The sequence below is a fragment of the Chthonomonas sp. genome (assembly GCF_035294505.1).
Lineage (GTDB): Bacteria > Armatimonadota > Chthonomonadetes > Chthonomonadales > Chthonomonadaceae > Chthonomonas.
Window position 1 is genome coordinate 57,099 of record NZ_DATGKU010000117.1, and the last position, 56,816, is coordinate 113,914.

The window sequence follows — 56,816 nt, forward strand, 5'->3', positions numbered from 1 at the left end:
GGAGCGCGCCCGACGTTTTTACGTGCGGGCACGACAGGTGCGTACCGGCTTAGCGCAATCGGCCTCAATCGGCCGCTGGGCCAACTGTAGGAACACAAGTCGTTCGGGCATGGCCGGCGCGGTTTCCCGATGGTTAGGGGCAGTTGAGGACTTGCCCGAAATCGCATTGCGTTTGCTGCGCGTTCAGATCGAGAATAGACCGGCACTTGAGGTCATCCGGCTATACGATTCACCGAGCACCTTGTTCTACTGCGATCCGCCCTATCTCCATGAAACCCGCGGCGATAGGAGAGCTTATGCTTATGAAATGAGCAATGAGCAGCATGAGGAGCTAGCGATGGCACTCAATTCGGTGCAAGGGCTTGTGGCGGTGTCGGGTTACGAATGTGAGCAGATGGATCGTCTCTACCCAAGCCCGAAATGGTTCAAACACGTCGGTCCAACGCGAACCATCCATTCCACAAAGGATAAGCGAACCGAGGTGCTGTGGGTTAACTACGATCTTGCTACTATTCAAGGAGCGCGTTTGTTTGACTTGAACGGAGCGCAAGATGAGGGAGAATGACCCGTCTACTATTTTAGAGAATCTTCACAGGCGTATATCAAGGAGACTCTCCACACCAATCATAAGAAATGAAGAGATTCGTCTGAAAGTTGAGCAAGTTTGCAAGCAGTCTAATAATCGTGCCTGTGCGCGTCTACTTATGGCATGCCTCCTGGCAAAAATTCATAAGCCAACACTAGATCCACGCAAGCCGTATACGGAAATCGGCACCAATGACTCTTTTTCTGGAAGAACTTACGATGAGAAGTATATAACAAAATTTATTAATAAGCACAATCTTCCGCTCAACTCGACAACAGCATTCTTGACACCAGCTTTTCGTAACTTAGATAGGCCACTTACGCTGGATACTGAATTGATAGGACGACCACGTCAACTTTACAGGACAACACTGGAATTACTCAACCTGGTGTATGAAGAACAAGTTCAGACTGAGGATTTACTCGCTGAGATCATTCGTGTTTTAATCAATATTCGTAATGAAAATAAGGCAACATTACAAACATTGCAAAAACGTCTAATAGCCATCCATAATGACTTACCATTATCATCAGAAGAAATTGTGAGTCTAATAGAGCAGCACTTACGATGCAAAAATTCTAGTAGACTGCCTGTACTGGTGGTTGCTGCTGCATATGCTTCTGTGTCTAAGCGTATTAAAGAACAAATTAGACCTCTTCAATCTCATACAGCAGCAGATCAGCAGACTGGTTCGCTGGGAGACATAGAAATTTGCGTTGAAAATGATGACCGTATTGTAACTGTTTACGAGATGAAAACAAAACCTGTTTCTGTAGAAGATATAAATAGAGCTATTACCAAAATCTCATCCTATGATCAAAAAATTGATAACTATATATTTATAACAACCGAAGTGGTTTCAGACGAGATAAAAAGTTATGCCGCTAGCTGCTATGAACATAATAGCGGAGTAGAGATCGCAATATTGGACTGTATAGGTTTTCTTAGACACTTCCTACATTTGTTCCACCGTTCAAGAGTTGAATTTCTTGATACATACCAGGAGTTGCTTCTGCGTGAGCCGGAGAGCGCTGTCAGTCAGGCACTAAAGGAGGCATTTCTTAACCTTAGACTAAATGCAGAGACAAGGGAATAGTTGCCTCCTTATTGATCATAAAACATAGCTTATCTGGGAAGCGCTTCAATGAGAGTATAAAAGACAATAAAATAAAAATGGGCAGTGCTGGATTTGAACCAGCGACCTCCTCGGTGTGAACGAGGCGCTCTACCCCTGAGCCAACCGCCCATTTCCACAATCATTGTACCCCCGTGCAGAGCGGTTTTGTCAAGAGCTAAGGCTTTGAACGGCAAGAGCCTTTTGCCGATGGTGCGAATTGCCGGCCCTCTGGCAGCTCTACGATGAACCATTACGGCCATTGCAGACTGAAAAACTTGATAGACGAGGAAACAGCTGTTACAATATAGCGCAGAACGCCGATGACGGGCAATAACTATTTTTAGAGAATGGACAATGATGAAAAGACAAAACACGGTGCTGGCGATTATGCTGTTAGGTAGTGTTTGTGGAGTAGGAGCGGGTGCTGCGGCGCCGCTGCAGAAGCCGGCGCCTACACAGTTCAAGACCTATGCCGTTTTACCGACGTTAGGAAGAAACGCATTTTATATGGGCAATCGTCCTCCACTGGTGCCTCAACCGCTTATACCGTTGCCTGTGGGAGCGGTTCGGCCGGAGGGATGGCTAAGAGAACAGTTGGTGTTGATGAGCGATGGTTTCACCGGACATCTCACGGAGATAAGCCCCTGGTGTCGATTCGATGGCAGCGCTTGGGTAAGCCCAATCGGCGAGGGTAAGAACGGTTGGGAGGAGCTTCCCTACTGGCTGCGGGGCTATGTGAGCTTGGGCTATCTTTTGAGAGATAGGCGCATTATTCAGGAAGCACGGCGCTGGATTGATAGCATTTTAAGCAGCCAGAGGGCGGATGGCTGTTTCGGGCCGGAGGCGAATAGGCAGGCCAAAGACCTGTGGCCCAACATGCTGGCTCTGTATGCCGTTCGCACCTACTACGAAGCGACCGGTGATAAGCGCGTGATCCCCTTTATGGAGCGCTATTTTCGTTGGGAGGCAAGCCTGCCCGTTGATCAGTTCTTGCCGGATAGTTGGCAAAAGGTGCGTGGCGGAGACAATTTGGATAGCATTCTGTGGCTTTACAATCGTACCGGCGAGAAGTGGTTGCTCGACTTGGCCAAGCGCACCCATGAGCGTACTTCTGATTGGACGGATGGGGTGGCGAGTTGGCACGGTGTAAACCTATGCGAGGGATTTCGGGAGCCTGCCGAGTTTTATGAAGTTACAGGGGACCCGCGCTACTATCAGGATACGGTTAGAGACTATCATATCGCCTGGAAGCTTTTTGGCCAGGTGCCGGGTGGCATGATTGGGGCGGATGAGAATGCCCGTCCGGGGTATACAGGGCCTCGCCAAGCTGCGGAGACCTGCGCCATGGTGGAGGTAATGTACAGCGACGAGATGCTCACGAGCATCTCCGGCGATCCGCACTGGGCCGATCGTTGTGAGGATGTGGCGTTCAACTCGCTCCCTGCCTCTATGACGCCCGATCTCAAAGGGTTGCATTATCTCACCGCGCCCAATATGATCCAACTTGATCGGGCAAGTAAGGCGCCCCTATTGCAAAATGGCGGCGACATGCTCTCTTATAACCCCTACGACTATCGCTGCTGCCAACATAATGTGGCTTTTGGGTGGCCCTACTTTACCGAGCACCTTTGGATGGCCACGAGTGGCAACGGCCTGGCGGCAGTTCTCTACGCGCCTAGCACGGTAACGGCGAGAGTAGGGCATGGCGAAACGGTGACCCTCCATGAAGAAACACACTATCCGTTCGACGAGCACATTTACCTAAAGCTTTCTATGCAGAGGGCATCAGCCTTTCCTCTCGTTCTGCGGGTACCTGCGTGGTGCGCACACCCTGTCCTTAAAGTGAACGACGAGAGGCGATATGCCCCTACCGTAGAGAATGGCGGTTGGCTTGTGGTACAGCGTCTGTGGCGGCCGCATGATACCGTAGAGCTTACCTTTCCGATGTCGGTTCGGGTAAAGGTTTGGCGTGCCAATCACAACGCCGTCTCTATCTACCGAGGGCCTCTGGCCTACTCGCTACGCATTGGAGAGCGGTGGGTGCGCTACGGTGGCACGGCGAAATGGCCGGCGTATGAGGTGTTTCCAACCACCCCATGGAATTATGGACTAGTGCTTGATTGGCGCCATCCGTCCACCTCCGTTTTTGTTGAAGAGCGCAAAGGCCCCTTCCCCGTCCAGCCGTTCTCTCTGACCAACGCTCCGGTTGTGCTAAAAGTAAGGGCAAAGCAGATTCCTCAGTGGACGGCAGAGCCAAACGGGCTTATTGGGGAGTTGCAGCAAAGCCCTGTTCGCTCTTCGTCGCCTACAGAGACCGTCACGCTGATCCCGATGGGGTGCGCACGCCTGCGTGTTTCGGCCTTTCCGCTGATTGGGGAGGGACCAGACGCGCGTGACTGGATTCCCGAAAATCGGGCAACCGCTTCGGCCTCTTGGTGTAATCCGAGCGATAGCGTGGAGGCGCTAAAAAACCTGCAGATTCCAACAAGTTCCGCCGATCAGAGCCTACCCCGCTTTACGTGGTGGGATCACAAGGGAACGTCGGAGTGGGTGGAATACGATTTTGCAAAGAGTGAGCGGGTAAGTTGGTGCCGTGTCTATTGGTTCGATGATGAGGCGATTGGCGGGGAATGCCGCGTACCTGCCGCATGGCGGATTTTGTGGTGGAACGGCATGCAGTGGCAGCCTGTAGAAACGAAGGGCGACTATGCGGTACAAAAAAACCGTTTCAATCGTGTGGACTTTGTGCCCGTAGAAACGACGAAGTTGCGATTGGAGGTGCAGTTGAAATCGGGCTATTCGGGAGGTATCCTCGCGTGGCAGTGGGGGAGTGCATAAACGCTTAACAAGCTGCCTAAGAGAGAGGAAGGAAGAAGATGCAGGGGTACTATGGGTCTTGGTGGAGTCGCCTAGGCGCTCTCTTCTTCATGCTGATAGCGATCTTTTTACTGCTGGTGCCCGTTGGATGGTTCTGGGGGCTGTTGAACAATATGGCCATGCAGGGCGAGCCAACAGCAGCTATTATCACGATGATGATCGCGTTTGTGCTATGCGTTTGGGGGATGCTCGTCTTGCTGATTTACGCCGCTCTGGTTTTATGGGATTCATTTACTGCCTATAGTTTAGAAGAGGAGGAGGTGGCAAAGCTCACTCCGTTAGGTGTTCAAAGGCTGCGCTGGGACTCTATAGAGGCTGTTACGGAGACGGGAATGTATCCATGGCGCCGCATTGTGTTGTGGGGTTTGGATGGGCGCAAGCTGACAGTCAACCCGGAGGTCGTAGGAACATCGGAGGTTTTCGAGGCGGAGCTTATTCGACGATTGGAGGATGTATTGCGACGTCAGGCTGATCGAATACGCGCTAAGGGGATAGAGCTTCATCCCGTGCGTAGCCTGGCGTTGTTGTGGCTGCTCGGAGCACTTACCTTTTTCGGAGTCGGCTTGGTGTTCTTTGTAACACATACTTCAGAGTTTGTATCACATGGAGGGGCCAATTCTCAACTATCCTACCCATCGGTGGAAGTGGCGCTTTTCGTTGGGGGCTTTCTAAGCTTGCTAGGGGCGCTTTATAGTTTTATCAAAACCCTGCATGTGGATGGGCAGAAACTCGTTCTAAGAGGAATTTGGCGTAGCATAGAGATTCCCCTTGCAAAGGTTGATAGCTTTTATGTCTACCCCGTCGTTCATCGTTATGGCACTTTTGAGGTATTACGCCTTCACTATTCCGGCAAGAAATTCAGCTATAGCAGTCAGCGCGCCGGCTACCTTCCTTTGCGTTCTTACCTAGAGAATGTACTTCCTGCCTCCGTTAGACAAAAGGGCGAGCAGCAGGCTGAAAAGCAGATAAGCAAAGAGTTGAAAACCGTGACCATTCTCTCGAGAATTGGCGCCGTTCTGTGTGTAGGCATGGGCATTGCCGGAATAGTGCAAGCGAACCAAAAGTTGGCCTTGTACCACTTGCTGAAGAGCGAGGGAGTGGGCGCTCCTGGAGTGGTGAACTATCGGTATACCACAGGGTCGAAAACGACGATCTATCTGATAGACTATCTGTTTAAGGTGAACGGGCGCACGTACGAGGGGGCTAGCCCTGTTACGTACGACACATGGTCTTACGAGAGGCCCGGAATGCCGGTTCATGTGATCTATCTCCCTAACAATCCGGCACGATGCATGTTGATACAATCTATAGGAGAGGAGCAGACACGTGGGTGGCTGTGGCGCAGCGGACTGCTTATTGTGTTAGGCATTGTCGCTCCATTTTATGTGCCGTGGCAGGTAAAACAACGACTCATGAGGCGACAACAGGCTATGGCGAGATCGGCAGATATTCCTGAGGGCCGTTAGGCTATTGAGGAGGGAACGAAACATGCAAAACCCCCATCAGGATGCGGTGTATCGGCGCTATATTTTCTATAGCTTGCTGCTCCCCCTGCTCGGCCTGATCGTGCTTGCCGTGGTGATAGCGATTGGTGTTGGTGTGCTAAGGCAGCGTGTCGAGCGCTGGGGTGCCTACCAAAAGGGTGACTTCCTCAATGCAGACGGCTACCATCCGGTGACCATTATTCGAGGGGATGATGGGTACATCTATGGGGTTACGGATAGCGGCGGCATCTACGGGCATGGGGTGCTCTACCGCCTATCGCCTCAAAACGGCGCTTTCCGGTTACTTCACACCTTCGACGGAACCTTTGGAATCGGGCCTTATGCGCTGATGCAGGCTCCGGATGGGTGGGTATATGGAGCTGCTGTGGGCAACGATTACTACGCATGTCTGACGATCTATCGTTTCCGCCCCGATCAGGATCGGCTAGAAAAGGCCTATGTGCTTGGGCTAGACAAAGTGTCGAACACGAGTTGTCTTCTGCCGGCCGGGCGGGGATGTCTGTATGGTGTTTCCGAGGCGGGCGGCCCGAACAACGATGGAGTCGTGTATGAGGTCTCTCTGCATCCTCATGAGATTCACATCCTGCACAATTTCAACGGCATGGATGGGCTCGATCCGTTTAAATTGATAGTGGGTCGTGATGGCATGCTCTACGGTGTGGCAAAAGCGGGCGGCAGTCTCCGCGATGCGGGCACCGTGTTTCGCGTAGCGCCGGACGGTAGCGGGTTCAAGGTGTTGCATGTTTTTCGTGGAACCGATGGTAAAGAGCCGGTAGCCCTCATACAGACGCAGGATGGAGAGCTGGTTGGAGTAGCAGACCACGGTGGTAGGGGCGATGGGGTGATATTTGCCCTGAAGCCAGACGGCACCGACTTTCACATCGTGCATCAGTTTTGGCCACTGCAAGCCGGCCATATGCCCGTGACGATTTTGCAAGCCCCTGATGGTGAGCTGTATGGCACCGCTCAGCTAGAGGGAGACCGTGGGGGTGGCGATGGTATCGTCTACAAAATGCGGCCGGACGGCTCCCATTTCCAGAAACTGCATATCTTTCGGTTCGCCGATGGCGCATTGCCGTTTGACCTTATTCTCGATCCGTCCGGCTCGACACTCTATGGAACTACCATCTTAGGTGGGCAGGGCAATACCGGTACCGTATTTAAATTGAACGTGGATGGGCAAGGTTTTCAAACCCTGCATGCCTTCAGCGGTAGATAGGAGGCCTAGCCGTCGAGGCGTATTGCTACAGTTGGCTGACGGCCTCTTGCAATTCGGCTATGGTGGGGTTGTCGGCGATGTCGTTGTAGTAGTGTGCGTAACGGATAGTGCCCTGACCATCTACGAGGAAAACACCGGGCATTTGGAACGGATCGCCTTGCGGTAGCAGACTAAACTGTTTATGCAGCATGGCGCGGAAGGCACTGGAGATAACATGCCCTGTAGTGAATTGGGTGAGTGCAGCGCGCCCTAGAGCAAAGGCACGATAGGCTTCTTTGGTAGGGTCGCTAAGACAGATAAAGGGTGTCTCTAGGCGTTGCTGTTGGCAGAACGTCTGGGTGCGTTCCGGGAGACCTATGGTGATAAGTGCAACCTGCACGTTGGAACGAATAAACAACTCTTTTGCTTCGCGAAGTTGGCTAACCAGTTCAAGGCAGAAGGGGCAACCAAAGTGCCTGAGGAATACAAGCAGGGTTGGACGTTGAGACCAGAAGCAAGAGAGGGCTATCTCCTCTCCGCTATCGGCCAGTTGGACGTGGGCGTCCGGTGCCTTTTCTCCTAATTTTAAGGTTGGCGTGGTATCCTTTTGTAGGGATGAAGGCATAGATCGTTCCCTCCCACACACTATTCTACCTAATTTTGGTGGCAGAATGGATTTATCTGTTGTTATCGTAAATTACAACACCGCTCAGTTGCTTCGTGCCTGTTTGAAAAGCTTGCCATCGGCAGTCTCCGGCCTAGAATATGAGGTTTGGGTGGTGGATAACGCTTCGCAAGATAACAGCGTTGCCATGGTGGCGGCGGAATTCCCTACGGTGCATCTGATCGCGAGTGAACAGAATTTGGGGTTTGCTAGGGCTAACAATTTGGCGTTGAAACGGGCATCCGGGCGACACTGTCTTTTACTGAACCCGGATACCGAGCCAAAGCCGGGCGCGTTAAGACGGATGGTAGACTATCTCGATGTACACCCCGATGTGGGCGCCGTGGGGCCAAAGCTGCTTAACAGCGACGGCAGCCTTCAACGAAACGGACGTCCCTTTCCTTCTCCGTTGCGCGAACTGCTCGGCTTCGATGTTATGAGAAAGTTTTTCTCACGTTTTTTGGGGCCGAAGTTCGAGTTTGGCCGTGACAATTTTGATGTGGAGTGGGATGTAGACCATGTTTCGGGCGCATGCATTATGGTGCCAAGAAGGGTTATCGAGACGGTTGGGGTGTTGGATGAGGCTTTTTTTATGTTTTATGAGGAGGTGGAATGGTGTTGGCGAATAAAACGAGCGGGCTATCGGGTCGTCTACTTGCCGCAGGCAGAGGTTGTTCATCACTGGATGGGCAGCGTAAAAACGCAGTATCGGCAGATGGCCCGTCTGCTTTTAAAAAGCAGCTTCATCTATTATCGCAAAACGGCACCGCTTCCGGTGCGTCTGTTGGCAGCCCTTGTTAATGTGGCCCGCTTGGCGCGTAACGAGTTTATTCATGTGGGAGTGGGGATAAAACGCAGGCTAAGGTGCTGGTTTGTCAAGCGACCCACTTGATAACGAATTGAAGCATTCTCTGTTATTCTTGCCTCCTCACATGCTTCCCCTTCGTTCTACTCCTATGCGTTGAGCAGCTTGGAGCTTTTCTTATGAGTTTGTTTGCGCTTGGTCTGCTCCGCCAAGCTCCCACGGATAGGGCCGGCGCTTTTCGGCTTGCAAACGTCTCGTGATGGACTCGATGCAGTGCTCGGCCTCTTTTGCGAGGTCGGAGGCGACTACATCGCCTTCCGGATCGGCCAGGAAGCTTTGCAGCACCGGTAGGGTATGGTGTTGCCCGGTTTTCGCAAGGAGTTGAAGCAGAACACGGCGCGTCTGATGGTCTTGAAAGTCGTTCTCCTGTTCGGTTAGGGTTGCCGGACTTGGGGCCGAGGAGAAGAACATCACGAAGTCGCCTAGTATCTCTAGAAATAGGATGACATAGCACGAGGCGAGAGCGACAATGACTAGCAACCCTGTCATGAAGGCGTCTTCAAGTTTCTCCGGGTCTAAGCAACTTTTGAAAGCCTGTCGCCATTCCAAGGTGCGTGTTGGACAGAGCAGTGTGTAGATGCGAAGGTAGCTACGGGTCGGCAGCTCAAGCCGATCGGTTTCTGGTAGGGCCGGAATAATTTTAGCCAGCGCCTGGCGTGCACCGTAGCATTGCCAAACATCGAACCGCTGTAGATCGCAGAATAGATGAAGCTTTTCGATAAGGAAGGGAATGCTACGCTTTGTGAGCGAGGCGAGGATTTCGTTCTCAACGGGCTGTTTTCTGCGCTGGATGCGTTGGATGCGTTCCCACAACAGCAGACATACGAGCGAGCTGCCGATGGCAATAGCAAGCTGAGAGCCGTTCCCGATAGCGTTCTGCGCAAAGAGATTCGGCAGCATGAGAAGCAGAGTTCCGACAAGGGCTACGAAGAGAAGGAGCAAGAGGAGGCGCCGGCGATAGCGTTCGAGCGAGCGCAGCAAGCGCTCGGCTCGTAATACCGTGTAGCCTTCTCGAATCGGTGCCGTTGTTTGTGCAGCAATGTGAGTATGGAGCAGAGACTTGATCTCCATGCCGTGAGCGATGTTGGCGGGAATTAGTAGAAACATCCCATTGCCCCACAGGGCTATCCGGCACGGTGCATCTAGATCGGTCAGGCGTTCATCGAAAGCACAGAGACGAATTTTGTTTATAGGGATACGTTGAAACAAACGGCCTTGTCGAACGCTGATACTCTCATTGGTGATGACGAAGATGCGCGGTAGTTGCGAAGGGGCCTTTATTCCGGCTACGCCGAGTAGGTAGATAAACAAGCCGAGTGCCCATACGGCGAGGGTAAAAGACCAGGGTGCGGACTTGGCGTGAAGATGCTCGTAAATGTACGCCCCGACGACCGCGATCAGCAACACCTCGAGGCCGAGCGCGCAACAGTACATTACAAAGGGCACAACCGAAGTCTGCACCCGGTAGCGACTTTCAAAGGATACCGTTCCGAGCATAGCCCCTTCCGAGCGGTTGGTTTAATGCATAGACGTTGTTATTGAGACAAGCGTTTCACGAGCACTCGGCACGCCTCCTAAAGAACACAAAACTACCGTTTCTAAGCACGGTTTTGCGACTTGGGGGTCTATTGAATATAGGTTACAGACGAATCGGCACCTACATAGCTGCATCCTCAAGGGTTATGTTGGGGAAGTGGCAAATTTTGCTCTCCATGGCCGCCTCCTCAATAAGCTCGGCTACAGTAGTGGAACGAAAGGCTTTCTCGATGAGGGCCACGGCGCCATCAATGCGCCTATGTAGGGGGCACAGGTTCTCGCCATGGGCGGCCAGCCGAAGCGGGCAGGTGCGTATGCGCGGTATGGGGTCTACCGCATTGACAACCTCGTAGATGGTGATTTCGTAGGGAGCTTTTAAGAGGCGTGAGCCGCCATAGAGGCCGCGTTGCGAGCTGATAAGCCCTACCCGACTTAGGTTTTGTAGCACCTTTGAAAGGTACCCCACCGGTACTCGAGTAGCCTCTGCAATCTCTTTTGTTGTTTTTGCGACACTCGGCTCCTTTGCGAGATAGACAACGGCACGCAGAGCATATTCAGCGGTTTGTGAGATCATGGTCGTCCAAATCGTTCTCCAAAAAATTTTTTACCAAAAGGTTGACATGTAGTGTACCCCAAAGCGTATAATATTGATAACTGGATAAGAATATCCAAAATAAGCTGTATACTAGCCGACTTACGGAGGACGTCTGATGCGTTACGCGAGATTGTGGACGGTTTTAGGGCTTGTGGTGGCGGGGTCGTTTACGGTTTTAGGTTTGTTAGGGCGTGAGATATACCAGCAAGCACCGCCTCGCCCCAAGCGCGTGATAACAACGGATGGTAAGCTGCTCTTCACTCGTCAACAGATTCTCGACGGTCAAAACGTTTGGCAGACCATAGGAGGGCAGGAGCTTGGAACGGTTTGGGGGCACGGAGCTTATGTGGCACCCGACTGGACGGCGGACTATCTGCATCGTGAATCTATGTGGATTCTCAACACATGGGCACGGCAAGAGCATCAACAGCTCTACGATCAGCTGACTCCAGAACAGCAGGCCGCGTTACGTGCACGTTTGCAGACGGTACTGCGAACGAACGGTTATAACCCACATACTGGTGACCTTGTGGTGCCGCCTATTGTTGGCCAGGCGGTAGAGGCCATGAATCGGTACTACTCTGAGCTGTTTGGAAAATATCCGGGGCTGGCCGGCATTCGGAACGCCTACGCGATGCCGGCCGGAACGGTGGACAATGCGGTTCATCAGCAGGAATTGAATGCGTTTTTCTTTTGGGCTACCTGGGCTTGCGTAGCCAATCGGCCGGGGCAGACGATCTCCTACACAAACGACTGGCCCCCAGAGCCTTTAGTGGGTAATCGGCCTACCGGTTCAATGGTGGTATGGTCGGTTGTTAGTTTCGTCCTTCTGCTGGCCGGAATCGGAGGGTTAGCGTGGTACTATGCCATACAGTATTATCATGGGGATGAGGAGGCTCTCGCCCGCATTCCCGATGAGGACCCTTTCCTCCGTGTGCCGCTAACGTCCTCGATGAAAGCCACTCTCAAGTACTTCTGGGTTGTCATAGCCCTCTTCGTGATTCAGGTCATCATGGGCGGTATTACGGCCCATTACGGAGTTGAGGGAACAGGCTTCTACGGAGTTCCGTTGGCGAAGTGGATACCTTATGTCATTACACGCACATGGCATCTCCAACTCGGCATCTTTTGGATTGCGACGGCATGGCTTGCCACAGGCCTTTTTATTGCGCCGGTTGTATCTGGGAAGGAGATGAAAGGGCAACGATTCGGAGTCGATCTCCTTTTTGTATGTCTACTGGCCATCGTGGTGGGGTCAATGTTTGGGCAGTATTTGGCGATTCATCACGATCTGGGTCTGCAAACCAATTTCTGGTTTGGACATCAGGGCTATGAGTATTTGGATTTGGGCCGTTTCTGGCAGATATTTCTCTTCATCGGTCTATTCCTATGGCTATTTCTTATGATTCGAGCGTTATGGCCGGCGCTCACACGGCAGGATGAATCGCGTGAGCTACTGGCTCTCTTTGTACTCTCCGCGGTAGCCATCGCATCTTTCTATGGGGCTGGGTTGTTGTATGGACGACAAACGAATCTGGCTATCGAAGAGTACTGGCGTTGGTGGGTTGTCCATCTATGGGTAGAGGGGTTTTTTGAGGTCTTCTCTACTGTGGTGATTGCGTTTCTGTTTGCCCGAATGGGGCTTATTAGAGTGCGCACAGCTACGGCCTCTGTGTTGTTCACAACGATCATCTTCTTGACAGGCGGGATCATTGGGACATTCCATCATCTTTACTTTACCGGAACTCCAACCGCCGTTTTAGCTTTTGGTGCCACGTTTAGCGCGCTGGAGATCGTGCCGTTGGTGATGATTGGGTTTGAGGGCTACTCCAATATCGCTCTCCATAACACACTCTCCTGGGTGCAGAAATATCGCTGGCCCATATACTTTCTCGTAGCTGTCTCCTTCTGGAACCTCGTCGGCGCCGGTCTTTTTGGGTTTCTCATCAATCCCCCGATTGCGCTCTACTACATGCAGGGGCTTAATACAACCCCAGTCCATGCGCATACCGCCCTTTTTGGGGTCTACGGGATGCTGGGATTAGGTTTGATGCTCTTCTGTTTTCGCGCATTTACGGCGCAAAGGGCCTGGAACACACGAGTGCTCGGTTTCGCCTTTTGGGCTATCAACATAGGGCTTATGCTGATGGTGATCTTGAGCCTATTGCCCATAGGGTTAATACAGACCTGGGCGAGCGTTACACACGGCATGTGGTATGCCCGCTCGGTAGAGATTACTCAGATGCCTATAATGCAGACGCTGCGGTGGATGCGGCTGATAGGAGATACCACATTCGCCGTAGGCGCTCTGGCACTTGGATGGTTCGTGCTAGGTTTGAAGACCGGTTGGTCTTACGCTAAGGAGGTCGCCTGAGTCGCTTTCGACGCATACGGGGTTGGGCATTACATTCTAAACCGAATCTCGAAGGAGGTAAGACATGGTTGAAATGGATGCGCAAAAGACAATAGGGCAGCTTGTAGTCGAGCGGCCGGATAGAGCCCGTGTGTTTGAGGCGTTTGGCCTGGACTACTGCTGCGGAGGGAAAAAGACCATCGGCGAGGCGTGCGCCGAGAAGGGCAAGAATGCGGACGAGGTGCTGGCAGCCCTCCGAGAGCACGATGCGGCGTCACCCCCAACTTCAGAGAGGGATTGGAGCCAAACCTCTTTGAGTGAGTTGGTAGATCACATCGTTACGACACACCACGAGTACCTTCGCAGAGAGCTTCCACGTCTTCAAGAGATGGCTGCCAAAGTGGCTTTGGTGCATGGCGATCGGCATCCGGAGATGGTGCAGGTGCACGAGCTTTTCGAACGTTTTAAGCCCGAGCAGGAGCTGCACATGGCCAAAGAGGAGGCCGTGCTCTTTCCGATGTGCAAGCTGCTTGATACGGCTACGGAGGTGCCGCGCACCTTTTGCGCCGGCACGTTGCGGCATCCCATCGAGGCTATGGAGCGTGACCATGCCATCGCCGGAGACGACCTGGCCGAGATGCGCCGACTGACAAACAATTTCACCCCGCCAGAAGATGCCTGTAACACATTCCGCGTATTGCTGGCCGGGCTTGCCGAGCTAGAGGAGGACATGCACCTGCATATCCACAAGGAGAACAACATTCTCTTCCCACAGGCGTTGGCGAAGGAGGATAGTCTGCGGGCAGCAAAAGCTGAGTAGACGTTTGGACCAGGAGGGCTGGAGCCATTCCCCTTCAGCCCTCTAATAAGAGTAAAATCTTAGAAGGAGAAGATAGAAGATGGCGATACAGATTGGGGCGAAGGCCGAAGGTAGCTTTCGCGAGCCGCTGCAACTGCTGAGCGACTGTCATCGCCGCATCGAGCGGTTTCTGCAACAGCTCATTCATGTGGCCGAACAGGCAAAGGGTGATGGATTGGACGAGGCCTATCGGGATGAGCTAGATACGGCTTTACGGTATTTTGAAAACGCCGAACCGCTCCATACGGCCGACGAGGAGGTCTCTTTGTTCCCTCGCCTGCGTGCAAAAAAGAATGAGGAGGCCGATCACGTTATCGCGACGTTAGAGGCCGACCATGAAGTGGTAGGAGAACTGCATAAGGTGGTGGGAGAGATCGGGAAAAAGTGGCTGGAGCAGGGGTACCTGGAAAAACAGGAGTTGAGGGAGCTGCTCGAAAGACTCTATTTTCTGCGCACCACCTATCACCAGCATATCGGAATAGAGGACCGGGTGCTTTTCCCTTTGGCGGCAACGTTATTAAGCTCGGATGAGTTAGAGGCCATTGGGCACGAGATGGCCGACCGACGTGGAGTGCCGTTCGATACGCCGCCGGGGACGCGCTGCGCGAGTCGCAGGTCAAAACCGGCGCCGCCAAAATAAGGCAGAAGTTATCATAAAAGGAGGAGAGTTCTCTTGCGTGAACGTGTGTTATCTATCCGTCTGACGCCTGAAGAATACGAGTGGTTGCGACGGCGAGCCTATTGGGAAGGCTGCTCCATCGCTTCTTTGGTACGAAAGGAGATTCATCAACGGATCGCAGAAGAAGGGTATCTACGCCCGCCGGATGATGAACCGCAAGACTTCGGCTATGAAAAAGAGATGATGCAGTTTGTGCTGGCCGTTCAGAACGGGGAGCTATCGCCCTAAGGCTGCAGAGCGTTCGGAACAATTTCTAACCGTGTTTATCGCAGGAGGTCAGAAACAGCGCCAGCGGCCGATTGCCAACGCGGGCTAATGCAAGTGTTACCGGTTGGGCTGTGCAGTCGGTTGCGGCGCGCAGTTGCTTGAGCAGCGAGAGCGTGTCGAAGGGCAGTCCTCGCTGTTTAATCTCTGTTACGTACCAGTGTTGTTGACGCAAATGGGCTTGCACATGTTTTAGGTTGTAGGGCATCCAGTGCACTATGCGATAGCAGCGGGCAAAGGGAGTGTTCACTTGCCGTGAAGAGGTAATGTAGGCAATATGGGGATCGATGAGATGACCGCTTAATCGGCAAGTAAGCTCCTCAACCAGCCCGGCGCGTATTACCGTTGGAACAGGTTCGTAAAGCCATTCAAGAGGGCTTGAGCAGCCTGGCGTAAGCCGATGTCTGTTTGGTGGTTTCGGGGCAGGCAAGAGTGTGGATGCAGCGCCTGTTTTATGAAGCACGGTGGCGCAGGTGAAAGGAGGTATGCAATCCGTTTGATCGCAAAATCTCCTTATGGCCTCCCCCCACCATAATGTCGCCTCCGAGCATTCTCCAATTTCTCCGACGTACTCCACAACGCTTCGTTCATCGAGAAGAGGCGAGAGATCGGCTGTAGGTGGAAGCTTTATCGCACCCCATTCAAAGCATCTTTTCAACTCCTTAAGCCAGGATAAGGAGGGGCTGAGTTCTTGCAGACGGCGAAGACGATGCGTTCCCTGCAAGGTTGAAATGCGACGTGCAGGGTCGCAGAATACCGCGTAGACCCCTTTGCGACGCAAGCGAGCCAGATCGAGAGTGCTTACATCCTGGCAGAGGAAGGTTGCCGGTGCCTTTGGAGCTACTGCAGCGAGGTTGGCATGGGCACATGTCAGACGTAGCAACGAACGATCCGTACCGATAACCGGCCCACGTCGAGCCAGCACGAGTGTATCGCAGCCGACGGAACAACAGGCATCGAGAACAAGGGTGTTCTTTGGGAAGTGGAAAGCGCGCCAGTTTGCCAGGGTTTCTGAGGTGGCCTGTTCCAAAGCCTCGGGCGTAAAGAACAACGCCTCTGCATGTGAGAATCGTTGTTTTGCCCGCCGGCGCAACTCCAAAAGCTCAACGATTGCGGCAGCAAGGGCAGGCTGACAATATCGTCGCAAATGTGATAGGCGCGTGAGGCGTTCATAGGGTAGGGTGCTGGCGAAGTGTAATAGAGCTTGCCCTTCGCCCGTGGAGAGGAAGCGAACAATCTCAGGGGTAAGCGCGCTCTGTTCTTCCACCGCTAGCCTTTCAAACCGGTGACGGCGATGCCCTCAATGAACTGTTTTTGAGTGAAGAAGAAGAGCACAATAACCGGAGCTACAACAATAGTAGAGGCGGCCATGAGGAGGTTCCATTGAGTACCCCCATTTTGACTTTGGTAGTTTTGCAGGCCTAAACCGAGTGTATACATGTTCTGATGCGCAAGATAGATAAGGGGGCCGAGGAAGTCGTTCCATACGCCCATAAATGTGAAAAGAGCTACGACGGCGAGGGCCGGCTTTGCCAGAGGAAGAACAACCTCGCGGAAGATGCCCCATTCGGAGCATCCGTCTATTTTTGCGGCCTCTGAAAGCTCGAAGGGAATGGTGAGAAAGAACTGGCGTAGCAGAAAGATGTAGAAGGCGCTCCCAAACCATGCCGGTACCCAGAGGGGGCGATAGGTGCCTGTCCAGTGAATCTTTTCAAAAAGCACGAACGTGGGCACCATAAGGACAGGGAAAGGTATCATCATGGTGGCGAGGGTTAGTTTAAAGACGATGTCGCGACCCGGCCAGCGAAGTCTCGCAAAACCATAGGCCACTAAGGCATTGGAAAAAACGGTGCCGCTAACCACAAGAATTTCAAGAATAAGGGTGTTGCGACCGTAGATAAGGAAGGGGATATAGTGTAACTGGTTGCTTTCATAGGTAAAGGCGGCGACATAGTTTTGCCACTCAATGGGATGCGGTATCCAGATGGGGGGCATATGCATGGTCTGATCGATCGGCTTCAGCGATGTTGAGATCATCCAGAGCAAAGGGAAGGCGAACACAAGGGAAAGCGTGATAAGCACTATATGAATGAGAAACGTGGCGAGATAACGTTTTTTGTGCATGGCGAATGACGTTCTCCGTGTATTAAACAGATTTTGATTTGGCTGCATCGAGGATTTCTCGCACTCTGCGGGCCAGAGTGGAGGGGGTGAAAGGCTTTTGTAAGAAGGCGATGCCCTCGTGGACGAGGCTCTGTATTTTGGTGTGTTCTTCCGTATAGCCGGATATATAGAGCACCGGCAGGTTGGGGCGAATGCGATATGCCTGAGCCACGAGTTCAAGTCCGCTCTGTTGTGGCATAACCACATCGGTGATAAGCAGGTCAATAGGTTTCGGATATTTTGCGAGAATTTCCAGAGCTTCCTCCGGGCTTTCGGCGGTAAGAAGATGGTAGCCTTTACGAGTTAGGGAAAGCGTTAAAGTCTGCAGCACAAGCGGCTCGTCTTCAACAAGCAGAATCGTCTCATTTCCGCTGGCCGGTGAGGAGGAATGGGTAACGGGCGGCGCTTCCGACTCCTCGTGACTGCGCGGCAGGAAGATATGAAAAGCGGCTCCCTCTTGAGGCGCGCTATCTGCGGCGATGTATCCGCCCGCTTGTCGAATGATGCCATAGCAGGTCGAAAGCCCCAGTCCGGTTCCCTTACCCACCTCTTTTGTCGTAAAGAAAGGCTCGAAGATACGTGCCAGCACGTCGGCACTCATACCCTCACCATCATCTCGGAATAGGATGTAGACGTAATCCCCCGGCGGAATCACGGTTTGGGCAAAGGTAAGCGTTTCGGAAACGGTTCTATTGTGCGTTTCGATAAGGATATGTCCACCGTGTGGCATGGCGTCACGTGAGTTAACCGCCAGATTCATCAGCACCTGTTCCATCTGACTTCGGTCCGCCTTAACCGTCCAGAGGTTGTGGCTAGGTTGAAAAGTCAGCTCGATATCCTCGCCGATAATGCGCCGCAGGAGTTGCCCGATGCCAACGATCAGGTGGTTGATGTCGAGATTTTGCGGCCGGGTGATCTGTTTTCTGGCAAAAGCGAGGAGTTGGGATGTAAGTTGCTTTGCGCGTTCGGCCGCCTGCTGGGCATGGTGCAGATGGGTTTGCGCTTGGACATCCGTTTGGACATGGTCTTCTAAAAGTTCTAGATAGCCTACAATGGCTGCGAGGAGGTTGTTGAAATCATGTGCGATGCCACCGGCAAGTCTCCCGATACTTTCCATTTTTTGTGCCTGCAGCAGTTGTGTCTCAAGCCGCTTGCGTTCGGTGACATCGCGGGCCAAAACGATGCGGGCTTCTCTGCCGGCATAGATCGTATCGTGTGAGGTGATCTCCACGTCAAAAATAGTGCCATCTTTGCGTTTATGCCTCCAAAGGGTGGGCGGAGAATAGCCTGGTTTCAGATGCGCAAGGCGCTCTTCCAATGTCTCCCAATCTTCCGGCGGGCGAATATCGCGGATGGTCATTTTGAGGAATTCGTCCCGACTATACCCGTAGTGAGCGATCGCCGCATCGCTCACATCGAGGAACTGAAGGGTGTGGGTGTCGTATACCCAGACGGGGTCTGGAATGCTTCTGAACAAGGAGCGATACCGCTCTTCGCTCTCTTGGAGAGAGAGTTGGATTTGGAGACGGGTAAAGAGATGACCGAGCGTGGAGGCATAGAGACGGAGGAGTTCGAGGCGCTGCGGAGTAAAATGTTGCCCGGACAGCAGGTTATCGGCGCTTAGAAAGCCGATGCAGCGGTTATGATTCCAGACGGAAGCAAAAACCAAAGTTCCATGACCAACCGGCTCGCCAAGGGCGTTACAAAGGGTGGTATTTTCGATGACGGCAATGGCTTGGGGGCTATGCCGTATTTGATCCAGGGCGTCGAGGGGAGGAATGGGGCGTCGAACGGATCGTTCATCTATGGTCTTACCTCCTTCATCTGTGCCAAACGTGCCCTTTATGAAGTTCTCTTCGTTCAGGCACCAGATGCCCAGCCTGTCGAAGCCGAGTTTTTCGCGTCCCAACTCCACGGCGAGTTTATAGAAGGTCTCTTTATCAGGTGCAAGGGCAAGTTGATAGGTTATCTCTTGGAGAGCGGTGAGTTTTTGAGTGAAAAGGCGATCCTCTTCGTGCGCTCGTTGCAGAAGCTCTTCTACGCTTTTTCTGTCGTTGATGTCGCGAAAATAGACGGAAAGCCCATGGGAGTAGGGATAGGCGTGGACTTCAAACCAGGTTTCTAGAGGAGGGTAGAACTCTTCAAAAGCGACCGAGCATCTCTCTTCAATCGCCCGATGATACTGCACATAAAATGTGGAACCCACCGCTTCGGGAAAGACCTCCCATATATTTTGCCCAAGTAACTGCTGGCGAGAACGGCGGAGGAGCTTTTCGGCGTTGCTGTTAACATACACAAAGCGCCAGTTTGTATCCAATGCAAAGAAAGCATCGGTGATGCTGGCCAAAATGGCCTGAGCCTGCAGGCCATCTTTATCAAGAAAGCCTTCCAATGCCTGCTCGTTCGCGGAGGTATCTGGAGTCTGCTGTTCACCCATCTATTACAAACTCCTCTCAATTACCGCCATAATGCACGTGGCGTTCGCTAAATTTAAGGGCGATCAGAGTTAAGATGAGAATCACAACAAAAAGTATCCAGCCCATAGCGCAGGCGTAGCCCATTTTATGGTAGATGAAGGCGTTGTCGAAGAGGTACATGGCATAGAAATAGATAGAGCGTGCCGGTGCTCCTTGAGGCGAGATGACGTAGGGCACGGTGAAAATTTGGAGGGTACCGATGATTCCCATAATAACATTGAAAAGGATGACAGGGGAGATCATAGGAAGGGTAACATGGAGCGTTTTTGCCCACCAGCCCGCTCCATCGAGGTCTGCTGCTTCGTAGAGCTGTCGTGGCACGTCCTGCAAGCCGGCCAAATAGATCACCATGGCGTTGCCGACGCCCCATGCCGAAAGCACGACGAGAGCCGTTTTTGACCAGGCGGGGTCGCCCAACCAGTTAGGCCCTTTGATGCCCAAATCCTGCAAGAAGGCGTTGAGAATGCCGTATTGTCCATTAAATATCCATTGCCAGAGAATGGCGAGGGCTACCATGGGCACGAGGGAGGGAATGAAGAAAATGGTTCGGTAAAAGGCCATCCCACGCACTTTTGTATTTAGTAGCAGGGCCAACGAGAGCGCTACTAGGGCGCTGATGGGCAGCGCCCAAAGGGTGTAGACGATCGTGTTCTGAACTGTTTGCCAGAAAATGGCGTCGTGGATGAGGTCCCGATAGTTGGCAAGCCCAATGAAGACGGGCGGATGGAGAACGGAATAGTCGCAGAAGCTGAAGTAGATAGAGGCGACTACCGGGTAGAGCATGAATGCAGTAAACCCGATGAACCAGGGCAGAACAAAGAGGAGCGCAGTGCGCGTTTCACGTCGGCTTTGTTTCATTGGTTGTCTCCATGTGCTGAGAGGGATTGAGCCTCATGCATGGCTTTTTGGCGCAGATGCAGGCGTCGAAGATACTCATCTAACTTCGGCTGCATCTCTTGTTGTACCTCTTCGAGGGCCTGTTCGGGTGTTTTCTCCATGAGGGTTACCTCATCTATCGCGTTAGAAAGGGCGCTGCTGTACTCCGGCCAGATGCCCATTTTAGGTGGAGTGATCACGTTTTTACTATAGGCCAGTCGCACGAAAAGCTTGATATAGGGATTGGGGTGGGTTGCATAGAACTGGGGGTCTACGTGGCGCAGGGGCGAAAACTTTCTTTGAAGGCCACACAGCATTTCACTGCCCTTGCGCGATTCGATAAATCGAATAAACGCAAAGGCGGCGTTCGGATGTTTTGCCCCACGCGGGATCACCAAGACATCCTCATCGGCGACTGAGGTGTTGGCCAAATCCGGCCGGTCGGCGGGATAGGGGAACGGCACAACGCCCCAAATGCGCTTAGGTTTTTCCATTTGGGGGGCAAAGCGGCTTATAAAGTTGTACATCCAAACGCCTTGAAGCTCCATGGCGACTTTTCCATCGAGAAAGCCGTTCTGAGGGGAGGAAAAGGTTCCGAGTCCGCTTCGAAACGACTGCAGGTTGCCCGGTCCGTATTTTTTAGAGTACGACTGTATCCATTGATAAGCACGAACGTTTCCGGGGTCGGTAGCCGTGATCTTATCCTTTCCATTCCACAGTTTTCCGCCAAAGAAATAGCCCCAAGCCCAATTCCACCATCCGGGTTCTGTGGGCAGGAAGCCGACCTTCTGTATGTTACCGTTAGCATCGCGAGTGGTGATCTTAGCGGCATCGGCATCGAGCTCCTCTATGGTCTGAGGGGGGTGGGTAATGCCGGCAGCCCGAAGCATCGCCATGTTGTAGTGCAAAGCGGTTGTGGCCGGTGTGCTTGGCAAGGCGTACTGATGGCCGTGATAGTGCCCCATGTCCCAAAAGACGGGAATAAAATGGTTTCGATCAAGACCGTAGCGCTTGCAATAGCTATCGAGGGGAATAATAGCGTTATCATCGGCATACTGGGCCACATTGGGGCCGTAGAGGCCGGCCACATCGGGCGGGTCGCCGCCGGCTATTGCCAACAGCGTTTTGTTCTCTATGCCGCTGACGGTGAGGAGGTCTACATGAATGCGATTTTGAGATCGGTTAAACGCTTCGACCGTCTTGCGGATGGCATCGCCTTCGAAATCGGTCCACTTTTCCCAATAGATGACGTGGATTTTACCGTCATGGTAGGCAGGGTGAGCGATCATCTCGCTATAGACTGCCGTCACCACGATCAGAGCAGCCAGGAGAGGCAGTCCGAAGCGATTTAGCGATAGCGGCGAACGTTTCAAACGTGGAATTCTCCTTGGAAAGTTTCAGACATTATGCTATTGTACCCTTCACACAGAAGAAAACGGGTGTGCTGTGCGTTTGTGTGCGCCTCCTATGTCACAATGTTAAGGAGGTCTGATGGGAGGGACGCGATGCAGCAGGTTGCGCGCCTGGTGGTGCCAGATGAGCGTTTTTGGGCCGATATAGCGGCTATCGAGAGGGCTTCAACCGGAGTGCTCTGTTTTGCCGCCGAGGACTTACAGACTGGGGCAATTGTGCAATACAACGCAGAGCATAAATGCCGTACGGCCAGCGTCATCAAGCTGCCCATTTTGGTGCATGTGGGGTTGAGCATCGAAGAGGGGAGGTTGGCATGGGATGAGCCTTTGGTGCTAACCGATGCGGAGAAGGTGCCCGGTTCGGGAATTCTCTCGCAATTAACGGCAGGCCTGCGGCTAACTTTACGCGATGTATGTGTGCTGATGATCGTCCTTTCCGATAACACCGCCACAAATATGATCATCGAGCATGTGGGCGGAGTGAACCCCATTAATGAGCGGATGCGATCTATTGGGCTGGAGATAACAACTTGCTTTCGCAAAGTATATGCCAGAGATGCCTTGCCCAATCCCTACGGATTAGGGGTGACGACGCCTTGGGAGATGTTGCGGCTTCTTGAGATGATCGCAAGGGGCAAGCTGGGAAGCGAGGCCTTGTGTGAAGAGTTTTTGGCCATCCTTTCCAAGCAGCACTATCGCGACTGCATCCCACGCTACCTGCCGGAGGAGTGGCGCTATGCCGGTAAGACCGGTTCGATAGACGAGGCCCGCAACGATGTGGGCATCGTGACCGATGCTGAGGGAAATAGGTTTGCGTTGGCACTGTTCTGTCAGGAACTGCAGGTGGTACGCTGGACGGCAGACAATCCGGGGGAAGTCGCTTTAGCGCGTTTGTCAAAGCGGCTTCTTTTGGAGTAGACAGATCGGCTTATAAAAACCTGGGCAGCCGGCACCGCCTCAGGATGATAGTTTGTGCTGCTTGCAGGGGCGCACATCCACGCATCACGTCTTTAACAAACCTGACCCTATAGAGCGCGCCGCAAGCCTCTGCCCTTGAGGGCGAGCGGCGAAGCAGGTTGTAGGGGCAGGTTGCCCCAAGAAGCCGCCGTTCTTTAGACCGTGCGGAGTGTCACTGAGTTGATTCGGTCTTCGTTTCGACGTGCCAAGGGGCATCTTCGATAGGTGCCTCCTTGGGTGGAGGTGGTACAAGGTCGTAGCGTGCAAGCAGAAGGCAGGTGGCCCGCGTTACTAGTTGTAGAGGAAGCGCGGGGTAAAGCAGTATCCAAGCGATGCCTGTGAGAAAGCAGAGCAGCACGAGCAGCGCGGTGATACAAAGAAGGCCTATTGTATAGAGCGGGTTCCCTAGGGTGAGGAAAAAGGAGCGACGGATGGCGGCCAAAGCTCCACGACGTGCACGTCGGCCCTCTTCGTCGAAGACCCCATTCTCCTGCAGAACCAACAGTGGGTATTGATAGAGCAGAAGGAGTGACCAAGAAAGGAGAACGTAGGCCCAAAAGAGAGAGAGCAGAGTACTGAAAGAGTGATGCCAGTAAGTGTAAAAAAGGAGATTTGCAAGTAAGCCAAAGGTAATGACCAGCTGAAAGAGACCGAGGCGAATGGCAGGCCAGTAGTGTTGACGGAAACCTTGGAGGAAACAAGCCCAAGATACCGAGCGCCCTATGCAGATACGATAAGCAACAAAGCAGTATCCTGCAAAAAGAGGTGGAAAAATAGGCAGTGTAAGCAGGGTAAGCAGAAGATAGCCCGGTTTAGGTGGGAGGTGAATAAGCTTCGTTAGGCTGAGCGGAACGGAGAGCAGCAGGGGAATAAGCAGACTATGAAGAAGGCTGAAGGAGATGGCAAAGCCCAGATGATCCCAAAGATCGCGCATAGCAAGGCGCAGCGCCCGAAGGAGCGTGGGGCGAAAAGGGGTTTGTCCGGCTGGGGCGATCATCGTTGACTTCACCTGTTCCTTTTTGTGCGCATTTCTCTTGACAGCAACCTTTTTTCATTGTATCATAATATGCATGTACGGAGAGTGACAGGCGTAAGGTAAAGAATAGAGAAAAGGTGACAGAAAGCTATGGGGGTTACGATTCGCGAGCTGGCAGAAGCAAGTGGGGTGGCACCATCCACCGTATCCTACGTTATCAACAACGGTCCACGCCGTATCAGCGCTCGTACACGAGCGCGTGTAGAAGAGGCTATGCGTCGCCTCAACTACACCCCCAATGCGTTGGCGCGTGGCTTGGTGCAGAAGCGTATTCACACCATTGGGGTCGTCTATACGCACTACGATCATCTGATTCCAAGCCTCTACTTTTTGGAAGTGCTACAGGGCATTCTTGGGGCGACGATGGAGCACGACCAGAGCGTGTTGTTATTCACCGAGAGCTTGGAATGCGACGTGACAAAAAACCTCATGCGTTGGTGCGATGGGCGCTGTGATGGGCTTTTAGTAGTGGCCTTGCCCCATAACACAACCGTTATAGAGGAGTTGCGTGCGCGCGAAGTACCTTTTGTGCTGATCAACTATATGAGCGATCGCAAGGATGTGACGTGTCTCGATGTGGATAACGTTTCGGCAGCACGCAATGCGGTGAACTATCTCATTCAGATGGGGCATGAACGGATTGCGATTTTTTGCGGTCAGGACAATCTAGACAGCACCCATCAGCGGCTGGCCGGTTACCGCCAGGCGTTGGAAGAGGCAAGACTTCCTGTTTGTGACGCGTGGGTCTTCCCCGGTAAGTATTTTGAAGAGTTCGGCTACCAGCAGGCGGAAAAGCTCCTGGCAATCCCTTCACATGAGCGGCCCACTGCCGTATTTTGCACCAACGATGTGTTGGCCATTGGGGCTATGAAGGCCTTTGCGGAGCATGGAGTGCGGGTTCCCGAAGATATTTCTCTGATCGGTTTTGACGATATTATCACGGCCTCGACCATTCAGCCTCCGCTAACAACGGTGCGGCAGCCGTTAGCTCGGATCGGTGCCCGTGCAACGGAGTTGCTTTTGGAGCAGATCGAGCAGAAGCGCGCGCCCGGCATTAAGGAGCTTCTCCCTACAGAACTGGTCATTCGGGCGACGGTGGCTAAACCTTCATGTCGTTAGCACACTCACGTCATGCAAACATCGCCTCATTCGTGGGCTAGGTTGGTTGTCGCCTTTGAGTAGACAGTAGCCGCCATCTGTGTTATAATGCCTATTGATTGGTTGAATAACGCGGATGTGGCTTCTGTCTAGTAGGCCCATTTCAAGGAGGCGATGGTGAACAAAAAGGTCATTTTTCAGGTAGCCATTCTCTTTTTAGTCGTTTTCCTCCTCACTGGCTGCAGCAGCAACTCCAATTCGTCAAGCCCAACCGTTCGAGGGGCATCGGCACTGGGGAACCATACCCTTGTTATTGCCTGGGCCCAGTGGAAGCCTTCCGACTATTTGCAGACTCTCTCGGAAGATTTCACACGGCAAACGGGCATTCCCGTGAAGGTCGAGCAGATTCCTTGGAGTCAGTATCAACAGAAGATACAAACGGACGTTTGGGCAGGAAAAAGTGATGCCTACGATCTCATTGTAGGGGATAGTCAGTGGTTGGGACGTGGGGCAACGGAAGGCCACTATGTAGACCTAACCGACTGGTCTAAAACCCACGTTCCTTGGCAGGACTATACAGACAACATTAAGAAGTTCTATTGTGAGTACAACGGCAAAATTTGGGCGCTGCCTTGCGAGGCCGACGCCCTCGGCTTTGCCTATCGTAAAGACCTCTTCGAGAACCCCACCGAACAGGCCAACTTTAAAGCGAAATATGGTTATCCGCTTGCACCGCCGAAAACCTGGCAGCAGTTTCGCGACATTGCCGAATTTTTCACACGTCCCCAACAGCACCTCTACGGTTGTGCCCTCTTCTATGCCGGGCCGGTCTCTTACGACGGGGTGACGATGGGATTTATGCAGGTTCTATGGTGCCTCGGAGGCGAGTTCTTCGACCCAAAGACGGGCGCAGTTGAGGGCTATGTCAATTCCCCTGCCTCGGTAAAGGCGCTTGACTTCTATACCCGTGAGCTTAAGCAGTTTACACCCCCACACTCGGAGAACTACTACTATAACGAAACGTTGGATGCCTTCAAGTCGGGTGAAGTGGCTATGGCGCTCGATTGGTTCACCTTTTTCCCCGCCTTGGTAGATAAATCTCAAAACCGCTATGCGGATGTCACCGGGTTTTTCGAATCGCCTGCCGGCCCGGCCGGACACTGGATCAGCCTTGGCGGCCAGGGCATCTCCATCTCCGCCTACTCAAAACACATTGACGAGGCAAAAAAGTTTCTGGCATGGTTCTCCAGTGAAGATACCCAGCGAAAGTGGGCCCTGCTTGGTGGTCTTACCTGCAATAGCAAAGTCCTTAGCAGCCCAGAGTTTCTCAATGCCACCCCCTTTAATAAGGTGTTTGCCGAAAGTGTGCCTCTATTACGCGACTTCTACAACAACCCCGCCTATGCCGACCTTCTCAACGTGACACAAGAGGAGTTTAATGCGGCAGCTACAGGCCAAGTAACAGCGCAACAGGCGATGGATATCGTGGCCCAGAAACATACGGAGATACTGAAACGCGCCGGTTTGTTGAAATAGACTTCGGCGAGGGGATAGGTGAAAACTCTTATAAAGGACGGCATAGACACGCAGGCTCGTTCTTTGAAAGGCCGATTAAGCGATCGCACCGTGGCGAATCTCTTCCTGATTCCTACGGTGATTCTGCTGTTGGCCATCAATATCTTTCCGCTATTCTGGTCGCTCTTTCTCTCATTTTGTGAATATGTGGACACGGCCAGTATGCCTCCGCGTTGGGTAGGGACGGCCAACTACCATCAGATTCTTCATAGCGCCGATATTTGGAACACTTTTCAGGTTACAGCACGTTTCACTCTACTGGCCATCGGGGTGGAGTTAATCGTCGGGTTTGGAATGGCGCTCCTGTTGCACCGGACGTTTCGCGCACGTGGCATTATAACCACACTGCTTCTGGTGCCGATGATGCTTTCGCCCGTGGTGGTAGGCCTGTTTTGGAGCTACATGTTTCAGTCGTCAAATGGCCTGATCAACTGGCTTTTACAGCAAGCGCACCTTCAAAACCCACTTGCGCCTGCAGATTGGCTTAATAACCCACAAAATGCGCTCTGGTCTCTCGTCATCGTGGATGCCTGGATGTGGTCGCCCTTTGTGATGCTCATCGCGCTGGCCGGGCTGCAATCGGTGCCACCACATCTCTACGAGGCCGCCGATGTGGACCGAGCTTCGCCCTGGTTCAAGTTCCGTTACATTACCCTGCCGATGGTAGCTCCACTGCTGCTCATCGCACTGCTCTTCCGAACCATTGACTGCTTCAAACTGTTTGACATTGTGTATGTGCTAACGGGGGGCGGGCCGGGAACCTCAACTCAGACCGTCTCCTATCGGCTTTTTAAATTGGCTTTTGACTCGCACCGTACCGGCCTCGCCTGCGCCCTCGCTTATGTCATCTTGCTGCTGATCATCGGGCTGACGAACCTGTTCATAAAGTACCTTGGGCGCCTTCGCGGAGAGGGCATCACCGATGCGGAGAGTCTCTGGCAACTGCTTCAGGTCAAGGCCGCTCCTATCCCCGGATTACGATGGCTACTGGAGACTCCGGGGCGAGCCATAACGATAGGAGTGGGAATGGGGGTTCTATGGTATGGTCTGATGGCCATTCGAACACACCACGGGCCTGCGCCATTGATCGTATTTATAGGTCTCATCATCCTTGTTGGATTTGTGGCGTTAGGCGTAAGTAGACTGCCTCAACTGTTACGCAATCTGCTGGCGTACGGGGCTATCGGAATCGTGTTGGTTGTCTATCTGCTTCCTATCTACTGGATCGTTGTAACAAGCATTACCCCTCCGAGTCTCATAGCCGCACTCACTCCGCGACTTATTCCAACCCACTTAGCAAGGCCGGATGAGCCGCTAAAGAAAGAGACCGTGTTCTTTGGGGCGACCTTTCAAAACTATAGTATGCTGATTTTTCAACATGAGGGCAACGAACCATCGGGCCGAATCTTGGGATTGTCGGATTTTCCCTTGCAGATCGGCAACAGTCTCCTTATAGGCATACTATCCACTCTCTTTTCGGTGGGGCTGGGAACGATGGCAGCCTATGCGTTTGCCCGTTTTCGGATTAAAGCCGGTGGCGATCTGTTGTTTTTCGTTTTAAGCACGCGCATGCTGCCTGCCATTGCGGTGGTGATACCGATTTTTCTTATGTATCGTGCCCTTGGGTTGCTTGGCACGCGCACCGGTCTCGTGCTGCTCTACACGGTTTTCAACCTCTCTTTTTCGACATACCTGTTAAAAGGATTTTTCGACGATATCCCCCACGAATACGACGATGCGGGGCTGCTTGATGGGTATACACGGCTACAGGTCTTTCGCAAAATCTCTTTGCCGCAGGCTGTAACGGGGATTGCGGCAACCGCTGTGTTTTGTTTTATCACCGCCTGGAATGAGTTCGCGTTTGCACAGATACTCTCTACCCAATCGCCCCTTACTGCGCCTCCTTCCATTGTGTCGCGTACGGGAGCTGGGGGAACCGATTGGGGGCAGATCGCAGCGGGAACGGTTATCTTTCTCATCCCTGTGACGCTCTTTACGTTTGCGATGCGAAAACATCTACTGCGAGGAGTTACCTTCGGCGCAATTAAGCGATAAACGAAGAGAGAAGCGTTTAACTAGAGGAGTGCGTATGGCTTCGGTGGAGGTGAGGAATCTCGTAAAGCGGTTCGATCAGAACATTGCTGTCAATCGGGTCAACTTATTGGTTCCAGATGGGACGTTTCAGGTTTTTCTGGGACCGTCGGGCTGTGGCAAGACGACGACGTTGCGCTGCATCGCGGGCTTGGAGCTGCCCGATGAGGGGCAGATATTTATAAATGGGCAGGATGTTACCAAATGGCCGCCGTCGGCAAGGGATATTGCGATGGTCTTTCAGCAGTATGCCATTTACCCACATATGACGGTAGGGGAGAACCTTGCTTTTCCCTTGAAGGCTGTAAGAACGCCGCGGGAGGTTATTAGGGAGCGTGTGCAGGAGACGGCGCGTAAGCTACACATCGAGCGCCTACTCGACCGCAAGCCTGGAAAACTTTCCGGCGGAGAGATGCAGCGGGTAGCCATCGGCCGTGCCATCGTGCGACGCCCAAAGGTGTTTTTAATGGATGAACCGCTTTCTAACCTTGATGCGAAGCTGAGAACGGAGATGCGAGCCGAGATCAAGCGCCTACAGACCGATTTGGGGGCAACGACTATCTACGTAACGCACGACCAGTTAGAGGCGATGAGTATGGCCGACCGCATTGCCGTGATGTATGGAGGCATCATTCAACAGAACGATACTCCGGCCAACGTCTACAATCATCCGGCCAATCTCTTCGTGGCGGGTTTTATCGGTTCTCCCGCGATGAACTTCGTTCCCTGCTCTCTCTCTGAGGACCGTAAGGCTCTGATTCTAAAGGGTGGAATCGCATTGGGGGTGCAGGCAGAGGCTCGCTTGCGGTTTCGCGAGGTACCTACGCAGAGGCCACTCATTCTTGGGGTGCGCCCGGAGGATATTCTCTTACGCTCCGATGCTCCCCCTGACTTCGAGCCGGTGGAGGTCTATTTAGTGGAACCTTTAGGAGCCGAGACCATTGTTGATGTGAGCTTTGGGCCGCATATTTTTAAAGTAAGAGTTGGCCCTACGTTTCAGGCACAGATAGGGCAGCGCCTTCATATGCGCATTGAGCAGTGCCGGGCGCATCTGTTCGATGCAGAAACGACGCTTTGCCTCACCAATTCCGGAAGGTTGGAGAGTTAGATGCTTGCAGGGCGCTTCGCACAGGTCATGGAGTTCCTCTCTTTGTTGCTGATCGTTTTTGGTATCTTTGCGCTTTGTCAATCGTTTTCTCAAGGGTTGTACAGCCATGGCTTGGCGATACTTTTTTTAGGTTGGGTGGGCTACACTATCTGGTCTCATCGAAAACCGGTACGACCGAACATTGCCGAGGGCAACCCGCAAAAGACCATTGACGGACGACCGCCTTTAGAAGTAACGATAGCTGGAGGGTTAGGCAATGATCAAAGTGAAACGAGTCTATGAGCCGGAGGAGCCTGATGACGGCAAGCGTTATCTGGTGGAGCGCTTGTGGCCGAGAGGGATAAAGCGAGAAGAGCTTCATCTCTCTGGTTGGCTGAAGGATTTAGCCCCGTCAACCGAGTTGCGACAGTGGTTTGGGCATGATCCCTCGAAGTGGCAGCAGTTTCAGCAGCGTTATCGTGCTGAACTTGAGCAGGCCGATGCCATCGCGTTGAAGGAGCTGATCGCAGCGGCCAAGGAGGGCAACGTCACGCTGCTTTACAGTGCTCGCGATACAGAACACAACAACGCGCTCGTGCTAAAATCCTTTTTAGATGAGCAACTAAGGTAAAAGGGTGACCCCTGTTGGCGCATATACGCGCTAATGAGCTGTCTGAGGGCTACCTACTTCAGCGATGCGTCGAAATGCAAAACAAGTAACACTCACACACAGGATCGAGCTTGCCTCACGGATACACAAGAATCGCTGCTCAAACAAGCTGTCGGTATGGCGTGGTTCGCTTACAATTGGGCAACACCTTCAAACGCTTTTTCTGCAGAGGGATGTATGCGGTAGGCCTTGTGCCTGCCCTACTCCTACAGCCTACCCCCTGTGCGTGAAACCGCCCTGTTTGAACATGATTTGCACAACGGTTGACAGAAGCCTAGAAAAAATGTCTTAATCTTGTTATCCTCGTAGCAAGAAAGCGGCTTTTCGGAAGCTGGCTCTGAAGGCTTATGATCGAGCTCCGCAATGTATCGGTGATCTATCCGGAAGGAGTTCCCGCGTTATCACACATCAATCTCTGTGTGAAACGGGGGGAGTTCGTTTTTGTGGTGGGGCCGAGTGGCGCGGGCAAATCCACATTGCTAAAGCTGCTCTATCGAGCCGAGGTACCCACACAAGGTGAGGTTATCGTTGATGGCGTTAACGTAGGGTCCCTTCGACCTCGCGACATCCCCTTTTTCCGTCGCCGCTTAGGGGTGGTATTTCAAGATTTTGGGCTTTTGCCCGATCGTACAGTTTATGAAAATGTGGCCTTCGCACTGCGGGTTATTGGGGCCGGGCGCAGCCAAATTAGGCAGCGTGTGCCCAAAGTACTAGAGATGGTAGGTTTAGCAAGCCGCCCCGACGCCTTCCCGCACCAGCTTTCTGGCGGTGAGCAGCAACGTGTGGCCATCGCACGTGCTCTGGTCAACGAACCACATCTTCTGCTTGCCGATGAGCCAACCGGCAATCTAGACCCGGAAACCTCGGCGGGCATCGTTGACCTGCTAGCCTACATCAATGCGCAAAAGGGGACGACGGTGGTGGTTGCCACGCACGATGTGGCGATTGTGAACCGCCTGCAGCGCCGTGTGGTCGAGTTTTCCGATGGGAGGTTGGTACGTGACGATTCGCAAGGCGCCTATGCAACTGTTATCGTGAGAGGCGACAATGAGGTTCGATAGTCTCTTTTTCCTCACACAAGAGGCGTGGTTGAACATCCGTAGGCATGGGCTGATGTCGCTGGCAGCTTTAGGAACGGTGACGGTGGCCCTCACCGTGTTCGGAGGGTGCTTGTGGCTGGGGTTTCGCATTAACGAGTACATCGCGGCGCAGCCCCAAAAGTTCAACGAGATCGATCTTTTTTTGCGTGTGAATGTGCCGAGGGACAAGGTCATCGCCTTGCAGCACCAGATTGAGGCGCTGCCGACCGTAGCCTCGGTGCATTTGGTAACGAAAGAGGAGGCGTGGGCGCTTCTGGAGCACGAGGAGCCAAAACTGACCCAAGCCATGCCGATGAACCCCTTAATGGATAAGCTAACCGTGCAGGCACGCAATAGCGCCGATGTGGGTAGGTTGGCGGCGTTCTTCCGCAATAAGAAGCATTTTCCGCAACTTCAACAGGTGAACGATGCCAATGCCGAAGTGCAGATGCTAAGAGGGTTTGGACGCATGGTGCGTGTTTTAGGGGGTACCGCGGCGATCGCGCTCTTTGTGGCAACCCTGTTTAGCGTTCAAAACGTCATCCGCCTAACGGTGTTTGCTCGCCGACGCGAAATCCGCATCATGCAACTCGTAGGGGCAACCGCCGCCTTCATTCGTTTCCCACTGCTGTTAGAAGGGGCTTTTCACGGCGTTTTAGGGGGAGCCATAGCCGCTAGTTTACTCATTTTTGCGGCACGTCAGGTAAGTAGTTTTGTAAGCAGCCTCCATTCGCCACTCGTGGGAGATATTCCCTCGCAGATAACACCTGTTGAGGTGGTAGTTGGACTTATCTGCGTGGGGGCGTTTATCGGCATCATAGGCAGTCAACTCGCAATCCATCGGTTCTTGAGGCAAACATGAGACGCATCTCCTCTATCCCCATCATCTACTGCCTATTCCTGTGCTCTTTGTCCGCGCGCAGCTGCCTTGGGGCTCCTATCCATCATCTACCGCATCATACGGGGGCGTCGAAGCGGTCTCACAAAAAGGCTCAGAAGGTAACCGCTGAGCTTGCGCGGGAAGCGGTGAGAAAAAAACAGCAGTTGGCCTCTCAACTGCACGGTCTACGAGGTCATATCGCGGTAGTACGTGCAAAAATTCATGCTACAAAGGTGAAAGAGCACCATCTGCATGTCGTTTTGCATGTAACCAAGCAACAGGTGGATGCGGCCCGTGCGCGTTTGCAGGATATCAGCAACCGCATGAGCGCTTTAGAACATCAGCACCAGATGGTGTTGGAACATTTAGCGGCCACCCAGAAGAAACTGGCTTTTCAACGAAAAATGTTGGCCGAGCGCATTCGTGAGAACTATATGCGGGGTCAGATAAGCTACGCGGAGGTTTTATTGCGGGCGGCCAGCGTGTCCGACTTGCTGTCGCGCGGAGTTTATGTGCGGCAGATCGTTCGAAGCGATATGGCCTTGATCAACTCGGTGCAGCGCGATATCGTGCAGATTCAAATAGATAAGCGCCGGTTGGAGGCTCAAGAGGCTCAGCAACAACAGCTCGCCGCGCTCTATGAGCAGCGGAAGAAGGAGTATTTGGCGCTGCAGTGGCAGCAAGAGGATGCGTTAAGCCATACGGTGGCTCTGCGCACGCAAGAAGAGGAGGAACTGGATGAGCTAGAAGGCGAGGCTGAGGCCATGACGGCGCGAATTCAGTTTTTATCCGGGCTTTTGGAAGAACGACGCCGTGAGGAGGAGGCCGCCTGGCGTGCGGCGCATCCCAATGCTCCGAGACGTGAGTTGCGCCAAGCTGAAGAGCATTTTGCCATTGCCCCCATATGGCGAGGGGAACTGATAAAGCCGGTGAATGGGGTTATCACTTCGGGGTTCGGAATGCGCTATCACCCGATTTTACACCGCTATCGCATGCATACCGGTGTGGATATCGCCGCACCGGAGGGAACGCCCATTCATGCTGCAGGCGACGGCACCGTTATCGTAGCCTCCTATTTGAACGGCTACGGTTATACGGTGGTAATAGACCATGGACGCGGTTTGACAACCCTCTACGGTCACTGCTCTGAGCTGTTAGTGCATGTAGGCGAGACGGTGCACCAGGGGCAGGTCATCGCACGTGTGGGCGCCACCGGTTTGGCAACAGGTCCGCATTGCCATTTTGAGGTGCGCGTAGACGGAAAACCTGTCAAACCATTCTAGTAGCAGGCTTGTCTTGAGGAAGCGTTCGGTACAGCCCAGCTCTTTCACGACTCTTTGAGGTCGAGGAGGTTCATGAACTCCATTCGTGTACTACGGTCGGTTCGAAAGACGCCCAATACGTGGCTTGTTACCATATCGCTGCTCTTCTTTTCCACTCCACGCGCCATCATACAAAGGTGCTTTGCTTGCAGAACGACCCCGACTCCTTTCGGCTTGAGAATCTCTTGTACGGCCTCGGCGATCTGCACCGTGAGACGTTCCTGAACCTGTAACCGGCGGGCAAACATTTCCGTAATGCGGGCGAGTTTGGAAAGCCCGATAATGCGCCCGTCCGGGATGTAGGCGATATTGGCGTGGCCGAAGAAGGGAAAGAGGTGGTGTTCGCACATCGAGAAGAACTCGATGCCGCGCACAATGACCATGTCGTCGGAATCGGCCTTAAAAATGGCACCGTTAACGATGTCCTCTAGGTTCATTCGATAGCCGCGTGTAACAAATCGCATGGCTTCAGCAGCGCGATGAGGAGTTTTGATAAGCCCTTCGCGTTCGGGGTCTTCGCCTATCTCTTCAAGAAGTGAGGCGTAAATCTCTTCAAGTTTCGATTTCATTGTTATTCCTTGTCATCTTCTTCGGAGTACTCGAATAGGTTGCGCGGCGTCTCGTAAAGACGCAACCGATAGAGACGCGCCGGCGTCGGAATGCACGGACGCAAGCGCTCCCATATGGTTTTTACGATCATCTCTGCCGAAGGTACCACATGAGCGAACTCCGGAACATCTAAATTGAGATAGCGATGATCATAGCGAGAGAGAACTTCGCGCTCTACAATCGCATCAAGGCATTCTGGTGGGAGCACTCTGCCGGTTGTTGGGTTGATGGGGCCACAGATCGTCACTTCGAGTTCGTAATTATGCCCATGTCCGTTGGGGTTATTGCATTTCCCGAACAGATCACGGTTCTCTTCTTCCGATAGATAGTCGCTATGAAGACGATGAGAGGCGGAGAACTCATAGATTTTTGTCAGGAGCATGTGGGCAGCCTCCGTAAGTTGAGAGAACCACTCGGTATAGATGACAGGGGTTGGTTGAAGCCGGATGGAGTGCAGCTGAACCTCTGAAGGGAGAAACGGAAGGATGGTTTCGGCGATATAGGTGGCAATATTTTCCGGGGTTGCCGGTTGCGTTTGAAAGAACGGTATGCGACCATTCAGGTATTTCCCATCTATTTGATTAAGAACGCGCTCTTTTACAATACGATCCAGCTCTTTGATATTGACAAGTAATCCGGTGCGTTCGTTGATAAGGCCACTTACCGCTACGTCGAGGATGTAGGTGTTTCCGGTTAGCTCCGAGTCGGGGAGTTCTCGGTGAGCGGCTGTAAAATAGAGACGGCGCGTCATGACCAGCATAGGTGCTTCATTCCTCCATTATTCTTTACGATAGGGGCGTCCTAGTGCTGCAGGGGCACGCGTGGAGCGACTGCTGCCGAAGAGAATAAGCATGGTGACAACGTAGGGTAGGGCCAGAAAAAGTTGATAGGGAAAATGGTCGAGATTAAGCCGGTGCAAAAAAACGGTGAGATGTAAGGTTGCGGCCATGTGCCGATAAAGTGTATCGAAACCGAGCGTTTGGGCTTGAAACTGCAGAGAATTGGTGAAACCGAACAGCAGCGAGGCCACCAAACAGCCGATAGGATTCCAGCGGCCTGCTGTAACGATGGCAAGGGCAATAAAGCCCTTACCTGCCGACATGTTCGGCACGAAGGTGTTGGAGTCGGCAACGGAGAGGAAGGCGCCGGCAATACCGGCCATCGCTCCATCAAAAATAAGGGCGACGGCGCGCGTTTTGCGAACGGAGATGCCCGCTGCGTCGGCTGCAAGAGGCTGTTCACCACAGGCGCGCAGCTCAAGTCCACTGCGCGTAGAGTAGAGCCACCACCAAACAAAGACGACGGCAGGCAGGGAGAGCGGTGTAAGGATGGTTACCGTGTGATGGAGGAGGGGAAGCTGGGCGGTAATAAGGCTTTTATCGTGTAAGGCGAAAAGAAAGCGGTAGAGCGTGCCCGTGATGCCGAGCGCAAAGAGGTTAAAAACGACTCCGGTAACAACTTGGTCGGCGTGCAGCACAAGAGCGAAAAAGCCGAACAACAGCGCGAAAACGATGCCGGTTAACAGGCCGATACCTACCCCGATATAAGGGTTTCCGATATGATAGGTTGCGAGGCTGGCTGTAAAGGCGCTTGTGAGCAAGATGCCTTCTAGCCCCACATTGATGACGCCCGACCGTTGGGCTACCGTTTCACCGAGCGCGGTATAGAGAAGAGGGGTCGTCTCCGCCAGGGTACCTAAGAGAACTCCTGCAACGATACTCATCTCTGTTTTTCTAATCCTTCAACTCGGTAGGATAGCGTTGGCGCCAGGCGTTGACGCCGATAATGGCCAGTACGGCAGCTGCCTGTACGATAGCGATGAGGCTGGCAGGCACCTGTAGGGTCTGTTCGGCATTGACAGAGCCGGCCTCAAGGGCGCCAAAGAAGAGGGCAGAGAGAAGTGTGCCGATGGGGTGCAGACCACCGACTAAGGCCACCGGAATGGCCGTATAGCCCCATCCAGGAGAAAAGTTGGCACTTAAGCGCTCGCTTGTACCAAGAAGCTGAATGACACCGGCCAGACCGCAGAGGGCACCGGAGATCGCCATGGCACGGACACGAGTTTGGTTTACCGATATCCCTGCAGCGCGTGCGGCCTCTGGGTTTTGACCAACGATGCGCAGTTGAAAGCCTTGGAGGGTTCGATAGAGATAGAGCCAGACGATGGGCACCGCGAGGAAGGCAAGAAGCACGCCGCTATGGAGCCGTGTAGTAATGCCCCCAGACCATGAGGGAGGTAGAATGTGGGCGAAGAGAAGCTTGTCGGGCAGTAGGTTGGATTCGGGGTTGCTATGGGAGGATTCTTGAAGAGGCCCTACCACTGCCGCGCCGACAAGATAGAGGGCGATGTAGTTGAGCATAATAGTGCTGATAACCTCCTGCACGTTGCGCTTTACCCTTAGCCAGCCGGCAATGGCCCCCCACAGAGCGCCAACAAGGGTTCCACACACCAGCATGAGAAAGATAAGCAGATTCGGGTTGACTACGTGCTGCAGTTGGGCGAGCACGGTTGCGGTGAGCGCCCCCATAAGAAGCTGGCCATCACCGCCGATGCTGAACATGCCGGTTTGCCAGGCCACAACGATGCTCAGTCCGGTGAGCAGAAGCGGGGTAGCTCTCACGAGAGTTTCAGAGATGGCATAGGCGGGTGAGATGGGGCCGCCGCCGAGTGCGCCCTGTTGCAACGCAAAGAGCGCTTTGTTCGGAGCGACACCAAAAACGGCAAAAGTTGCGACCAAAAGAATAAGGAAACCGATGATATAGAGAAACGCGATGCCAAGAAAGCGCATGAGCGGGTAGAGCGGCGTGGGTTTTGCGGGGAGGCGCTTGGCGAGAGACATTAAGGTGTCTCCTTTGTAGAGGCACCACCGAGCAGAAGACCGATTTGGGTGGCGTCGCGTTGAATGAGGTCTATGGGATGCATTTGATGATTGGAGAGAATCACGGTGCGGTCGGCCAAAGCGGCCAGTTCGTCAAGATCGGTAGAGATAAGCACGATAGAGGCACCCCGTTGTTTGGCGTTGAGGAGTTGGGTGTGCACGAACTGGGTGGCGTTAATATCGAGACCACGTACTGGGTTGACGGCGACAATCCATTCGGCACGGTGATGCAAAGCGCGTGCGACGACGATCTTTTGCTGATTTCCACCGGAAAGGGCCGAGGCCGGAAGCTTCGCGCTTGGGGTTCGAATATCGAACTCGCGGATGAGCGTTTCGGCCAACTCGTGTAGTGCGGCACGACGCAGGAAAGGGCCGAAACGATATTTGGCCTCTTTCACCGCTTCAAAGAGAAGGTTTTCTTCTACCGTCATGGTAAGGGCTAGCCCGTGGCGTCTTCGGTCTTGCGGGATATAGCCGATACGCGGATGTTGCCCGGGGCGAAACTCTCCTTCGTACCAAAGCAGTCGGCCGGATTTCGGGGTTCGTAACCCCACAATCGTTTCGGCAAGCTCCGTTTGACCGTTGCCGTCCACACCCCCTATTCCGAATATCTCTCCCGGATAGACCTCGAAGGAGATATTTTGCAGAATGCTCTCTCCTTTATCTCCGAGAACGGTGAGATTTTCGGCGCGGAAGGCGGGTGTTGTGGGGAGGGGACGTAAAACCTGCCTACTCTCCGACAGAGGCTGTGTTTTTGGTGCTTCACCAACCATCCATTGGGCGAGGAGGGTCGGATTGACCTCGTGGATAGGGGCTGTGGCGATTTTTTGTCCTCTGCGCAGCACGGTAACGCGATCGGCAAGAGCCATCACTTCAGGCAGCTTATGGGTAATGAATACCACCCCTTTCCCAGAATCGCGGAGCGTGCGGAGGACGCGAAACAGCTCTTCGATCTCTTCACCGATAAGCACGGCAGTGGGTTCATCGAAGATAAGCCATTGGGCGTTGGTCGCCAGTGCTTTAGCGATCTCGATGCGCTGTTGTATGCCTACAGGGAGGTCTTCAACGCGAGCGTAAGGATCGAGTTGCCAGCCGAGCGCAGCGGCCTGGTCTAGGGCCGGTTTGGCGGCCTCTGTCGTGCGATAGCGTAGGGCATGGAGGGGCACGTCGGCATCGAGGGCTAGGTTTTCCTGGACTGTAAAGGCCGGTACGAGGGTAAAGTGTTGATGCACCATGGCGATGCCAAGCCGACGTGCCTCTCTAGGAGAGGCGATGTTAACCGTGGCATTGTTGATGCGGATGGTTCCCGAATCGGGCTGGGTCATGCCCGAAAGAATGTGCATCAGGGTGGATTTGCCTGCGCCGTTTTCGCCGAGCAGGGCATGGATTTCCCCTGCCTGCAGGTCGAAGTCCACCCCATTCAGCGCGATCGTGGCGCCATAGCGCTTGACGATCTGCTGCATCTGCACTGAGGAGGTCGTGGAAGATGGCGCTGCGAGCGGAGTTGTGGATCCCGCGGTGTCACGCGCTGAGTTCATGGCTAATCCGCTTTCGGTACAACGAGGGTTCCATCAATGATCTTTTGTTTGGCCGCATCTATTTTCTGTTTTAGCGCCGCAGGAACCTTAGGCTCTAATTTCGGGTTATACACAAAGCCGATTACGCCGGATTTAAGGCCATAAGGAGTTGCGTTTGGTTTAAAAGTACCCTCTTTGACAGCCTGTATGATGTTAAGGAAAGCCGGGAAGAGATTGATCGGCGCGCTTGCCAGAATCACGTCCGGAGCGTTGCCATTTTGGTCGCTATTCGTTCCGAGCGCATAGACGGGATGGCCGGGCCGATTGCTCTGTTCGACGGCATTGAACACCCCCTGAGCGGCGTTATCGAGGTCTTGGATGATCACGTCGGCACCGCGGCCAATGAGGGAGAGAGTTGCCTGTTTAGCCTTGCCAACATCGTCCCAATCATTGGTATAGAGGGGTTGAAGGACATTTATCTGGGGGGAGATGGCTTTGGCGCCGAGCGCGTATGCGGAGAAAACGCTTTTGACCGGGCCGATGGGATCGGCACCGACGGCACCTAGGATGCCGCTTTTGCTCATTCCGGCAGCTAACATCCCTTCGAGATAGGCGCCATCTTCCAGCTTGAAGACGATAGGGGTGACGTTGGGCGCAACCTGACTACCTGATGAGATAACGAACAGTGTTTTCGGAAATTCGGGGGCAATGCGCAGTGCCGGCTGTTCGTACTCCTCACCATGACCGATAACCACATTGTAACCTTGGGAGGCGAAGGCGCGAAGGCTTTCTAGTTGGCTATCGGCAGAGGTTGCTTGCTCCTTAAAAGCGATTTGGCTATCGCTAAGCCCGAGCTTTTTAGCCACCGCTTTTAAGGCTTCGTAGGCGCCTTGGTTCCAGCCATGATCGGTTGTGGAACCGGACATAATGAGGGCAACTCGAAAAGGCTGTTGCCCGGAGGGCGCTCCTGGCGAGGCGTTTGTGGGGCCGGAGGCAGTCGTCTGTTGGCGGCCACAACCGATAGCCCAGAAAGCGAGCAGCAGAAGGGAGGCAAAAGCCGTTTTTCGCAGGTGTTTGCCGGAAACCATGTAGCTCTCCACGCAGTGATGTTGAATGTAAAAAATTATACGCCAGATGATGCCGTTTTTATGCATTACTGGGCGATGATATGGAAATAAGGGGGAGGAAACCGGCTTTAAGAGACAAGATGATTCACGAGCAATAGAGGAACCCAGTCGGACGTCAGTCGGCCCGACCAGACATTATATTGTCTCGATAGAGGTTCTGTGCTCACGAGATAGACCGCCCTAAGCAGAATGGTTCGCGAGTGTAGAGGAGAGGGGAGAGGAAAATGCTGCCATTCTTCGGTAGCACAGTAGATGTCGAAAATCTGTAGCTCTGTAGGGTTTAGCAGGATGAAATCAGGGGTGTTTTGTTTCCAATGGATCGGCTTACGCTTGATAGAAACGATGCCATGCGGTGTCTGCATTTCAAAGGACAAAGCCTCATAGCCCCAGGAGCAGGCCTCGCTCCAAAGGCGAATAGGGTGCTCTGAAATGTTTTCAAGGGCGACATGAAAATGGGACGCACGATCGGTGAGAAAGACCGTACGCGAACCACGCCAGCTAGGGACGGCGATGGTTAAGCGGAGGGAAGAAAGTTTCACTTTTCTTCCCTCCGGGGGAACGCTCTGATGAATCGGATAGAGCTTTTAGCTGAAACCATGTCTGGATGTTCGAGAGATTTATCTTTCAGAGTGTTTTGCGGTTCTTGATCGCCTGCTACGCCATCCATACCACAGACCCATGCTTAATAGAGCCAGGGACAGGCTAAGACTCGCTGAAAGCTCGGGGGTAGATGCTGCGGGGCAGTAGAGCGCGAGGTCTTTCCCAAAAGCCCATTTCCAGCCGCTGAAACCCGAGTTGCTCAACGCTTCATCCAGAAAGTTTACCGGAGGGGTCTGGGTGACGTCTATCTGCTTTGTGGGGTCAATACCCTTCCCATTATTATCGAAGCTGTTGAAAACCGCGTTGCCCTTATTATCTCTGCCGACCGTCCACTGATATCCGAAAAGGATGTCGAACTCGTTCTTGATCTTAGGGCCGGTAAACACAAGGTAGGTTTGCCAGGTGGTCTTAACGTTCATCCCATTACAGATACTCGGATAGTCGTTCGTCCAACTCATCCCAAGGAAGCCGGGGCCGCCGTTGTAGTTTTTATCATGTCTTTGCGCGTAGTTGGGATAGGCATAGTTCCCATTATCGTCATTTTCGTAGTAGGGTGAGGTATCGGCTCCTCCATTGGGTTTCTGGTAGTCCCACCCACCGGAAGGGGGATCTACGGCGACGGTAAGCGGCTTGCCTTTATACGTTGCCGGGCAGTCATCTTGGATGATGATCTGGAACCATCGGAACTGACAACCCATTTTATCGTCCATGAGGTAGTTGTACTTCTGTTTCAGTAGAAAAGTCCCCGTCTCCTGCCCTGTATTGGCATTTGCGATTCCCACGGAATAGCTTAAATCTCCAATAACGACCTGCTGATTGTTCAGGGTAGCCGTTACATCGAAGGCAAAGGCCGTTTGTTTTATGGATAAAAGAAAGCCAAGCAAGAAAGCAGAAAGCACTATTTGGCATGTGCGCTTTACAAACATGTTGATTGTCTCCTTTCCACGATATTTATAGATAGATAGACACTCTAGAGGGTCAAAACTGTTGCAGAGAGCCGATCATCGCAGATACCGGCTTCGGGCATCGGGGCTGCAACGGAGTAACCTCGCCTGTTCAATCGTAAATTGAGCAGAAACTCACCTATTTGAAAATGCTTGCATCCGTTCTCCTGTTTTGACAATCGGAACAGATGCTGGCATGAAGAAGGAGGATGTAGATTTGAACACCATACAATGGGCTGGAAAACCGAGTAGACGGAGAAGAGGTCTACTCTTTTCGATTGCTGCCAACCTTTTGGCTTTGCCGCTGGCTACCTATGCACAGCCGCCTCAAGAACAGGCACAAGTGAAACCGCTGCCTGTGCCAACTGGTGTGGTGCCCTTACCCCAGCAAGCTCCGCCGACAACGCCTCTCGGTCCTGTGCCAAAACCGGCTCTGCCCCTACCGAAGCCCTCCCAACCGCTGACAAACTCCCCCGGCCTCGACGCCTTGCAGAGCTACTTACAGGGAAAGCCGGTAACCATAGATCAGGCGGTGGCCATCGCTTTAGGTACAAATCGGGAGTTGGCTCAAGCGGTGGCCGCGCTCCTTACTGCCGAGGGGCGCACAGAGGAGGCACGCACCGCCTTCAATCCGACGGTGGGAGTGAGCGCCCAGATCACGGAATTCAACCGAGGAAATAAGGCCACCTTCGGGAGCCTTACCCTGCCACTGCTCTACACATTTAACCCAGTTGTGGTTGCCCAGGCGACGCTGCCACTCGACGTTTTTGGTACGCTGAAGGCGGCCAAAACCGAGGCTCAATTCCAAGAGGTAGCGGCGCGGTTGGAGGTGAATCGCATCCGCAACCAGATCGTTTTTCAGGTAAGAAACGCTTTTTATCAGGTGCTTCAGGCGAGAGCACAGCTGGCCGTTGCTGCCGATACATTGCAAACGACCCTCCTGCGACTAGACACAGCCCAAAAAAGCTATGCGGCCGGCGTCTCACCGCGCTTTGATGTGATACAATCGCAAACCGACGTTGCCGCAGCGCAAGACGCCTATCTTCGCGCCCAACAGCAGCTGAGCCTAAGCCTTACCAATTTAAAGAGCGTGATGGGGCTTTCCATCTCGGCACCGCTAGAGATAACGGATGCCGGCGCTGTAACGACCCCACCGGGGGTGCCTCTCTATACGGCGGCACCTCAGAACGCCTCCTCGACCGCCCCATCGGGAGGGGCGAATGCCGACAGCGGGCAGACGGCACTCTCGCCCACTCAGCAGATGCAGAAGATCGTGCCGGGTGCGGCCACCTTGGCGGAAGAGGGTATTGGCGGAGGCAAGCCGTTGACCGTTGCCGACCCTCTTAACCTTGGGCTGGAGTACCAAAAGCTGGTGCAAGAAGCCCTACGCCAACGGCCGGAAATATTGGAGGCAGAGGCGCAGATGGATGCCGCAAAAGCGGGGTTAACCCTTGCTAACGCCAGCGAACTGCCCACCTTTGGCCTTGGCTTCAGCTACACGCTCAATCCCAACGCGGCCGGTTTTACCTTGTTTAACCAAGCCGCGGTCACACTCAACGTGAATATCCCCATTTGGGATGGCGGTTTAGCGCGGGCGCGAAGGGAGCAGGCCCATGGCCAGTTAGCGCAGGCTGAGGTAGCCTATAGAAACGCAGTAGACTTGGTAAGTGCCGATGTGCGACAAGCCTATATCAACCTTATTCAGGCGCAAGACCGCGTTGCGGTAGCCAATGTGACGCTTGCACAGGCGCAAGAGGCCTACCGTCTAGCTCAGGTGCGCTATAAGGCGGGCGTTTCGCAGCAACAGGGAGTCTCGCCCATCTTGGAGCTAAGCACCACCCAAACTTCGCTAACACAGGCCGAGAGCAACCAGGTGGCAGCCCTCTATGCCTACAACATCGCCCGCGCCCAGCTAGATGCGGCCCTCGGTCGCGCCGCCTTTGTGGGGCAGGCACCGGGCTATGCGTCTGTTCCCTCTACCAAGGAGGTACCTCCCTCCAAATAAAGCGTACAGCGGTGGCCACGTCTAGCTACGAGCCAGCGTGGCTACCGCTAAACACAACCAGCCTGACAGAAAACAGAGGCCTCCAAAAGGCGTAATTGCCCCTAAAACTCTGAGACCGGAGATGGCGAGAACATAGAGACTGCCGGAAAAGAGAACAATACCCACGACGAAAAGCCAACCTGCTAAAGTGAGGTAGCGATTCGGCTTCGTGCGTTCCATAAGAAGAGCCACGCCAAGAAGCGCCAGCGTGTGCACCATATGATACTGAACGGCCGTATGATAGACCTCTGTCATCTGCAGGGCCGCCAAATGCGCCTGCAGTCCGTGAGCGCCAAAAGCACCTAAGGCTACCGAAAGAAAGCCGCTGAAACCGGCGAGTGCGGTAAAAATCCTTCCTTGATCGGACACCGTTTCCCCTTTCACCAAAACGCTTGACACTATTCTACCTTTCCCCTATTAAATGCCGATTCTGGCCGACAGGGCGTGGCAGGAAAAAGCGTGGCGCTTGGCTAAAAGAAAGCTGCTCTCTAAAGCAAGTAGACAGAAGGAGTAGATAGCCAATGATGTTCTCCCGTCAGGGTAGCTTAGGTGCGCTTGTTGCTTTGGGTCTTAGTCTGCTAAGTGTCTCTGCAAGTGCCGTTCCCACCATTCAGCAGCGGAGAGAGGGACATGTCATCACCATACGGGCTTTGGCGCGTTCGGGGCATTACATCGGCTTCGAGGTGTTAGAAGATGGCCAAGCAATCGCTCCCATTCACTTCACTTCTGCAGGGCTTATCTTCGCTTCGCGCGTCGAAGTTCAACAGACGGGAAGTCTCTCCCGTATGCTTTTTCCTGAGCTACAGGCCCTGCCTCATAGCGGTCTTGCACTTTCTCACAGTCGCATCCAGGTGGTGTTGAGGGCGGGGCATTTTCCAAAAGTGTTTTTCGACCTTACCTTAGCGCGTTTTTCCCCTGCCGAATGGCAGCAAAGGGTAGGGAAGCAGCCGTTCCATTTTCTCAAAATCCTCATGCCGAGCGCGCTCCTGTGGCAACATGGTGGATGGCTTAACGCCACACCTCGTGCCGACCTGTTTCCCCTGCTTTTGGATGTGCATGTAGGCACTCCGGAGCTATCGGCCTATCCTTATAACCGCGAATGGTCTACGACGCCTCCCTTTTCAGGGCAGCCGCTTCCGCTGACGGGTTTGTGGGACCCAGACCATGGCCTCTATGTCGCTTGGGACTTTCAGGAGGCCCGACTCACCGACAACTCGGAGCGAGATATCGCATCGGGCTTTTGTAATCGGCTGATCACACCGACCAACGGAGAGGTGCCGCCCACCGACGCCCTTAAGGAAGGAGTTGATGACGACGGAGAGTCTGCACTGACGCCTTTGGAGCGTCGTGAGCGCCAGGCGGATAGAGAGGGAAAGAGCAAATTTGTGGCGCTAGTCTATCCCTATGGAGGAGTAGGGTACCAGCAGTGTGTCTATCCGGCCGATGGAGCGCACATCGCTTCCTTCGCCGACCTGGTATTCAGCAAGAACCTTGGCCCTACGACCGACCCAAACTCCTTCAACTGGCAGCGCTGGTGGAAGAACCCCTTTGTGCGGGCAAGGCTACCGCGAGTGCCCACGACGGTAGACCTCTCCTATATCGGCGCAGCCGGTCACATGCAGACGCCACCGGAGGCGCCAGGCGGTGGTCTTTTGGCGGGGCCGGAGGGGAATTTTCAGATTCCTGGGAGCTTGTTGATTGACGGATGGTATTGGCACAACGAGAGCGCCGTGGCGGCGCCGGCTAAACAAGGGAATAGCGCGCGGATAGAGGAGCTTGAACGGGAAGCGGCTATCTTTCTGAAGTACACCAAGAGGTTCATCGTGAACGGAAAACCCTGTACCTATTGGGAGAAGCCTTTGGTGGGGCGTTGGACAGACCCTTGGGGCGGAAAGCCGGTAACCACATTGCACAACGCGAACGGCTTCGCCGCGGCTCGCCTGCTGCTCGATCTCTACCACTATGAGGGCAAGAAAGCCTATTTACCCTATATTGATGGGGCTTACAACTGGGCGATGCAGATGGTATGGACTCGGTGTGAGTTTGCCGATGTGCCCTCCTCTCCCTTTGCCATTGGGGCCACACTCCCCATCGCCTTCCTGTTGGACTACTATTTCACCTTCAAAAACGATCCTGCCCGCCACGATCGGGCGATTCAGGCACTGCAATTGGCGCGCTCCTATGTCTATCGCTATATGGTGATGTGGACGGCAGACAGCAGAAGGGATGATAGCGTCTCCAGCGCCTTTTTATGGGAGCCGAATTCGGGAAGAGATTGGACAGGAGCGGCCTGTGCCAACGAGGTGTTCTGGGACTTGGATACGCTTGCACAGGTGGCCGTGCACACAGGCGATCCCATCCTGATGTGGGCTTTACAAGGCTCTCTTTCCCGTTGGTATCGGCTCTATCAAGATAACTACCATCCCTCTCTCAATGACTATCTGCCATCCGAGTTCGCCGAAGAGTATGGCTTGGCGCCTGGCAGTCCCTTCTATCCCGGTCATCATGCCCACTACGGCTTCGGGGTGGATTTCGCCATGATGGACCCGGTGGGCGATACCGTAGTGCGTGTGTTGGCGGGAGAAAAGGCGGCCATGGCCTTTGATCGAGAGAACTCCCAACTACGGCTCGCAAACTATGTTTGTACGGGAGATGGCGACTTCGCATTTCGTTTAACGGGGCCGCAGTCGGGGCCGTTCGGGGTTACCATCACCTTTCCCTATGGGGATCTCTCGGAAGCGCCTATTGTCGTCCGCGCCCCAAACGGGGATGAACAGACTGTGGAGGTTCAACGCGATCCGAAAGCGCTTTGGACGGTGATCGTGCGTGGAGTTCATGTTGGCGATACGGTTATTGTTGGACGGCCCGATCTGGCTCATGCGAAGCCGCTGCCGGTGCTGCCCCCTTTAACGGCTGCCGACAATCCCGTGGCTCCGGAGGCTTATGCGCCTTTCGTTCCCTTGGTGTTACCTACCGACACGACCCTGCCAACGAATTGGAGCGATAAGCAGTCCTTCGCCGGCCTATGGGTAGGGTTGAAATGGATAGACTGGGTTCCATTTGTCCGTTCGGAGGGACCTTTGAGAGGTGCCTCGAAGCCTGTTCGTTGGTCGCACCCACTTGACGGGTTTCGGAATATCTACCTATTGTACGTAGCCGCTCCCGAAGGGCAAGATACATCGGTGGTACCACAGGTGCTTTTGGAAAACGGCCATCAGGCACAGCCGATCTATACAACCCCTGCGCTTGCTTGGGAGGCATGGCCCCCCGTTATGACGGCTCGACTGCTATTGGCAGGTTATACGGTACCTGCCGGACAGCGTGTCGCGGGAATCAACCCAAATGGGAGAACGATTGTCGCAGCTGTGGGGTTGCCGAGCGCAGCAAGCCAAACGATGGCACATCAAGTGGCAGAGGCCATGCGACAAGATGTGCTCCGGTGGACGGCCATGCTTCGTTTTGAACAGATTACCGGTTCGATCAAGCGACTGGCAATGCAGGTACCCGAAGGTGCGCTCGCCATTCTACCCTATACCGAGAACGGAAGTCCCATAATGAACCTTTTGGACTACGGTGATTTTCGGCCTCGATGTGACCAACTCACTCCGGAGCAGCTTGTGAACCCACGGGTATTCAATGCCGAGAAGTACAAGGTGGTTTTTGATCTCGACGGTGAAGACTACCTGGATACGGTGCAACAGCCCCACGATGCCGCAGAGGCTCTTCAAAACTATCTACAACAGGGCGGAACGCTTGTGTTGCTAACGGGCTTGCCCTATCCCCTCTATTACGCTCAGGCTCCAGGGCAGCCGGCTCACGCCGACCCATTACTGCCTCGACTAGGATTGCCACTCTACAATGCCATTGAGACTATGCCCCAAGATAGGCTTGAGGTACAAGAGATCGAGGGGCAACAGGTGCTGAGCGATTTACCCCAACGATTCACCTATCCGGATGGCGACCCCCGGCTGCGCAGCGTGAATATGGCGTCGTTGCCTGCAGGTACGACCTTGGAGCCAATCTATCGAGTCGTTGGCGCCTCCGGCAAGGACTACGGTGTTGCGGCCGCTCTCGCCACACTGCCTCCAGGGCCAGATGGAAAGCGTGGGCGGATTCTCTACATCTCCGATGTGCTGCTCCATGACGATCAGAATAGCCCTCGCATCCTTGAGGCGGTGTTGAAATGGGTGGTACAGGAGGCAAAAGGCTTGTAGCCGGCCGTCTCCTGCCGTTGTTCAACCCATGTCCGAATAGGGGTAGGCACCAGGCTTACCCCTACACTGCAACTGATACGAAAAGAGTAGGTACAACTCGTTCTGGTTGTGCATAGGCGACTTGATCGGCGCCCATATCTGTCAATAGTTGGCAATCCTTGTTAACAAACGCAACCCGTTAGGGCCACTGGTTATTTTGGCTTAGGCTCCAATAGTTCCCGTTGGTGGCGAGATCAGCGGTGTGCATGGCTTTGGCGTGCCCATCGCAGAAGAAGGTGTTGTTGGTGGATTTGGGATCGGGAAGGGAGGGGCTACCTGAGAGGCTTGTGCGCACATAGGCGGCATTGTGGCGACCTGCAAGCGTCCACCAGGCTCCGTTCGAGCCGGAGGGGATGTTGGAGCCAGAGACATCGAAGTAGCTCAGCAGCAGGGCTGCCCCAGGCTGTTTACCGTTGCAGAGCCAGTCGAAGGTCTCGGAGAGCAGCACCGTGTTAGCAGGAGCCGATACGGCGGCTAGAGGGGCGGGCAGGTGGGTTCCGCTATGCGAGTCGGGACCGCGCCAATTGACGATGTCATCGCTAATGCCGTAGGAGGCGATATAGCCATTGCCGGCGCAATCGGCCAGTTGGGAGTTTTTATCCGGTGTGGTGTCGGGACAGGTGAAGATGGCCGGTAGGTCGGTGATAAGCGCCTGCCCTAAATGGCCGTGGCCGACGACGTTGCCCTGAACGTAAGGGCACACAAGCTGCGGCCAGAACTGGTTAGGGGGCACAAAAGCCGGCTGATTGTTGATGTACACGAGCGCGCTATAGTAGGGACAAAAGACCTCGTCATAGTCTTGTGTGTACATCAGCACGGCTTGGCCGACTTGGCGCACGTTCGAGAGACAGGCTGTGGCCCTCGCGGCCTCGCGCGCTCGAGCAAACACGGGAAAGAGCAACGCAGCCAGCAGTGCGATGATCGCTATAACCACAAGAAGCTCGATGAGTGTGAAAGCTAACCGTTTCATCTTGGTTTTCCTTTCCTATCAGAAACCAGCAGCGCTATTCGGTATGCTGTTGTGCAACATGTAGGGCGGAGGCGTTGGCGCCGGCGGGCGCGGCCCTCGCACCTCACAATGGAAGTGGGTTTGATGTTCTGAGGGATTATTTTGCCAGTCCAAAACGAGGTCAAAATGACGTTTGAGCAGTTGCTCCACCTTTAACAGCTTCTGCTTCACAATTGGGTTATCGTGATCTTTAACCCAAATTGTTGTCCCATTCGCAAAGACAAAGCCGGCGATATCTATCGCCTGACCATAGGCATGAGCCGAGAGATGTTTTAGATCGTTTCGGATGGTACGGTCGTTATAGACTCCCAGATGATGGATGCCCACCAACCCCAGCGTTTTATGGGCGGTGAGGAGGAAGGAGGCCAGGTGTTGTTTCAGGCACGGTGCAACGAAGGGGATAGGGGCCGGGTCTTGTGGGTTCACGAAGCTGTAGAAGGCTACGCCTAGCCAGTGTGGTGGAATCGAATCGGTGGCGCCTCTATCGTAGGCATCGCGGTAAGGGCGCACGAGATGGTCTAGCGGCGTTTGGGCAGCCTGCTGGAGCTGAGAGGGCGGATAGCGGTCTCCAAAGAAGGCGCCGAGGCGGCCGAGCGCGATCTCTTGCCAATGCGCCAACTTATCGAGGGGGATATACTGCACCTCACCGGCGGCGGCCAGCTGAGGGTCGGGTTTGGGAGGATGGGGTACAACCCCGGCAAGAAGGGCGCTTTGGGCCAGCGTTAGTTTGTCGGGTGTGGTATAGAAATAGCCCCATGCGGCTTGTGCGATGCCATGATAGCCCAGTCCATAGTCAATGGTGTTAAGGTAGAGTTCCAGAACTCTTTGTTTTGGCAGCATTCGGTTCATGAGAAGAGCGATAATTATCTCCTCGAATTTGCGCGTTAGGGTTTTATGCGGCGTGAGAAATAGGTTGCGGGCGAGTTGTTGGGTGATGGTGCTGCCGCCGAGCTTAATCTCGCCGGCACGGATATCTATGCGCATAGCGCGATCGGTGGCATCCCAATCCACTCCAGAGTTATGGTAGAACGAGCCATCCTCCATGGCGATGGTGGCGTCTTGCATGGCTTGAGAGATGTGGTTAAGCGGCACGTACACACCGTAGCCTGGCGGCTTTCCATGCCCTTTATAGGGCAGAATGAGGCGATAGGCATGATAGAGAAAGGCGGTAAGCCATGCCATACATAGGCCGCTTAGCAGGGCTGTAAAAAGCAGCCACTTGCGCCGTCGCGCACGGATTTTTGCAAGCGTTTCGGCGGAGGGCGCAGGTTTCGGGGAGTGTATGAAGCCGGGCAGGGCTAGAGCGAGGGCTAGCGGCCAAGTGCCGAGGGCCGCATCGGCGGTAAGGAAGGCAGGCCGGATGCCATTCACAGCGAGCAGGGCTAACAGAGTGGCCGAGGCGCCGGCAGCCAGCCGCGATTCGTGCGGATGCGCTTGTGGCCGAGGAAAGAGCGTTAGGTACAGAGCCAGCAGGCCGGCTACCGTCAGTAGGAGGGTGAGACTGAGAGTGGCAAAAGGCCCTTGTTCTGCGAGATAGGTGTTGGCGAAGGAAGCGGTTGTATTGGTGCCGAGGCCGCTGCCAAAGGGATCGGCGTGCAAGAGCTTCAAGGGCGGATGCGGCAGCACGGTTCGCCAGACCAGCGTAGCAAAACCGGCCATAGAGCAACAAAGCAAAGCCACGCGAAGCCCAATTGGCGCTTTTTGAAACAGAAGAAAGAGGACGGTAAGGGTTGAGGCGAGCAACAGGAGGAGGCGTTCGGGGAAGGGAAGTCTGCAGAGCAGGATGGCCATCCCTCCGACGAGAAGAAACGGCCAAGCGAACTTCCGTGCATTGGCATCCCACAAGCCGGTGGTGGCAAGGGCTGTGGGCAAGGTAGCCCAAAGCCCCAAACTAGGCCCGCTGTGAAGAAAGAGGCCGATTACGGTAAAAACGTTGAGAAATACCAACAGGCTTATCCAAACTTTGCGGAGGTCGTGCACGGTGAGGAGCAGAGTGAGACCGGCGAATGCGGCCAACGTGAGGTACCCAGCCAGGCGGTAGGGGTAACTATCGGCGGTGGAGAGGAACCAGTCTTTAACAACGCTTTCCGTCCAGAGCAAGTAGAGCAGAGGCAGTATCATCGTACGCAACAAATTCAGCATGACAGATGTTGCCTCCGGCAAGTTTGCCGACAGCTTAGAATAGGTCGAGGCGCGTGTAGCAAACATGCGTGTCAGAATCCTTCATCCCTTGCGGTCATCATGCCCTTTTCTCTTGCGCCCATGCTTCTGCATCTCGGACGTATGGAAAGCGCTCTATTTAGTCCATAGTTCTTGCTCACCTACCTTAGGACTTAACGGTAGGTAATAGGCTCTCACACAGGTGTTTGAGTTCTCATTCTTGCTACTATTGTACTAACTAATATAACACCTCGACAGGGCAAAAATGTTACATCAATTTTTGCGCCTAAGGTTGCGTTGTGAGGGAGGATAGGAAGTAGTCTCCCGATTGTGCTTGGCATTCTCCCCCCCCGCACCCTCCGAGCATGAGACTTTTGAGTGCGGTCTGATTCGATGGCAGGTGCGGTCTCCTCAATAACCAATGCCTTGCGAAGCTTCGCTTTGGCGCGTAATAACTGCATGCTCACCGTGTTGGGAGCCATTCCCAAATCAGTGCTGATCTGCTTAATTGAATCTTGCTCATAGTAGCGTCGAAGTACGATGAGGCGTTGGATTGGTGTGAGGCATAATAGAGCTTGTTCTATCATGTATCTTAGCTCTACGCGATGGAATTCGGGTTCTAGAACAGGCTCCTGATCAGAACACGCCCTTTGAGGCAAGCAAGTATAGTTGAGAAGATGGCGGCGATAGTTGCAGGCGAAGTTGTGAGCAGCACGATAGAGGTAAGGCAGATTATCGTACCGCTCTTCAGATAGCTTGGACCAAACGTGGGCAGCGAACTCAAGGGCACAATCCTCGCGATGAGTGGAAGGAACTCCAACACGACGTGCCTCAGTAAATCCGATTTTAATTAACTGCTCGTATAGTATGGTTTTAGCATCATGTACCATGGAAGCCTTGCGAGCGAGATCAGGCTGTAACGGTTTATCATTTTTCATTACTTCCCTTCCTTCCTGAAGTCAAGAGTCCGAATCAGACTCTTCGGCACTACGTCAAGGAGGCATTTTTGATTGAAAAAGAAAAACTACGCTGACGATAACTCCCACTTTAGAATAACACAGAAACCGCTCGGAAAGTCACCAAGAAGAGCATTTTTACTTAGAAGAATTTGGCTAATTGAACTTATGCTACTTGGATCGGTGACGTTGGCGAGCCTGCCTCCATAATAAAACGCCTCCTAAAACAATCAACCCCACGGCAACTGCTAGAAAACCGATCGGAACAACATGATTAGACTCCTGATCTATGGGTGGAGACGTTTTCTGAGCATGGGCGAGGATCTCATCTAGGGAACTAGATTGATTTCCGTGAGTAAAGCGTGCTTGTTTAGGAGGGTCGGTGCGATAGTCCATGATATCTATAAAGCTAAAAGGGTCGTCAGATAGTTTGGGCAGCCAATTTTTAGGATTAAACTGCCGTGCATCCAGAGCATGCGGGGAAGCTTTAATTAAAGTAAAGTCCGTTACGCTGTCTACATCCACATGGGGATGGACAAATGAGTAGAGAGCCGGACTCTGCCAGGTTGTCCATTTGCATACGGATGCCAGGCGAGCATCATTCAAAGTGATGAAATTGGAGTACTCCCACCGATCGGAAGGGACACCTGCTTCAACAAAATTGGTGGTACGTTTAAGAAAAATGCGATTATTGGTAATCTCCCCTTCTATCTGGGCCGGGATGTAGTCAATTTTATTTTCGGAAAGTTTCACCCTTAGCACGGCTGTTTTAACGTTCGCGTATACTGCTGTTCCAGCAGTATGAACGTTTGTTACAGGCCCCTGAAAGAGGGGTACATAGGGATAGTCCGCAGCGGCTAGTGGGAAAAAACTCATTGCATAAAATGCAAATTGGGGATATATCTGTAATACATTATAGGCATTCGATTCGGCATGCAAATCCAATACATAGGTTTCCTTGCCATTGTAGAGCACATGAGTTGTCTCTTTTGTAGCCAAATTGGTATCTATGTAGAGAAGATGCCCGTTGCGGTCTGCAGAGAGAGTAACCTTATAGACTATCGGTTGTGATGATGGTGTTTGACTTGCAATTGCTTCCAGCATTTTGTTCGCTTCCTGTTGTGACATGATGCCTCGACGAACCTCATCTTCATATTGTTGTTTTTTATAGTTCAACAGAAGCGCCTGTTGGGTTTGGGGGTTTACTTTTTGAGTAGATACCGACCAGACGAGTGTGAATGGGGGTACTAAAGCGTCTTTCCATCTCACACTGTTGGGTATCTGTGCAGAAGCTCGGATGGACGTACCGATAAGGGCAATCGAGAACACTCCCAGTATTATAAAACGCGTGTGTCGGATCATTTTCTCCTCCAGATGATGAATAAAAGTAAAAGAAGATATCCAAGTAGGAGGTCGCAACTCTCAACTTGGATGTCTCTATCATGGATCCTAGGTTACCTCTTTAGTTTAATGTGTAGGTGAGGGGACAGGATCAACTTTAACTTTGCATGGCAGCTTCGACTGTACGGCATTCTGCCCCGTTTGGGTCTTGGTTCCACTCGGTATGCACCCATTATCGCACCCAGGTCCTTTAGGCTGATAAATGGTGAGAGTGACCGATTGTTGTGCAAGGGCACAAGCATTTGGATTTCCAAAACCACTACAAACTTCGTCCTGCCATCGATCATCTGTGCAAGAGGGAAGTCCTAGAAAGTTGATATAGCACTGTTCCTGGCAATTCCCTTCCCTGGTACCGCGATTCACATTATATAACACCTGAGATGATCAAAATCTCACACATTGATATATCGCTAATTCGGGTTTAACTATACCCTGATTGTTGTGTCATGATGAACCTGTTTAGAGGAGCGTATCCAGTGATATTCACGCATGACATAAGTACTCAATGTCATGTGCTTTCAGTCTCACCGCCTTGCAACGACAGCAGAAGAGTCGCTCCGAGTAGTGCAGAGGCGACGGTAAAGCCATTTGCTATCAAGGGCGCCTCGAGCTGAGCGTTGATCAAGACACCTAGCCACACGGCGGCCAGGCCGGATTTCAGGGGATGCTGTACTGCCTTCAGTATGCGACTGAAGCCGTAGATGAAGAGACCGAGTAGCAGAATTCCGGCTATGCCCATTTGTGCCAGCCAATCCAACTCCATATTGAAAGACTGGGAGGCGACGGTATGTATCCCCGGATCGCCCCCAACCGGCGCCCAGAGATGAAGCATTCCCAGTCCCACGCCGGTGAGGGGGTGCTGGAGAAATTGGTGCCAAGCGGCGCGCATTAGAAACTGTCGGCCCTGCCACGAGCCTTCGGAGGAGGTTAAGTTGGCCTGTCCATGTGTCCGAAGATAGCTTGTAAAGAACACCAGACCTAGAAGCCCACAGGCCGCAACAATCGCATACGCCCGTTTGGGATATTTCGCAGCGATAACCCACAGGATTGCGATGGCGGTGGCAAGAGTGCCCCATCGGTACAAAGTAAGCAGATCGGTAAGGAAGAGGAGCGCGGTGCTTAGCGTCCAAAGCCAAGTTTCCCATCGTTTTGAGGCGTGAAGTGCTAAGGCGAGCGCGATGGGCGTGCAGAGCAGCATCACGGTGTGAAGGGCACCGGGATCGTCGAACGTCCCCGAGCTTCGGATAACGGTGCCGGAGAGAAAATGCTCCCGACCCGAAATACGTAGGGCAATGGCGAGAGCGGCCTGCACCGTTCCAAGCCCGGCGATCAGACGAAAGAGGGTTTGGGGCGAGCCACACAGCTTGGCACAAAAGAGACCAATCGTCATCGCGCTTATTGCCAACGTGCACAGCACGAGTGGCAGCCCCTGCTCCGTGGTGAGGAGCGCGGTGAGGCAGTAGGCCATTAAAAGGGTGCCGGTTGCTCCCCAAAGATACCATCCATCCCGATGCTTTGAGGCGGGGAGGTACCAGAGCCATGTCAGCGTGGCGGCAGTGATTAGTAGTATAAGAGAAAACGGATCGTGGAAGCCCCATCGTAGCGGTTGAAACCGGTATTGGAGGGTTAACTTTTCGATGGGAGTGTGGCCCAGCACATCATCGCACAAAAGCCAAGCGGCAAGGGCGATGGCAAAAGAACGAAGAGGCCACCGTCGTCGGAGAGAGGGACGTTGTGTCGTGTTTGGCTCATCGGATAGAGCAGAATGCCGAAAGCCCCAAAACGCCAGCAGGCAGAGGGCAACCCACACAACCATGCCGCTGACTACAGTGTGTGTATAGGAGCGGTACAAAGACGAGAGTTTGTGTTGTGCTGCAGACCACTGCTGAGCGAAGGAGCCGTTTTCCGGGTAGAAAACGAACTCGGTGGAGGGGTCGGTATGCAAATCCATTACCGTCATTCCCGGTTGCAGCAGTTTCTTAAACGTGAGCGAGCAGCCGGATGGTACGGTCGGCAGGGCTTGAAGGAGCCGATAACGCCGTTGTATCAGAGGAGTCGGATGCTTATCTGGGCCGGTACGGAAAATGGTGAGAACGACCAGTGAGGCCAACCATGCATGTTGGAAGGGGATCGGCTTTTGATAGTCCCACTGCTGAAGGGTGTTATCGGACCCGAAAAGAGTGCATTGGGCGAGGAAAGGTTTCTTTTTAAGAAAAACACCCTCTTCCACACCGCGCAGCGCAAGAGGAGGGGCAAAGCGCGCATTTTCGTTGCAAACGTCTACCAGAACGGCTCGTTGCCAGTGGGCGGATGGGGGCGAGGCCGTCACACCCACTGCATCGGCTGCACGGAGATAGGGAAGGGGGATTCCGGGGAGAGGATAGGTGGTGTTTGGGGAGGAGGCCAGGCCTGGGGTGATCTGTAACTGGTTTGGGTAGAAAACAAAGCTCTGTTTGCCATCGTAGGCGAGGGTGATGGTTATGGTGCCGTCATCGGAGCGGTACCATAGATAACGCCCGTCGTAGGCAATGGTGAGCACAGAGTGGGGGTGATTTCCTTCGGGAGGCTTGCCATGAAGTGGGGTCGCTTGGCAGAGATACTTCAGCAGGAAAGGGCTTGGTCTGCTCGGCAGCACTTGAGCATAACCCCTCTGCAGCGGTGCCAGCAAACAGCCACCACATAGGAACCGTGCCCACCAACGAACGCTACCCATTGGTTACCTCGTGCGTTTAAGAAGCAGAATAGCCCAGCTCGGCCAGCACACGCTTTGCCTTCGCCCTCACCTTCGCGTTAGGGTTTTTGAGGAGGGGAAGGAGATAGGGAATGGCCCGATGGTCTTTCAATTTTTCCATCAGGTCGAGGGCGGCGTTCGCCTCCATGTAGAGATCATCCTTCCCCATATCGTTGCTGGCTAAAGAAGGGAGCGTGGCATGGAAGATGGTCTCCTCTTGCTTCGGGGTGATCTGCTTAAGGCTTGAGAAGAGAGCAAGGATGGGCAGATGAGCGAGGGGAGGAGCTTGGGAAGGGGCTTTCATGAGCGCGGCGGCCCAGGCGATCTCCTGGTCAGAGAGACGTCCTTGTGTGTTCGCCTTATCTTGCAGTTGGGCCAGTCGAAGGTAGTCATTTTTGCTCATAATGTCCAATTTGGCGAAGTTTTCGGCATCATGTTCGCGAGTGACAGGGTTATCGGATGGGCTACCAGTATTGATAGGTACGCCCGTATGCTCGGTCTCCGCATGGCTTCCATGATTTCGCAAAGCAAAATAGACGATGAAGGCAATGCCACAGAGCGCTGCTACAATCAGGGCGATTTCTCTTCGTTTCATGGTGTTAGTTGACCTCACTCTCGACTAAAATCAGGATACCGCATGGTAAAAACATTATGTACACCACGTTGATAGTGACAGGTGTAACATTCCAGAGTCTGTAGGGAATACTGCATGACAGGTTGTTTTACTGGCTTTCTCTCGTCAAACAGCTCACGAATAGCAGAGAA

Annotated in this window: 46 protein-coding genes and 1 tRNA gene (1 of these 47 only partly in view); 22 read left to right on the forward strand and 25 right to left on the reverse strand. The window is 53.5% G+C overall.

What is annotated here, in order from left to right:
- Together VKV18_RS06850 and VKV18_RS06855 are read left to right on the forward strand one after the other, a co-directional pair.
- Positions 1–565: the 3' portion of a DNA adenine methylase gene (locus VKV18_RS06850; RefSeq protein ID WP_345786397.1), read on the forward strand. It extends 341 nt beyond the left edge of the window; the window shows 565 of its 906 coding nt (coding positions 342–906); its start codon lies off the left edge, out of view; its stop codon occupies positions 563–565.
- Positions 552–1,682 carry a restriction endonuclease, SacI family gene (locus VKV18_RS06855; protein ID WP_324203467.1) on the forward strand — a complete coding sequence of 377 codons (1,131 nt, stop codon included), beginning with the start codon at positions 552–554 and terminating at the stop codon, positions 1,680–1,682. Before VKV18_RS06850 ends, VKV18_RS06855 begins: the two co-directional genes overlap by 14 nt.
- Before the next feature lie 78 nt (positions 1,683–1,760).
- Here the strand turns inward: VKV18_RS06855 and VKV18_RS06860 are convergent.
- Positions 1,761–1,832, reverse strand: a tRNA-Val gene (locus VKV18_RS06860).
- Positions 1,833–2,057: 225 nt separating this feature from the next.
- Between VKV18_RS06860 and VKV18_RS06865 the strand changes: the two genes are divergently transcribed.
- The 3 genes from VKV18_RS06865 to VKV18_RS06875 are packed head-to-tail and all read left to right on the forward strand — an operon-like array spanning position 2,058 to position 7,304.
- Positions 2,058–4,541 (forward strand): beta-L-arabinofuranosidase domain-containing protein, encoded by a 2,484-nt coding sequence (locus VKV18_RS06865; RefSeq protein ID WP_324203468.1) that lies wholly within the window; start codon positions 2,058–2,060, stop codon positions 4,539–4,541.
- 38 nt (positions 4,542–4,579) lie between these two features.
- Entirely contained in the window at positions 4,580–6,046 is a 1,467-nt protein-coding gene (locus tag VKV18_RS06870) for a DUF3592 domain-containing protein (RefSeq protein ID WP_324203469.1), read from the forward strand.
- A 22-nt stretch (positions 6,047–6,068) separates the two neighbouring features.
- Entirely contained in the window at positions 6,069–7,304 is a 1,236-nt protein-coding gene (locus tag VKV18_RS06875; RefSeq protein ID WP_324203470.1) for a choice-of-anchor tandem repeat GloVer-containing protein, read from the forward strand.
- Positions 7,305–7,329: 25 nt separating this feature from the next.
- On the opposite strand, the gene VKV18_RS06880 is transcribed toward VKV18_RS06875, so the two are convergent.
- A complete protein-coding gene (locus tag VKV18_RS06880) occupies positions 7,330–7,908 on the reverse strand; it encodes a peroxiredoxin-like family protein (protein ID WP_324203471.1) in 579 nt (192 codons plus the stop codon).
- A gap of 46 nt (positions 7,909–7,954) precedes the next feature.
- On the opposite strand from VKV18_RS06880, the gene VKV18_RS06885 reads away from it, so the two are divergent.
- Positions 7,955–8,839 (forward strand): glycosyltransferase family 2 protein, encoded by an 885-nt coding sequence (locus VKV18_RS06885; protein ID WP_324203472.1) that lies wholly within the window; start codon positions 7,955–7,957, stop codon positions 8,837–8,839.
- A 90-nt stretch (positions 8,840–8,929) separates the two neighbouring features.
- Here VKV18_RS06885 and VKV18_RS06890 read toward each other — a convergent pair whose 3' ends face one another.
- Both VKV18_RS06890 and VKV18_RS06895 read right to left on the reverse strand, forming a co-directional pair.
- Positions 8,930–10,309 (reverse strand): hypothetical protein, encoded by a 1,380-nt coding sequence (locus tag VKV18_RS06890; RefSeq protein ID WP_324203473.1) that lies wholly within the window; start codon positions 10,307–10,309, stop codon positions 8,930–8,932.
- Between the two features lie 160 nt (positions 10,310–10,469).
- The gene (locus VKV18_RS06895) at positions 10,470–10,922 is read right to left on the reverse strand and encodes an Rrf2 family transcriptional regulator (RefSeq protein WP_324203474.1); all 453 of its coding nucleotides are present in this window, start codon (positions 10,920–10,922) and stop codon (positions 10,470–10,472) included.
- Positions 10,923–11,058: 136 nt separating this feature from the next.
- On the opposite strand from VKV18_RS06895, the gene VKV18_RS06900 reads away from it, so the two are divergent.
- The 4 genes from VKV18_RS06900 to VKV18_RS06915 all read left to right on the forward strand — a co-directional run bounded on the left by VKV18_RS06900 (position 11,059) and on the right by VKV18_RS06915 (position 15,062).
- Positions 11,059–13,317 (forward strand): nitric-oxide reductase large subunit, encoded by a 2,259-nt coding sequence (locus tag VKV18_RS06900; RefSeq protein ID WP_324203475.1) that lies wholly within the window; start codon positions 11,059–11,061, stop codon positions 13,315–13,317.
- Between the two features lie 64 nt (positions 13,318–13,381).
- Positions 13,382–14,116 (forward strand): iron-sulfur cluster repair di-iron protein, encoded by a 735-nt coding sequence (gene ric / locus VKV18_RS06905; RefSeq protein ID WP_324203476.1) that lies wholly within the window; start codon positions 13,382–13,384, stop codon positions 14,114–14,116.
- A gap of 79 nt (positions 14,117–14,195) precedes the next feature.
- The gene (locus VKV18_RS06910) at positions 14,196–14,795 is read left to right on the forward strand and encodes a hemerythrin domain-containing protein (protein WP_324203477.1); all 600 of its coding nucleotides are present in this window, start codon (positions 14,196–14,198) and stop codon (positions 14,793–14,795) included.
- Between the two features lie 33 nt (positions 14,796–14,828).
- On the forward strand, positions 14,829–15,062 hold the full coding sequence (locus VKV18_RS06915; RefSeq protein WP_324203478.1) for a hypothetical protein: 234 nt from the start codon (positions 14,829–14,831) through the stop codon (positions 15,060–15,062).
- Positions 15,063–15,087: 25 nt separating this feature from the next.
- On the opposite strand, the gene VKV18_RS06920 is transcribed toward VKV18_RS06915, so the two are convergent.
- From VKV18_RS06920 to VKV18_RS06940, 5 genes are read right to left on the reverse strand one after another with little or no spacing between them, the layout of a single operon-like run.
- On the reverse strand, positions 15,088–16,365 hold the full coding sequence (locus tag VKV18_RS06920) for a THUMP-like domain-containing protein (RefSeq protein ID WP_324203479.1): 1,278 nt from the start codon (positions 16,363–16,365) through the stop codon (positions 15,088–15,090).
- A gap of 2 nt (positions 16,366–16,367) precedes the next feature.
- Entirely contained in the window at positions 16,368–17,222 is an 855-nt protein-coding gene (locus tag VKV18_RS06925; protein WP_324203480.1) for a carbohydrate ABC transporter permease, read from the reverse strand.
- Positions 17,223–17,244: 22 nt separating this feature from the next.
- Positions 17,245–19,698, reverse strand: coding sequence for a PAS domain S-box protein (locus VKV18_RS06930; RefSeq protein ID WP_324203481.1), 2,454 nt, complete (start codon positions 19,696–19,698; stop codon positions 17,245–17,247).
- Positions 19,699–19,714: 16 nt separating this feature from the next.
- Positions 19,715–20,596 carry a sugar ABC transporter permease gene (locus VKV18_RS06935; protein WP_324203482.1) on the reverse strand — a complete coding sequence of 294 codons (882 nt, stop codon included), beginning with the start codon at positions 20,594–20,596 and terminating at the stop codon, positions 19,715–19,717.
- Positions 20,593–21,987 carry an ABC transporter substrate-binding protein gene (locus VKV18_RS06940; protein ID WP_324203483.1) on the reverse strand — a complete coding sequence of 465 codons (1,395 nt, stop codon included), beginning with the start codon at positions 21,985–21,987 and terminating at the stop codon, positions 20,593–20,595. Before VKV18_RS06940 ends, VKV18_RS06935 begins: the two co-directional genes overlap by 4 nt.
- A gap of 132 nt (positions 21,988–22,119) precedes the next feature.
- On the opposite strand from VKV18_RS06940, the gene VKV18_RS06945 reads away from it, so the two are divergent.
- Positions 22,120–22,944, forward strand: a complete 825-nt coding sequence (locus tag VKV18_RS06945) for a serine hydrolase (RefSeq protein ID WP_324203484.1) — start codon at positions 22,120–22,122, stop codon at positions 22,942–22,944.
- A 211-nt stretch (positions 22,945–23,155) separates the two neighbouring features.
- Here the strand turns inward: VKV18_RS06945 and VKV18_RS06950 are convergent, their stop codons facing one another.
- Positions 23,156–23,992 carry a hypothetical protein gene (locus VKV18_RS06950; RefSeq protein ID WP_324203485.1) on the reverse strand — a complete coding sequence of 279 codons (837 nt, stop codon included), beginning with the start codon at positions 23,990–23,992 and terminating at the stop codon, positions 23,156–23,158.
- Between the two features lie 117 nt (positions 23,993–24,109).
- Here VKV18_RS06950 and VKV18_RS06955 point away from each other — a divergent pair, with 117 nt between their 5' ends.
- From VKV18_RS06955 to VKV18_RS06995, 9 genes are all read left to right on the forward strand, one after another.
- The gene (locus tag VKV18_RS06955) at positions 24,110–25,138 is read left to right on the forward strand and encodes a LacI family DNA-binding transcriptional regulator (protein ID WP_324203486.1); all 1,029 of its coding nucleotides are present in this window, start codon (positions 24,110–24,112) and stop codon (positions 25,136–25,138) included.
- A 153-nt stretch (positions 25,139–25,291) separates the two neighbouring features.
- Positions 25,292–26,653 (forward strand): sugar ABC transporter substrate-binding protein, encoded by a 1,362-nt coding sequence (locus VKV18_RS06960; RefSeq protein ID WP_324203487.1) that lies wholly within the window; start codon positions 25,292–25,294, stop codon positions 26,651–26,653.
- 18 nt (positions 26,654–26,671) lie between these two features.
- Positions 26,672–28,747, forward strand: a complete 2,076-nt coding sequence (locus VKV18_RS06965) for an ABC transporter permease subunit (protein WP_324203488.1) — start codon at positions 26,672–26,674, stop codon at positions 28,745–28,747.
- 34 nt (positions 28,748–28,781) lie between these two features.
- Positions 28,782–29,891, forward strand: coding sequence for an ABC transporter ATP-binding protein (locus VKV18_RS06970; protein WP_324203489.1), 1,110 nt, complete (start codon positions 28,782–28,784; stop codon positions 29,889–29,891).
- Positions 29,892–30,173 carry a hypothetical protein gene (locus VKV18_RS06975; protein WP_324203490.1) on the forward strand — a complete coding sequence of 94 codons (282 nt, stop codon included), beginning with the start codon at positions 29,892–29,894 and terminating at the stop codon, positions 30,171–30,173.
- Complete coding sequence (locus tag VKV18_RS06980; RefSeq protein ID WP_324203491.1) at positions 30,148–30,501, forward strand: DUF488 domain-containing protein; 354 nt, start codon at positions 30,148–30,150, stop codon at positions 30,499–30,501. Before VKV18_RS06975 ends, VKV18_RS06980 begins: the two co-directional genes overlap by 26 nt.
- A gap of 386 nt (positions 30,502–30,887) precedes the next feature.
- On the forward strand, positions 30,888–31,601 hold the full coding sequence (gene ftsE / locus VKV18_RS06985) for a cell division ATP-binding protein FtsE (RefSeq protein ID WP_324203492.1): 714 nt from the start codon (positions 30,888–30,890) through the stop codon (positions 31,599–31,601).
- Positions 31,588–32,481 carry a permease-like cell division protein FtsX gene (locus tag VKV18_RS06990; protein ID WP_324203493.1) on the forward strand — a complete coding sequence of 298 codons (894 nt, stop codon included), beginning with the start codon at positions 31,588–31,590 and terminating at the stop codon, positions 32,479–32,481. The genes ftsE and VKV18_RS06990 overlap by 14 nt, the downstream gene beginning before the upstream one ends.
- A 164-nt stretch (positions 32,482–32,645) precedes the next feature.
- Entirely contained in the window at positions 32,646–33,782 is a 1,137-nt protein-coding gene (locus VKV18_RS06995) for a murein hydrolase activator EnvC family protein (protein ID WP_324203494.1), read from the forward strand.
- Positions 33,783–33,826: 44 nt separating this feature from the next.
- On the opposite strand, the gene folE is transcribed toward VKV18_RS06995, so the two are convergent.
- The 8 genes from folE to VKV18_RS07035 all read right to left on the reverse strand — a co-directional run bounded on the left by folE (position 33,827) and on the right by VKV18_RS07035 (position 41,479).
- The gene (gene folE / locus VKV18_RS07000; RefSeq protein ID WP_324203495.1) at positions 33,827–34,390 is read right to left on the reverse strand and encodes a GTP cyclohydrolase I FolE; all 564 of its coding nucleotides are present in this window, start codon (positions 34,388–34,390) and stop codon (positions 33,827–33,829) included.
- A gap of 2 nt (positions 34,391–34,392) precedes the next feature.
- On the reverse strand, positions 34,393–35,190 hold the full coding sequence (locus VKV18_RS07005; RefSeq protein ID WP_324203496.1) for a 6-carboxytetrahydropterin synthase: 798 nt from the start codon (positions 35,188–35,190) through the stop codon (positions 34,393–34,395).
- An 18-nt stretch (positions 35,191–35,208) separates the two neighbouring features.
- On the reverse strand, positions 35,209–36,153 hold the full coding sequence (locus tag VKV18_RS07010) for an ABC transporter permease (RefSeq protein ID WP_324203497.1): 945 nt from the start codon (positions 36,151–36,153) through the stop codon (positions 35,209–35,211).
- Between the two features lie 10 nt (positions 36,154–36,163).
- The gene (locus tag VKV18_RS07015) at positions 36,164–37,270 is read right to left on the reverse strand and encodes an ABC transporter permease (RefSeq protein WP_324203498.1); all 1,107 of its coding nucleotides are present in this window, start codon (positions 37,268–37,270) and stop codon (positions 36,164–36,166) included.
- Positions 37,270–38,847 (reverse strand): ABC transporter ATP-binding protein, encoded by a 1,578-nt coding sequence (locus VKV18_RS07020; protein WP_324203499.1) that lies wholly within the window; start codon positions 38,845–38,847, stop codon positions 37,270–37,272. The genes VKV18_RS07015 and VKV18_RS07020 overlap by 1 nt, the downstream gene beginning before the upstream one ends.
- 2 nt (positions 38,848–38,849) lie before the next feature.
- On the reverse strand, positions 38,850–39,914 hold the full coding sequence (locus VKV18_RS07025) for a BMP family protein (protein WP_324203500.1): 1,065 nt from the start codon (positions 39,912–39,914) through the stop codon (positions 38,850–38,852).
- Positions 39,915–40,021: 107 nt separating this feature from the next.
- Complete coding sequence (locus VKV18_RS07030) at positions 40,022–40,492, reverse strand: hypothetical protein (RefSeq protein WP_324203501.1); 471 nt, start codon at positions 40,490–40,492, stop codon at positions 40,022–40,024.
- A gap of 78 nt (positions 40,493–40,570) precedes the next feature.
- Positions 40,571–41,479: a hypothetical protein gene (locus tag VKV18_RS07035; RefSeq protein ID WP_324203502.1), complete on the reverse strand. Its 909-nt coding sequence runs from the start codon at positions 41,477–41,479 to the stop codon at positions 40,571–40,573.
- Positions 41,480–41,714: 235 nt separating this feature from the next.
- Between VKV18_RS07035 and VKV18_RS07040 the strand changes: the two genes are divergently transcribed.
- The gene (locus VKV18_RS07040) at positions 41,715–43,502 is read left to right on the forward strand and encodes a TolC family protein (protein ID WP_324203503.1); all 1,788 of its coding nucleotides are present in this window, start codon (positions 41,715–41,717) and stop codon (positions 43,500–43,502) included.
- Positions 43,503–43,523: 21 nt separating this feature from the next.
- On the opposite strand, the gene VKV18_RS07045 is transcribed toward VKV18_RS07040, so the two are convergent.
- Positions 43,524–43,940 (reverse strand): DUF423 domain-containing protein, encoded by a 417-nt coding sequence (locus VKV18_RS07045; protein WP_324203504.1) that lies wholly within the window; start codon positions 43,938–43,940, stop codon positions 43,524–43,526.
- Between the two features lie 122 nt (positions 43,941–44,062).
- Here VKV18_RS07045 and VKV18_RS07050 point away from each other — a divergent pair, with 122 nt between their 5' ends.
- Positions 44,063–47,755 carry a hypothetical protein gene (locus VKV18_RS07050; RefSeq protein ID WP_324203505.1) on the forward strand — a complete coding sequence of 1,231 codons (3,693 nt, stop codon included), beginning with the start codon at positions 44,063–44,065 and terminating at the stop codon, positions 47,753–47,755.
- A gap of 178 nt (positions 47,756–47,933) precedes the next feature.
- On the opposite strand, the gene VKV18_RS07055 is transcribed toward VKV18_RS07050, so the two are convergent.
- The 6 genes from VKV18_RS07055 to VKV18_RS07080 all read right to left on the reverse strand — a co-directional run bounded on the left by VKV18_RS07055 (position 47,934) and on the right by VKV18_RS07080 (position 56,646).
- Positions 47,934–48,764 (reverse strand): prepilin-type N-terminal cleavage/methylation domain-containing protein, encoded by an 831-nt coding sequence (locus VKV18_RS07055; RefSeq protein WP_324203506.1) that lies wholly within the window; start codon positions 48,762–48,764, stop codon positions 47,934–47,936.
- An 18-nt stretch (positions 48,765–48,782) separates the two neighbouring features.
- On the reverse strand, positions 48,783–51,011 hold the full coding sequence (locus VKV18_RS07060; protein ID WP_324203507.1) for a transglycosylase domain-containing protein: 2,229 nt from the start codon (positions 51,009–51,011) through the stop codon (positions 48,783–48,785).
- 146 nt (positions 51,012–51,157) lie between these two features.
- Positions 51,158–51,901, reverse strand: a complete 744-nt coding sequence (locus VKV18_RS07065) for a sigma-70 family RNA polymerase sigma factor (protein ID WP_324203508.1) — start codon at positions 51,899–51,901, stop codon at positions 51,158–51,160.
- Between the two features lie 189 nt (positions 51,902–52,090).
- Positions 52,091–53,281 carry a hypothetical protein gene (locus VKV18_RS07070; RefSeq protein WP_324203509.1) on the reverse strand — a complete coding sequence of 397 codons (1,191 nt, stop codon included), beginning with the start codon at positions 53,279–53,281 and terminating at the stop codon, positions 52,091–52,093.
- Positions 53,282–53,828: 547 nt separating this feature from the next.
- A complete protein-coding gene (locus tag VKV18_RS07075; protein ID WP_324203510.1) occupies positions 53,829–56,033 on the reverse strand; it encodes an O-antigen ligase family protein in 2,205 nt (734 codons plus the stop codon).
- A gap of 16 nt (positions 56,034–56,049) precedes the next feature.
- A complete protein-coding gene (locus tag VKV18_RS07080) occupies positions 56,050–56,646 on the reverse strand; it encodes a hypothetical protein (RefSeq protein WP_324203511.1) in 597 nt (198 codons plus the stop codon).
- Positions 56,647–56,816: the final 170 nt, after the last annotated feature.

Excerpts from the sequence above, each read along its gene's own strand:
- VKV18_RS06925 (WP_324203480.1), bottom strand. The coding sequence starts at position 17,222 with ATGCACAAAAAACGTTATCTCGCCACGTTTCTCATTCATATAGTGCTT.
- VKV18_RS06910 (WP_324203477.1), top strand. The coding sequence starts at position 14,196 with ATGGCGATACAGATTGGGGCGAAGGCCGAAGGTAGCTTTCGCGAGCCG.
- VKV18_RS06855 (WP_324203467.1), top strand. The coding sequence starts at position 552 with ATGAGGGAGAATGACCCGTCTACTATTTTAGAGAATCTTCACAGGCGT.
- VKV18_RS07035 (WP_324203502.1), bottom strand. The coding sequence starts at position 41,479 with ATGTTTGTAAAGCGCACATGCCAAATAGTGCTTTCTGCTTTCTTGCTT.
- VKV18_RS06980 (WP_324203491.1), top strand. The coding sequence starts at position 30,148 with ATGATCAAAGTGAAACGAGTCTATGAGCCGGAGGAGCCTGATGACGGC.
- VKV18_RS07070 (WP_324203509.1), bottom strand. The coding sequence starts at position 53,281 with ATGATCCGACACACGCGTTTTATAATACTGGGAGTGTTCTCGATTGCC.
- VKV18_RS07055 (WP_324203506.1), bottom strand. The coding sequence starts at position 48,764 with ATGAAACGGTTAGCTTTCACACTCATCGAGCTTCTTGTGGTTATAGCG.
- VKV18_RS07050 (WP_324203505.1), top strand. The coding sequence starts at position 44,063 with ATGATGTTCTCCCGTCAGGGTAGCTTAGGTGCGCTTGTTGCTTTGGGT.
- VKV18_RS06930 (WP_324203481.1), bottom strand. The coding sequence starts at position 19,698 with ATGGGTGAACAGCAGACTCCAGATACCTCCGCGAACGAGCAGGCATTG.
- ftsE (WP_324203492.1), top strand. The coding sequence starts at position 30,888 with ATGATCGAGCTCCGCAATGTATCGGTGATCTATCCGGAAGGAGTTCCC.
- VKV18_RS07005 (WP_324203496.1), bottom strand. The coding sequence starts at position 35,190 with ATGCTGGTCATGACGCGCCGTCTCTATTTTACAGCCGCTCACCGAGAA.
- VKV18_RS06990 (WP_324203493.1), top strand. The coding sequence starts at position 31,588 with ATGAGGTTCGATAGTCTCTTTTTCCTCACACAAGAGGCGTGGTTGAAC.
- VKV18_RS06945 (WP_324203484.1), top strand. The coding sequence starts at position 22,120 with ATGCAGCAGGTTGCGCGCCTGGTGGTGCCAGATGAGCGTTTTTGGGCC.
- VKV18_RS06895 (WP_324203474.1), bottom strand. The coding sequence starts at position 10,922 with ATGATCTCACAAACCGCTGAATATGCTCTGCGTGCCGTTGTCTATCTC.
- VKV18_RS06885 (WP_324203472.1), top strand. The coding sequence starts at position 7,955 with ATGGATTTATCTGTTGTTATCGTAAATTACAACACCGCTCAGTTGCTT.
- VKV18_RS06870 (WP_324203469.1), top strand. The coding sequence starts at position 4,580 with ATGCAGGGGTACTATGGGTCTTGGTGGAGTCGCCTAGGCGCTCTCTTC.
- VKV18_RS06935 (WP_324203482.1), bottom strand. The coding sequence starts at position 20,596 with ATGAAACAAAGCCGACGTGAAACGCGCACTGCGCTCCTCTTTGTTCTG.
- VKV18_RS07025 (WP_324203500.1), bottom strand. The coding sequence starts at position 39,914 with ATGGTTTCCGGCAAACACCTGCGAAAAACGGCTTTTGCCTCCCTTCTG.
- VKV18_RS07015 (WP_324203498.1), bottom strand. The coding sequence starts at position 37,270 with ATGTCTCTCGCCAAGCGCCTCCCCGCAAAACCCACGCCGCTCTACCCG.
- VKV18_RS07065 (WP_324203508.1), bottom strand. The coding sequence starts at position 51,901 with ATGAAAAATGATAAACCGTTACAGCCTGATCTCGCTCGCAAGGCTTCC.
- VKV18_RS06880 (WP_324203471.1), bottom strand. The coding sequence starts at position 7,908 with ATGCCTTCATCCCTACAAAAGGATACCACGCCAACCTTAAAATTAGGA.
- VKV18_RS07010 (WP_324203497.1), bottom strand. The coding sequence starts at position 36,153 with ATGAGTATCGTTGCAGGAGTTCTCTTAGGTACCCTGGCGGAGACGACC.
- VKV18_RS06960 (WP_324203487.1), top strand. The coding sequence starts at position 25,292 with ATGGTGAACAAAAAGGTCATTTTTCAGGTAGCCATTCTCTTTTTAGTC.
- VKV18_RS06970 (WP_324203489.1), top strand. The coding sequence starts at position 28,782 with ATGGCTTCGGTGGAGGTGAGGAATCTCGTAAAGCGGTTCGATCAGAAC.
- VKV18_RS06900 (WP_324203475.1), top strand. The coding sequence starts at position 11,059 with ATGCGTTACGCGAGATTGTGGACGGTTTTAGGGCTTGTGGTGGCGGGG.
- folE (WP_324203495.1), bottom strand. The coding sequence starts at position 34,390 with ATGAAATCGAAACTTGAAGAGATTTACGCCTCACTTCTTGAAGAGATA.
- VKV18_RS06955 (WP_324203486.1), top strand. The coding sequence starts at position 24,110 with ATGGGGGTTACGATTCGCGAGCTGGCAGAAGCAAGTGGGGTGGCACCA.
- VKV18_RS07060 (WP_324203507.1), bottom strand. The coding sequence starts at position 51,011 with ATGTTTGCTACACGCGCCTCGACCTATTCTAAGCTGTCGGCAAACTTG.
- VKV18_RS06865 (WP_324203468.1), top strand. The coding sequence starts at position 2,058 with ATGATGAAAAGACAAAACACGGTGCTGGCGATTATGCTGTTAGGTAGT.
- VKV18_RS07020 (WP_324203499.1), bottom strand. The coding sequence starts at position 38,847 with ATGAACTCAGCGCGTGACACCGCGGGATCCACAACTCCGCTCGCAGCG.
- VKV18_RS06975 (WP_324203490.1), top strand. The coding sequence starts at position 29,892 with ATGCTTGCAGGGCGCTTCGCACAGGTCATGGAGTTCCTCTCTTTGTTG.
- VKV18_RS07075 (WP_324203510.1), bottom strand. The coding sequence starts at position 56,033 with ATGGGTAGCGTTCGTTGGTGGGCACGGTTCCTATGTGGTGGCTGTTTG.
- ric (WP_324203476.1), top strand. The coding sequence starts at position 13,382 with ATGGTTGAAATGGATGCGCAAAAGACAATAGGGCAGCTTGTAGTCGAG.
- VKV18_RS07080 (WP_324203511.1), bottom strand. The coding sequence starts at position 56,646 with ATGAAACGAAGAGAAATCGCCCTGATTGTAGCAGCGCTCTGTGGCATT.
- VKV18_RS06890 (WP_324203473.1), bottom strand. The coding sequence starts at position 10,309 with ATGCTCGGAACGGTATCCTTTGAAAGTCGCTACCGGGTGCAGACTTCG.
- VKV18_RS06875 (WP_324203470.1), top strand. The coding sequence starts at position 6,069 with ATGCAAAACCCCCATCAGGATGCGGTGTATCGGCGCTATATTTTCTAT.